Raw genomic sequence first — 57,473 nt, 5'->3', positions numbered from 1 at the left:
CCCGGTAAGCGCAGCGCCACCGGGCGAAAAAACATTACCCTTCGTGCAGCCCGCACTCGCGCTTCAGCCCAAAGAATCGCGTCTCTTCTTCGGCCATTCCCGGTTCCCATTTGCGCGTGGTGTGGGTATCCCCTACTGACAGGTAGCCCTGATCCCACAGCGGATGGTACTTCAGCCCGTGTTTTTGCAGGTACTGATACACCGTGCGGTTATCCCAGTCGATGATCGGCAGCACTTTGAACACGCCACGCTGCACCGCCAGCACCGGCAGCGTTGCCCGGCTCCCGGACTGCTCCCGGCGCAGGCCGGCGAACCAGGTCTGGGCGTTCAGCTCTTTCAGCGCCCGGTTCATCGGCTCGACTTTGTTGATTTCATTGTATTTCTCAATGCCCTCAACGCCCTGCTCCCACAGCTTGCCGTAACGCGCCTCCTGCCATGCCGCGCTTTCCGTTGCGCGATAAACCTTCAGGTTCAGCCTGAGCTTGTCCGTCAGCTCGTCGATAAACTGGTAGGTCTCCGGGAAAAGGTAGCCGGTATCGGTGAGGATCACCGGAATGTCCGGGCGGATCTGATTCACCAGATGCAGGCTGACCGCCGCCTGAATGCCAAAGCTCGACGAGAGCACGTAGTCTCCCGGCAGATTTTCCAGCGCCCAGGCCACGCGCCCTTCGGCGTCGAGCTTTTCCAGCTGGGCGTTGGTTTCTGCCAGGGCCAGAATGCGTTCGACTTTTGGCAGCGCATTCAGGGCGTTTAGATCGAGTACGGACATAAGAACCTCGTTTGCCTGTTTCGCCGGGCGGCACTGCGTTTGCCCGGCCTACAAAACCCGTAGGCCCGGTAAGCGAAGCGCCACCGGGCAAAGGATGGGTTATTCCCAGAAATCCCGTGCGGGATCGAGCACCGGGCGAATGATGCCCGCGCGTACCGTAAAGTCTCCGAAGCCTTCACCCGCTTCGCGCTCTTTTGCCCAGCGCCCGACAAGCACGTCGAGGGAATCGAGAATTTCCGGCTCGGTGATGTTCTCGCGGAACATACGCGGGATGCGCGTTCCGATACGGTTACCGCCCAGGTGCAGGTTATAGCGACCCGGCGCTTTACCCACCAGCCCCAGCTCGGCCAGCATCGCGCGACCACAGCCGTTCGGGCAGCCCGTCACGCGCATAACAATATGCTCGTCCGGAATGCCGTGTTTTTCCAGAATCGCTTCCACTTTGTCGGTGAATGACGGCAGGAAACGCTCGGCTTCGGCCATCGCCAGCGGACAGGTCGGGAACGATACGCAGGCCATGGAATTTTCACGCTGCGGCTTCACCGCGTTCATCAACCCGTGCTCGCGCGCCAGCTCTTCAATTCTCGCCTTTTCGCTTTCCGGCACGCTGGCGACGATCAGGTTCTGGTTAGCGGTGATACGGAACTCGCCTTTGTGGATCTTCGCGATTTCCAGCAGGCCGGTTTTCAGCGGACGGCCCGGATAATCCAGAATACGTCCGTTTTCGATGAACAGCGTCAGGTGCCAGTTATTGTCGATGCCTTTCACCCAGCCGATGCGATCGCCGCGACCGGTAAATTCATAAGGGCGGATCGGCTCAAACGTGATGCCCGCGCGACGCTCCACTTCTTCTTTGAACGTCTCCACGCCGACGCGTTCGAGCGTGTATTTGGTTTTCGCGTTTTTACGGTCGGTACGGTTACCCCAGTCGCGCTGGGTAGTGACCACCGCTTCCGCCACGGCCAGCGTGTGTTCCAGCGGCAGGAAGCCGAACTCGGTCGCGGTGCGGGCGTAGGTTTTCTTGTTACCGTGCTCGATGGACAAACCGCCGCCCACCAGCAGGTTAAAGCCGATCAGCTTGCCGTTTTCCGCAATCGCCACGAAGTTCATGTCGTTGGCGTGCAGATCGATGTCGTTCTGCGGCGGGATCACCACCGTGGTTTTGAACTTACGCGGCAGATAGGTCTGGCCGAGGATCGGCTCCTCATCGGTGGTGGCGACTTTTTCCTGATCGAGCCAGATCTCCGCATAGGCGCGGGTGCGCGGCAGCAGGTGCTCGGAAATTTTCTTCGCCCACTCATACGCTTCGGCGTGCAGCTCGGACTCGTACGGGTTCGAGGTGCAGAGCACGTTACGGTTCATGTCGTTGGCGGTCGCCAGCGCGTCCAGGCCCACGGAGTGCAGCATCTGGTGAACCGGCTTCACGTTCTTCTTCAGAATGCCGTGGAACTGGAAGGTCTGACGGTTGGTCAGACGAATGCTGCCGTAAATCGTGTTGTCATGGGCAAACTTGTCGATCGCCTGCCACTGTTTCGTGGTGATGATCCCACCCGGCAGACGGCAGCGCAGCAGCATTGCGTGACGCGGCTCCAGCTTCTGTTCGGCACGCTCGGCGCGGATATCGCGGTCGTCCTGCTGGTACATCCCATGGAAACGGATCAGCAGGAAGTTGTCACCTTTAAAACCGCCGGTCAGGCCGTCATTCAAATCTTCGGCAATGGTACCGCGCAGGTAGTTGCTCTCTACCTTCATGCGCTCGGCATCAGTCAGTTTGCCTTCGACCACCAGTGGGCCAGGATGTTTTTCGCTCATTAGTAGACATCTCGCTGATAACGGCGCTCTACGCGCAGCTCACTTAAAAATTCATCCGCCGTTTCGGCATCCATACCGCCGAATTCGGCAATCACTTCCAGCAGTGCCTGCTCAACGTCTTTCGCCATGCGATTGGCGTCGCCGCAGACATAAATGTGGGCACCGTCATTGATCCAGCGCCACAGCTCTGCGCCCTGTTCGCGCAGTTTGTCTTGTACGTAGACTTTTTCTTTCTGATCGCGGGACCAGGCCAGATCGATGCGGGTCAGTACGCCCTCTTTGACGTAGCGCTGCCACTCCACCTGGTAGAGGAAATCTTCGGTAAAGTGCGGGTTGCCGAAGAACAGCCAGTTTTTACCCGGCGCGCCGTCTGCCGCACGCTGCTGCATGAAGGCGCGGAACGGCGCAATGCCGGTGCCCGGACCAATCATGATCACCGGCGTTTCCGGGTTCGCCGGCAGGCGGAAGTTGTCGTTGTGCTCGATAAAGACGCGCACCTCGCCCTCTTCTTCCACGCGGTCGGCAAGGAAGCTCGACGCCCCGCCCGCCCGCGCGCGGCCTTCGATATCGTAACGCACCACGCCGACGGTGATGTGGACTTCGCTTTCCACTTCAGCCTGAGAGGAGGCGATGGAGTAAAGGCGCGGCGTCAGCGGACGCAGCAGGCCAATCAGCGCGTCGGCATCCAGCTGTGCCGGGGAGAAACGTACCATATCGACAATCGGGGTTGTCGCGGCGTAATGCTGTAACTTCGCCTTATCCCCCACCAGCGGCAGGAGGGACTCGCTGCGCGTTAAGGTGGCGTAGTTCTCCACGATGTTGGCGGTATTAACCGTCAGTTCGAAATGCCACTGGAGCGCCTCGGAAAGCGGCAGCGTTTTGCCTTCAACGGAGACCGGCTCGGTGCCTTTCAGCCACAGCAGCTCGACGAGCTCTTGCACCAGCGCCGGATCGTTCTGATACCAGACGCCCAGCGCGTCGCCAGGCTGATAACGCACGCCGGCATCGCCAAGATCGATCTCAATATGGCGCACGTCTTTTTCCGAATCGCGGCCGGTGATTTTCTGGTTAACCGACAGGCTCGCCGTCAGCGGACTCTCTTTGGTGTAAGGGCTGGTGTGGATCTCGTTGACGGTGCCCGCTGCGGTAACGGCAGCCTGCGCCGGCGTCTCTTTCGGGACGCGGGCTTTCAGCACCTCAACGATGCGCGCGCGCCATTCGGCGGCGGCGGCCTGGTATTCCACATCAGCGTCTACGCGATCCAGCAGGCGCTCGGCGCCCAGCTCCGCCAGCTTGCTGTCGAAGTCTTTACCGGACTGGCAGAAGAATTCATAGGACGTATCGCCGAGGCCGAACACGGCAAAGGCCGTGCCCTCCAGCTTTGGCGCTTTTTTCGAGAACAGGAACTTGTGCAGCGCGACGGCTTCTTCCGCAGGCTCACCTTCCCCCTGCGTTGAGGCGACAACCACCAGCAGCTTTTCTGACGTGATTTGTTTGAATTTATAATCCCCGGCGTTCACCAGGTTTACGTTCAGCTTCGCGGCGAGCAGGTCATCACGCAGCGCTTCGGCCACGCGACGGGCATTGCCCGTTTGCGAGGCAGAGATCAGCGTGATGGCAGGAATTTCAACGGCAGTTGGCGGTACGCCAGCCACGGCACCCGGCTGCTGGTTCAGCATTCCCCAGAAATAGCCGGAAACCCAGGCGAGCTGGGTGGGTGAAAAATCGGAAGTCGCGGCCTGTAGGCGCGCCAGCTGCTCCGGGTTTAGGGGAAGCAAATTTGAAGGTGGGGCCTGTGTTGTCATGCGTCGTTATGTTCCAGTAGCAAAGCGGACTTTAAGCGAATAAATCCAAACTGAAGATAAGGTTAACGGCGGGGATAATAACAATTAAAGAAGGGATGGAAATAATAAATAACCAAATGGACTAACCTGTTTTAGTTATCGTTCTTAACGGTAAAAGCGATTAAATAAATAATTGAAATAAAAGAACTAAAGCCGATAAACACCGGGAATACAAGGCGGTGACCGTTCAGAGCCGTTTTAGTTAATGATAAAAATTGTGCTTTCCGGTACTATGCGGCGGTTTTTTCCGCATTCCTGAGAGCTATGATGTCCACCACACTGTTTAAAGATTTCACCTTCGAAGCCGCACACCACCTTCCACACGTTCCTGCCGGGCACAAATGTGGCCGCCTGCACGGACATTCGTTTATGGTGCGTCTTGAAATCATCGGTGAAGTCGATCCCCATACGGGCTGGATCATGGACTTCGCCGAACTGAAAGCCGCGTTTAAGCCGACCTACGATCGTCTTGATCACTACTATCTGAATGATATTCCGGGCCTTGAAAACCCAACCAGCGAAGTGCTGGCGAAATGGATTTGGGATCAGATGAAGCCGCTGGTGCCGCTGCTGAGCGCGGTCATGATCAAAGAGACCTGTACCGCAGGCTGCGTCTATCGCGGGGAGTGAATCTCCTCCGTGTCGCCCTCAAGCGGCACGAGCGGCGTAAACTCGTAGAGCACCAGCGCATTACTCTCCAGTGATTCCGTCATTTGCCAGCCGTCAAAAAGGCGTTCATCGCGTACAGAAAGCGTTGGACGCGCTTTATGGGCTATCCAGCGCCACATCTCTTCGTCAGGGCCGCTTTCGCTGCCGATACCTTCAAGCAATGGATAGAGCGCGCCGTTGTGCCGATCAAAAAGATGGCACTTGATTCGCCATTTCCCGCGCATTCCCTTCAGGTGTAAATGATACTGCTGGCGAAAGCGCTGGATGAAGGCTTCTTCACTGGAAAGGAGCGGATTAAAAACCACCACATTGCGCAGCAGCAGCTGGTAACCATTGTGATGGCGCGTGAGCAGAACACGCCCGTCGTTTACCAGCACCTCGCCCCGCAGGCGTTGCCAGAGCCAGAGTACCCAATAAACAGGACGCGGCAGACCATGGTTATACTGTAGCGCAAGGCTTGATGTATCAATGGTGTCGTTCGCGCGGGCTTCGCCCTGAAGACCCGAATCTAGCCAGAATCCCGCCAGCCAGACCTGCTCCGAAAGCCCGATCAGGTTCTGCATCAGCAACGCCCCCCGAAAAAACCAGCCATTTGTTGCCCGCGTACTGCCGGTGAGGGTATTCCAGGAGAGAAGCCAGACCGGAAGCGAACATTTGCGCAGGCGAAGGGCGGCGAGGATCTGGCGGATCTTCAGTATCGGGTAATTTTCCGTGGAGGAGAGATCGGTTGGCTCCCCCTGCGCCGGATCGAGAAGTTCATTGGCATCGGCCGAACAGGCAAGAAAATCGGCCTGCATCAGAATGGCTGAGCTGAACAGGGTATCGTCGCCCACGCCCGCGTTGACGGGTGAAAATCGGTGCCATAAACCAAACTTTGCCTGCGGAAGCCAGGTTCGTATTACCTTTTGCTGCGCCAGCCAGACCTGTTCCCGGGCCTCCTCACTCGCCTGGGCTGACCAGTGCATCACAAAGTGCCAGCCCGCGGTGACCTCTGGCGAAAAATGATTAACTGACCGGTGTAAAAAGCGGGTAAGAAGATCGCGACGGGTCGTTACGCCGGTGTGGAGCAGTACCGTCCACTGTTTTTTCGCCAGCCAGGTGAAGATCTGATGCAGATTGTACCAGCAGGCGTAGCCCGCCCGCTGCGCGTCATCCCACCCGGCGGCAAAAAGACGGCTGCTCAGAAAAGGCTCGGCGATATCAATGCCCTCAATGGTCAGGGTCTCACCGATGGCCTCCAGATTATGACGAACGTCCTCACGCAGCAAATCGTCGAGCTCGCGCAGGGTAATAACCACCCGCATACGGCGCAGCGAGGCGGAGAGAGGGTTAAGCAACTCCAGATCCAGACTCTGCTCCTGCTGCGGGTGAACGATGAGCGGCGAGGATCCCCAGCCGCGCGCCTCCGGTTCATTGAGCAGGCTGAACAGCTTGTCCACGGGGACCGGATGATGCAGCTCACGCCTGTCCGTACGAACGCGTGCGGCCTCCGGGTGCTGGCGTCGGGCCTTACGAAACTCACCCGGGGACATATTGTAAGCATGCCGAAACCGATCGCTCATCATGCGCGTGCTGGCGAACCCCTGCTCAAGCGCAATCTGGTGCAGCGGCCGATTGGTCAGGCGCAGAGCATCAGCCGCCTTTTCCAGCCGCAGGGCGGTAATGTACTGCATGAAACTGCTCCCCACCTCCTTTCGAAAGAGACGAGAAAGCCAGGCTTCAGAGACATATTCACTCGCGGCGATTTCCGCAAGCGTAATGCGGCGGGTATAACTGGCATTGATTCGCTCTATCACCCGAGCGATGCGTTTACTGTGCACAGAGGAAAGTTCACGGGGCAGCATACGGGCGGGCTGCTGAAAGCGGCTGGTCAGCAACAGCAATATCTCGCTCAGCCAGCGGTACGCCTCCAGCCGGTAGCGGTGCGGATCGTTGATGAGCGTGACCACCAAGAGCTGGCGCAACAGATCGCGAAGCGCATCGCACTGCGGCCAGACGCCTCCGGCTTCTGCCGGTACGGCATAATCATGGGCAAAAAAATCCTTGCAGAGCTGGACGATCCAGCGCCCGGAAAGGGTCACGCGCAGGGTGACGTTGGCCGTTTCACTCGCGAACTGCCAGCGCCGATGACGGTTGATGATGGCAAGTGTATTGGCCTCCAGGATCTCACGCCCCACATCGGTGCTCAGCTCTGCCCGCCCTTCCAGCACCCAAAGCAACGTCAGCGTATCGCCTTCATCCTCCACGCACTGGCGAATGTCCTGAATCTCTACCCGGAATTCATCTCCCCGCAGCTCCATACTCTTCCTCACCAAAGACAAATAATGACCTGCTCTTTTTTGTCATAACTGAATTGTATGAAAAACAATCAAAACAAAACCGTCGATTTACAACAAAAAAGGGCATTTTCAGGCGGTACGATCGTCATAGACTCGAAATTATCACCGTTTGGCATAAAAGGGATAACAAAAATGACACATCCAATCATCGAAGCCCTGCGCGGCAACGAAGCTCAGTTCACTGAACTACGCCGCTATTTTCATCAGCATCCTGAAATTGGTTTTGAAGAGCACAACACCAGCGATCGCGTGGCGGCGCTGCTCCAGGAATGGGGTTTTGAGGTCCATCGAGGTCTGGCCAAAACCGGCGTGGTCGGCACGCTGAAGGTGGGTAACGGGCATAAACGCCTGGGCCTGCGCGCCGATATGGACGCACTGCCAATGCAGGAAAACAGCGGCAAGGCGTGGAGCAGCACCGTTGAAGGTAAATTCCACGGCTGCGGTCATGACGGCCACACCACTACGCTCCTGTATGCAGCGGAGTACCTGGCGCGCACCCGCAATTTTAACGGCACGCTGCACCTTATTTTTCAGCCGGCGGAAGAGCTTCTGTATGGCGGACGCGTCATGCTGGAGGATGGCTTGTTTGACCTGTTCCCCTGCGACCATATTTTTGGCCTGCACAATATGCCTTCACAGCCCGTCGGAAAAATTGGTCTGCGCGATGGCGCCATGATGGCCTCTTCCGACACCCTACATATTGAGGTTAACGGCGTGGGTGGTCACGGCGCGGTGCCAGAACATACCGTTGATGCCACCCTGGTTGCCTGCCATATCACTGTCGCTTTGCAGTCGATTGTTTCGCGCAACATCACCCCCTTCCAGCCCGCCGTCGTTACCGTAGGCAGCATTCAGGCCGGGCACGCGCCCAACATTATCAACGACAAAGTATTGATGAAACTGACCGTGCGCACGCTGGATGAACGCGTGCGGCAAACCGTGCTACAGCGCATCCACGATATTGCCGTTGCGCAGGCAGAAAGCTTCAATGCTACGGCCACCATCCGTCACATTAACGGCAGCCCGGTGCTGAAAAACAATCCGCAAGCCAACGAGATGGTGCGCAGCGTCGCCACCGATCTGTTCGGTCAGGAATCCGTCGCGGAGGTGAATGCGTTTATGGGCAGCGAGGACTTTGCATTCATGCTCGAGAAAAATCCCAATGGGTGCTATTTCATGCTTGGCGCCGGGGATGAGCCTGACCGCTGCATGGTGCATAACCCGGGCTACGACTTTAACGACAACATTCTCCTCACCGGCGCGGCGCTGTGGGCCGCACTGACCGAACACTATCTGCGCTGATTCGCACCTTCCCGGGAGGGCACATTATGAGTACCGTTTCCCTGACAGGCACCTCCGCCTACGCCGGTAACGATCGGCTGCTGGCGGGTATCGTCATGAGCGTTCTGACATTCTGGCTCTTTGCCCAGTCGGTTATCAACGTTGTTCCGGCCATGCAGAATAGCCTCGATATTGCCCTCGAAACCCTCACGCTCGCCGTCAGCCTGAGCGCGTTGTTCAGCGGCTGCTTCGTCGTTGCCTGCGGCGGGTTTGCCGATAAGTTTGGGCGCGTGCGCCTGACCATGATGGGCCTGTTCCTGAACATTATCGGGAGCGGTCTGCTGTTCATTTCATGGGAGCCCGTCCTGTTTCTGTTGGGAAGAGCGATACAGGGGCTGTCAGCGGCCTGCATCATGCCCGCCACGCTGGCGCTGATTAAGACCTGGTATGACGGTAAAGCACGCCAGCGCGCCATCAGCTTTTGGGTTATCGGCTCCTGGGGCGGCAGTGGCCTGAGCTCGTTTGTAGGGGGTGCCATCGCCACCACGCTGGGCTGGCGCTGGATTTTTATTTTCTCCATGGTGGTGGCTCTGGCCGCGCTATTGCTTATCCGCGCCACCCCGGAAAGCCGCAGCCCTGATGCGTGTCGACACAAGCTGGATATCAGCGGCCTGGTGAGTTTTGTTCTTATGCTGGTGCTCTTTAATCTGTTTATCAGCAAAGGACACGGCTGGGGCTGGAGCAGCGGTGTATCGCTTCTGGTGCTGTCTGGCGCAGTGATTGCACTGATGTGCTTTGTTATTATCGGGCGACGGAAAGGCGATGCGGCGCTGATTGACTTTGCCCTGTTTAAAAACCGGGCCTACAGCGCCTCGGTATGCTCAAACTTCCTGCTCAACGGCTGCATTGGCACCATGATGATCGCCAGCATCTGGTTACAGCAAGGGCATCATCTGTCACCGCTACAGACCGGCATGATGACGCTGGGGTATCTGGTCACCGTACTGGCGATGATCCGGGTGGGTGAAAAACTGCTTCAGCGCTACGGCGCGAGGCTGCCGATGATGACCGGCCCGCTGCTGACCGCAACGGGTATCACGTTAATTTCATGCACCTTTTTAAGCAAAGAGGTCTATATCGTCACCGTTTTTCTGAGCAACATTTTATTCGGGCTGGGGCTAGGATGTTACGCCACACCCTCAACGGACACGGCGGTGATGAATGCGCCTGAAAATAAGGTGGGCGTGGCTTCAGGGATCTATAAGATGGGCAGCTCTCTGGGCGGAGCTATGGGTATCGCGGTCACCGCATCGCTGTACGCCCTGTGGCTGCCGATGGGAGCGGCCAGCGCCGCGCAGTATGCCTTACTTTTCAACAGTGCGATTTGCCTTGGGTCGGCCGTCGTGACCTGGGCATTACTGCCAACGTCAAAAGCCCCGCGTTAAGCGGGGCCACGGAAACATCAGGCAATGTTCAGATATTTGTGCGTCTGCATCGACAGCCGCCAGTTGCGGGCGATACAGGTTTCAATGCACAGACGGGTCGCATCGTCTTTCTGGCTGATGGGCTGAAGCGCAATCACGCGCTGCTTTTCGTCCGTCAGCGTTGCCAGCAGTTCATCCAGCGCCTCGATGTCGCGCACGCGCCCTACCGGGTGCTTAATTTCATCCGCGCGCTCAAGCGCCTGCGACAGCACGTCGTAACCGCCGCGCATATTCACCTTCGGTGAAACCGTTACCCACGTTGAGTGGGAGCAGCGCACTTCATGGGTGCCGCTGGTTTCGATCTGGCAGCTATAGCCGTTCTTTTCGAGCAGCTCGGTGAGCGGCATCAGATCGTGAATGCAGGGTTCCCCGCCGGTGATGACGACGTGGCGCGCCGTCCAGCCCTGACGACCAATAATGGCCAGCAGATCTTCCGCACTGCCCGCCCCCCACTTATCGCTCTCTTTGGTTTTCGCCAGAATGCTGAACAGCGACACTTCCCGATCTGCGAGCTTATCCCACGTATGTTTGGTATCACACCAGGCGCAGCCAACCGGGCATCCCTGTAAACGAATAAAAATAGCGGGAACGCCGGTAAAGTAACCCTCGCCTTGCAGGGTCTGGAACATCTCGTTAATCGGGTACTGCATAATCTTCTCAGTTAAGGGGATAAACGATAAGTATCGCAGATCCCCGCCGGATGATCATGCTCCATCGGTGCTTTGCGCGCCTATCGCTGCCATAAAACGCCCGGTGATTTGCTGTGGCCGGGTGATTGCGCCCCCGACAACCACCGTATGCGCCCCCAGCGCCAGGCATTTTGCCGCACGCTCGGGGGTGTCCACGTTGCCTTCCGCAATCACCGGAACCGTAACGGCCGCCAGCACCGCTTTCAGAAACGCGCAGTCATTCTCCGGGAGCGAATGGCCCGCCGTTTCCGCCGTGTAGCCGTAGAGCGTGGTTCCGATGCAGTCAAAACCAAGCGCCTGCGCGGTCACGGCCTCCTGCACGGTGGAAATATCAGCCATCAGCAGCAGCGAGGGATAACGGGCGCGGATCTGCCCGATCAGCGCCTCCAGAGTTTCCCCGCCGGGACGGTTACGGGCGGTCGCGTCCAGCGCGATGATGTCCGGCGCGACCGCCATCAGCTCATCCACCTCTTTCATCGTCGCGGTGATAAACACCTCGCTATCGGGATAGTCCCGCTTGATGATGCCGATAACCGGCAGCGAAACCAGCCCCTTGATCGCCTCAATGTCCACCACGCTGTTGGCGCGGATCGCAGCGGCCCCGCCCTGCGCCGCCGCCAGCGCCATTCGCGACATAATAAACGGGCTGTGTAAGGGTTCGTTTTCCAGCGCCTGACAGGAGACAACCAGCTTCCCCTTCAGGGTATTCAGTACAGTTTTCATTACGATAACATCTCTTCCACTTCGTTCCTGATGATGGTGACGTGCGGGCCATAGATGACCTGAACGCCGTTACCTCGTACGATGACGCCGCGCGCGCCGGTCGCTTTCAGGGCCGCTTCATTCACCCTGCTGCCCTCTTTTACCGTGACGCGAAGCCGCGTGGCGCAGCAGTCAACGTCCTCGAGATTGTCTTTGCCGCCCAGCCCGGCGATCACCGCTGCGGCGCGCTCGCTTTGCGGTAAGGCTTCGGCGTCGGCCACCGCTTCCCTTTCACGGCCCGGCGTGGCGAAATCAAAGCGGTTAATCAGGTAGCGGAAGGTAACGTAGTAGAGGAAGAACCACGGCACGCCCACCAGCGGGACGAACATCCAGTTGGTTTTCGCCTCCCCCTGCAAAATGCCGAACAGCACAAAGTCAATAAAGCCGCCGGAGAAGGTTTGCCCGATGGTGATATGCAGCATGTGCGCGAGCATAAACGCCAGCCCGTCAAACAGCGCATGAATGACGTACAGCACCGGCGCAATAAACAGGAATGAGAACTCGATGGGCTCGGTAATGCCCGTCAGGAAAGAGGTTAACGCCGCTGACAGCAGCAGCCCGGCTACGCGCTTTTTGTTCTCAGGTATAGCCGTGTGGTACATCGCCAGGCAGGCGCCGAGCAGGCCAAACATCATCGTGATAAAGCGCCCGGACATGAAGCGCGACGTGCCCTCATAGAAGTGCTGGGTGTTCGGGTCGGCGAGCTGAGCGAAGAAAATCCGCTGCGTACCCTCAACCAGGTGTCCGTTAACGATTTCACTTCCGCCGAGCGCGGTGGTCCAGAACGGCAGATAAAAGATGTGGTGCAGACCAAACGGGCCAAGCATGCGCAGGATAAAACCGTACAGCAGGGTGCCCAGATAGCCGGTGGCGTCCACCAGACCGCCGAGGCCAAAGATCAGCTTCTGGAAGTGCGGCCAGACAACGGTCATGAGCGCCCCGACGAGTATCGCCGCCAGCGAGCTGATAATCGGAACAAAGCGCGAGCCGCCAAAGAAGCCCAGGAACTGCGGAAGCGCGATTTTGTTAAACCGATGGTGCAGCGCGCAGGTCACCAGACCAATAACCACGCCGCCAAACACGCCGGTTTCCAGCGTCTGAATGCCCAGCGTCATACCCTGCCCTGCGGCACCCGGATTTTCAAGGGCCAGCTTTCCGGTCAGGATCAGCAGGGCGTTGATGGTGGCGTTCATCACCAGAAACGCGAGCAGGGCCGCCAGCCCCGCCGTGCCTTTATCGTTTTTCGCTAACCCAACGGCAACCCCAACGGCGAACAGCACGGACAAGTTCGCAAACACAATCGAACCCGCACTGCTCATGATGGTGAAGATGGCCTGTAGCCAGCCCACGTTTAAAAATGGGTAGGCCGTGAGGGTATTGGGGTTCGACAGCGCACCGCCGATCCCCAGTAATAGCCCCGCCGCCGGCAAAACGGCGATGGGCAGCATAAACGATTTGCCGAAGCGCTGCGCTTTTTCAAACCATCCGCCGGAAGAAGCGCCGCTGAACATGTGCATCATTTTTTTCATCCCCTGGTGTAATGATGAAAATTTTTATCACAATAAAAATTAAAAATGAAAATTATCATCATAAATCCAGGAGGCGGATCATACTTTTTCGAAATCGCTGGCATCTCTCCCCCGCTTTCCGCCACACTAGTCGACAGAGAAACGCATTAAGGATCTAGCATGTCAGACCATGAAAACCTGCTGCTTAAGTTACGCCAGGAGGCTTCCGGGTACAGCCCCACGCAACAAAAGCTGGGGGAGTTTGTTCTCAACGATCCTGCGCGGGTGTTGTATTTGACGATCACCGAGCTGGCGCGCGAAAGTCACACCAGCGAAGCCAGCGTGACGCGCCTGTGCCGGACGCTGGGCTGTAAGGGATATAACGAATTCAAAATGGCGCTGGCGCTGGATATTCAGCAGGGCCAGCCCGCACGTCAGGCCGGGGATGAAATCGATAACGTCGTGGATGAATCCGTGCAGGCCCTACAGGATACCGCCAGGCTCCTCGACAGAGCGCTGCTGGAAAAGGCCGCGCAGGCGCTGCATCAGGCGCGGTCGGTGCAGATTTACGGGGTGGCCGCCAGTGCGATCCTCGGGGAATATCTGCATTACAAGCTCCTGCGGCTGGGCAAACCCGCGCAGCTGTTTAGCGATATGCATCGCGCGGCCATGAATGCGGCAACGCTGTCTGACGAGACGCTGGTGGTCGCTATCTCAAGTTCGGGATCGACCCGCGATTTACTCCACGTCGTGAAGCTAGCCCGCAAGCGCGGCGTGCAGGTGCTGGCGCTCAGCAATACGCCACGCAGCCCGCTGGCGTCCCTCAGCGATATGCAGCTGGTTGCGGCAAAGCCCGAGGGGCCGCTGAGCGCGGGTGCGCTGAATGCCAAAGTTGGCGTCATGCTGCTTATCGAGCTGCTTACCACTTCCATTATCGCCATTGATGGCCGTTACGGCGAGGTGAGTCAGCAAACGGCCAGCGCAACGCTGCCGCTTCTGTTATAGAAAACAAAAAACCCGCCGAAGCGGGTTTTTTTATTGAAATGAAAGCTCGGGCTTATGCCTGACCTTTGATCTCTTTACGGCCGTTGTATGGTGCTTTTTCGCCCAGCGCTTCTTCGATACGAATCAGCTGGTTGTATTTAGCAACACGGTCAGAACGGCTCATAGAACCGGTTTTGATCTGGCCAGCAGCGGTACCCACAGCCAGGTCGGCAATGGTCGCGTCTTCAGTTTCGCCAGAACGGTGAGAGATAACAGCGGTGTAGCCAGCGTCTTTCGCCATTTTGATCGCAGCCAGCGTTTCGGTCAGAGAACCGATCTGGTTGAATTTGATCAGGATGGAGTTAACGATGCCTTTCTCGATGCCTTCTTTCAGGATCTTGGTGTTGGTTACGAACAGATCGTCACCAACCAGCTGGATTTTGTCGCCCAGTACTTTGGTCTGGTATGCGAAACCATCCCAGTCAGACTCGTCCAGGCCGTCTTCGATAGACACGATTGGGTACTGTTTGGTCAGGTCTTCCAGGAAGTGAGTGAACTCTTCGGAGGTGAACGCTTTGTTGCCTTCGCCAGCCAGAACGTATTTACCGTCTTTGTAGAATTCAGATGCTGCACAGTCCATCGCCAGGGTGATGTCTTTGCCCAGCTCGTAGCCTGCTGCTTTAACCGCTTCAGCGATAACAGCCAGCGCTTCTGCGTTAGAACCCAGGTTTGGCGCGTAGCCACCTTCGTCACCAACAGCAGTGTTCATACCTTTAGCTTTCAGAACTTTAGCCAGGTTGTGGAACACTTCAGAACCCATACGAACCGCTTCTTTCAGGGTTTTCGCGCCAACTGGCTGAATCATGAATTCCTGAATATCAACGTTGTTGTCTGCGTGCTCACCACCGTTGATGATGTTCATCATTGGTACAGGCATGGAGTATTTGCCTGGGGTGCCGTTCAGTTCAGCGATGTGCTCGAACAGTGGCATACCTTTAGCAGCCGCGGCTGCTTTGGCGTTCGCCAGGGAAACCGCCAGGATTGCGTTCGCACCGAAGTTAGATTTGTTTTCAGTACCGTCCAGATCGATCATGATCTTGTCGATGCCAGCCTGATCTTTGGCATCTTTGCCAATGATAGCCTGAGCAATAGGACCGTTAACAGCGCCAACCGCTTTCAGTACGCCTTTGCCCATGAAACGGGATTTGTCGCCATCACGCAGTTCCAGCGCTTCGCGGGAACCTGTAGAAGCACCTGATGGAGCTGCTGCCATACCGACGAAACCACCTTCCAGATGAACTTCGGCTTCAACGGTCGGGTTACCACGGGAGTCGATGATTTCACGACCGATGACTTTAACGATTTTGGACATTAGATTTTCCTCAGTACAAGTTAAACTAAAACTCCAGACAAACAACGCGTACCAGAGGTACGCGTTGCCGTTCTAACTTTTTTTACTTCGCCTGACGCTTCTGGTACTCGCTGGCAGCTTTCACGAAGCCGGCAAACAGCGGATGTCCGTCACGCGGCGTTGAAGTAAATTCCGGGTGGAACTGGCAAGCAACGAACCACGGATGGTTAGGCACTTCGATGATCTCGACTAACTGATCGTCCCCGGAGCGGCCCGCAACACGCAGGCCCGCAGCTTCAATTTGTTTCAACAACATGTTGTTGACTTCATAGCGGTGACGATGGCGCTCGGTGATGACCGGCTCGCCGTAAAGCTGGCGAACTACGCTATCGTCGGACAGCTGGCAGGCCTGTGCGCCAAGACGCATGGTGCCACCCAGATCGCTCTTCTCGGTACGGACTTCGACGTTACCGTCTTCGTCGCGCCATTCCGTAATCAGCGCCACGACAGGGTACTTACAGTCTGGCACAAATTCCGTAGAGTTCGCGTTTTCCATTCCCGCTACGTTGCGCGCAAATTCGATCAGCGCAACCTGCATACCCAGGCAGATGCCAAGGTATGGAATATTGTTTTCACGCGCATAGCGTGCAGTGGCGATCTTGCCTTCAACACCGCGGTAGCCGAAGCCGCCAGGGATGAGGATAGCGTCCAGATCTTTCAGAATTTCGACGCCGCGCGTTTCAACATCCTGCGAATCAATCAGCTTAATGTTCACGGAGACGCGATTCTTCAGACCACCGTGCTTCAGCGCTTCGATAACTGACTTATAGGCGTCCGGCAGTTCAATGTACTTACCGACCATACCGATAGTCACTTCGCCGCCCGGATTGGCTTCTTCGTAAATCACCTGTTCCCATTCAGACAGGTTAGCTTCCGGACAGTTCAAGCTGAATCGTTTACAAATATAATCGTCCAGACCCTGAGATTTCAACAGGCCCGGGATTTTATAAATGGAATCGACGTCTTTCATTGAAATAACGGCTTTTTCAGGCACGTTACAGAACAATGCAATTTTCGCACGTTCGTTCGCCGGAATCGCGCGATCGGAGCGGCAAACCAGGATGTCTGGCTGAATACCGATAGAGAGCAGCTCTTTAACGGAGTGCTGAGTCGGTTTGGTTTTCACTTCACCCGCGGCTGCCATGTATGGCACCAGCGTCAGGTGCATGAACAGCGCGTGTTCGCGCCCAATATCTACCGCCAGCTGACGAATCGCTTCGAGGAACGGCAGGGATTCGATATCCCCTACGGTACCGCCGATTTCAACCAGCACAACGTCGTGCCCTTCGCCACCGGCAAGGACGCGTTCTTTGATAGCGTTAGTGATGTGTGGGATAACCTGCACAGTTGCGCCCAGGTAGTCACCACGGCGCTCTTTACGCAGCACGTCGGAGTAGATGCGGCCAGTCGTAAAGTTGTTACGACGGGTCATTTTGGTACGGATGAAACGCTCGTAGTGGCCAAGATCCAGATCGGTTTCAGCGCCGTCTTCAGTAACGAACACTTCCCCGTGTTGGGTTGGGCTCATGGTGCCAGGATCGACGTTGATGTACGGATCCAGTTTCATCATGGTCACATTGAGGCCACGGGCTTCAAGAATGGCTGCGAGGGAGGCTGCGGCAATGCCTTTACCCAGAGAGGATACGACCCCGCCGGTCACAAAAATATAGTTCGTTGTCATGCTGAACCTGAGAAGTTAGGGTGAAACGATGGAATAACCAGGACGGGAAAGTAGTATACCCGAACACGACGAGCGCCACAAACTTTCATTCTCCGTCTCCTTCCCAGGCCATGACAAACATAAGGAGTGAGAAAATAGCCCCTTTTGGGTAAATGTTTTTGACGCAAATCAAGCGCTTGTCATTTAAAAAATCACACAAATTGCGCTTGATCGCAAAATTTCGTTAGAGATCATGTTCCTGGCGTTTTACTTCCTGCCAGACTTCTTCCATCGCCTCGAGGTCTATGCCGCTCATTTCCAGGCCGCGCGAGGCCACAATCCTCTCCACTTCGCGAAAGCGTCGTTCGAATTTAATGTTCGCTTTTTGCAGCGCCGTTTCCGCTTTTACGCCGAGGTGGCGCGAAAGATTGACGGTCGCAAACAGCAGATCGCCCATCTCCTCTTCCAGCTTTGCTTCATCCACAACGGCCTGCTGCGCTTCGTGCATCACTTCGTCGATCTCTTCGTGCACTTTTTCCAGCACCGGGCCAAGAGAGTGCCAGTCAAATCCTACCGCCGAGCAGCGCTTTTGAATTTTGTGGGCGCGCATCAGCGCGGGCAGGCTCAGGGGAATATCGTCCAGCGCCGAGTGCTGAGATTTTTCAGCGCGTTCGGCGCTTTTAATCTGCTCCCAGCGCGCCAGCACTTCCGCACTGTTGCCTGCGGTGGCGTCGCCAAAGATATGCGGATGACGACGCTCCAGCTTGTCGCTGATAGCGGCGCAGATATCGTCAAAGTTAAAGCGCCCCTCTTCCTGCGCCATCTGGGCGTAGAACACCACCTGGAACAGCAGGTCGCCCAGCTCGCCGCGCAGGTCGTCGAAATCTTCGCGCGAAATCGCGTCCAGTACCTCGTAAGTCTCTTCCAGCGTGTAAGGCGCGATGGTGGCGAAAGTCTGCTCTTTGTCCCACGGGCAGCCGTTTTCCGGGTCGCGAAGACGCTTCATGATGCCGAGCAGGCGGTCGATTTGAGTCATAGTTCTGTCCTGATGTCAAAATGCCGGGTGGCGGCGTTGCCTTACCCGGCCTACAGAAAAGGATGGTTAGCCACCGTGCAGACGACGCGCGTCAATCACATCCGGCACCTGGTTCAGTTTGCCGAGCACGCGGCCCAGCACCTGAAGGTTGTAGATTTCGATGGTCATATCGATAGTGGCAAGCTGCTCGCGGGTATCGCTGCGGCTGGCAACACCCAGCACGTTGACCTTCTCGTTAGCGAGAATAGTGGTGATGTCGCGCAGCAGGCCGCTGCGGTCGTTGGCGGTAACGCGCACGACCAGCGAGTAGCCGGCCGAGTAGCTTTCTCCCCAGACGGCTTCCACGATACGTTCCGGCGCATGCGATTGCAGCTCTGCAAGCTGGTCACAATCGGAGCGGTGAATCGAGATCCCGCGCCCCTGCGTGATGAAGCCGACAATATCGTCCCCCGGGATAGGCTGGCAGCAGCGGGCAATATGGTGCATCAGGTTACCCACCCCTTCGACCACCACGCGGCCATTGTCCTTGCTGCGCTGCTGCGGAGCGTAGGTTTTCTGCTGGAGCTGCTTCAGCGCTGCGGCATCCTGCTCTGCCGCGCTTGGTTTGTTGAACTGCGCTTGCAGGAAGTTCACCATCTGGTTCAGGCGAATATCACCGCCGCCAATGGCCGCCAGCAGCTCGTCCAGCTCGTTGAAGTTGTAGCGCGGCAGCAGGAATTTCTCCGCCTCTTTCAGGCTTATCCCGATATGCTCCAGCTCGTCGTCAAGGATCTGGCGACCGGCAAGGATATTCTTGTCCCGATCCTGCTTGCGGAACCAGGCGTGAATTTTAGAGCGCCCGCGGCTGGTGGTAACGTAACCGAGGTTCGGATTAAGCCAGTCGCGGCTTGGGTTTGGCTGCTTCTGGGTGATGATTTCAATCTGGTCACCCATCTGTAGCTGGTAGGTAAACGGTACGATGCGCCCGCCGATCTTCGCCCCGATGCAACGGTGCCCCACGTCGCTGTGAATGTGGTAGGCGAAATCGAGCGGCGTGGAGCCTGCTGGTAAATCAACAACATCCCCTTTCGGGGTAAAGACGTAGACGCGATCGTCAAAGACCTGGCTGCGCACTTCATCGAGCATTTCGCCAGAGTCGGCCATCTCTTCCTGCCACGCAATCAGCTTACGCAGCCAGGCGATACGATCCTCGTGACCGGAGCGACCGCCGCCGGAGGTGCCCTCTTTGTATTTCCAGTGCGCCGCCACGCCCAGCTCGGCGTCTTCGTGCATCTGTTTGGTACGGATCTGAATTTCCACCGTTTTGCCGCCAGGGCCGAGCACCACGGTGTGGATGGACTGATAGCCATTCGGTTTCGGGTTCGCGACATAGTCGTCGAACTCGTCCGGCAGATGACGGAAATGGGTGTGCACGATCCCCAGCGCGGCGTAGCAGTCCTGCAAACGTTCCGCCACGATACGTACGGCGCGCACGTCGAACAGCTCGTCAAAGGCGAGGTGTTTCTTCTGCATTTTGCGCCAGATGCTGTAGATGTGCTTCGGACGCCCGTAGACCTCGGCGCGCACATTCTCCTCTTTCATCGACTGGCGCAGCCCGCTGACAAATTCATCGATATAGTGCTCGCGGTCAATGCGGCGTTCGTGCAGCAGTTTTGCAATGCGTTTGTATTCCGCCGGATGCAGGTAGCGGAAGCAGTAATCTTCCAGCTCCCACTTCAGTTGCCCGATACCCAGACGGTTCGCGAGCGGCGCATAGATATTCGTACACTCTTTGGCGGCGAGGACGCGCTCGTCTTCCGGCGCATCCTTCACTTCGCGCAGATGGGCTACCCGTTCCGCCAGCTTGATCACCACGCAGCGGAAATCATCCACCATCGCCAGCAGCATCCGGCGGACGTTATCCACCTGCTCGGAAGAGACAGAATCCGTTTGCGCGGCCTTCAGTTGACGGATGGCGGCCATATCGCGCACGCCGTGGATGAGCGCCACGACGGACTGGCCGACGCTTTCACGCAGCACGTCTTCCGTCACCACGTTCGCATCCGCCAAGGGGAACAGCAGTGCGGCCTGTAGCGTTTCGATATCCATGTTCAGCATGGACAGAATTTCGACCATCTCCACGCCGCGCCACAACAGGAGTTCAGCGTCCGGATGCCCCTGCGTTGTGCGTAAACAATAGGCCCAGGTTTCGGTTAAGCGTTCACACGACTGCTGGCTGGAAATCCCCAGACTTGCGATCCATTTTTGAGGGTCAAACTCACCAGCTTTATTTAAATGTGCACTTCTTACCGCAACCATCGTCCTCTCCTTTAGGGACAAGAGCCTGTCGAAGTCGACAAGCCAAACTCATTAGATGTGCTCGAACAACACCATCGATTCCAGATGTCCAGTGTGCGGGAACATGTCCAGCATTGCCAGACGCCGAATCTGGTAACCCCCGCTCAATAATGCTTCACTGTCACGGGCGAGCGTCGCCGGATTACAGGAAACATAGACCACGCGTTCAGGCGCGAGTTTAATTATATATTGCATCACGCCCGGCGCACCCGCGCGCGCCGGATCGAGCAGGATCTTATCAAAGCCCTGCTTAGCCCACGGTTGCCGCGTGACATCATCCTCAAGATTTTGATGAAAGAATGTCACATTTTGCAAGCCGTTCTGCCTGGCGTTCTCCTGGCCTTTCGCCACCAGCGCCTCAACGCCCTCCACGCCGACCACGCTTGCTGCTTTGCGGGCCAGCGGCAGGGTAAAGTTCCCCATACCGCAGAACAGATCGAGCACCCGATCGGTGGGCTGGACGTCAAGCCATGCCAGCGCATTCGCCACCATCTGCTGGTTTACGCCGTCGTTGACCTGGATAAAATCCCGTGGGCTGAACGTTAAGCGTAGTCCGTCTGACGCATACCAGGGCGCTTCTCCGCTGACCTGCTCAAGTATCTCGCTTTGCGGCGCAAGGAAAAGCGCAAGCTCATGAGAATGCGAAAAGCGTTCCAGTTTTTCGCGATCTTCCGGTGAGAGCGGCGCGGTGTGGCGCAACACCATCAGCGGGCCGCTGTTGGCCAGCACCAGTTCGACATGCCCCAGCGAACGCACCCCGTCCAGCGATGCAAGACAGTGGTGCACAGCCGGGAGCAGCGCCTCAAGTTGGGGCACCAAAACAGGGCACTGCGTGATGGAGACGATATCGCTGGAGCCAGCCTTGCGAAAACCCATCTCCAGCCGTTCGGTTTTTGGCTGATAGCTGAGGCTCAGGCGAGCGCGGCGACGGTAGCCCCACGGCTGGTCAGCCACAATGTCACTGACGTCATGTTTTAGCAGGCGGGCCAGCGCGCTGCTTTTACTTTTTTGCTGTAATTCTGTGCTGGCATGCTGTTGCTGACAGCCACCGCAGACGCCAAAATGGGGGCAGCGAGGCGTGACGCGTTCCGGGCTATCGTTAAGACGGCGCTTAACCTGGCCGCGTGCATACTGGCGTTTGTCTTCCGTCAGCGTAATGTCTGCGCGCTCTCCGGGCAGCAAACCGGTGATAAACAGCGTCTTGCCGTTATGACGCGCCACCCCCTGACCGAAAGGATCGAGGTCCGTGGCTTCAACAGTTATGATCTGACGCGTCGTCACGCGTCGTTTTGCAGAGTAGAATTGCGCCATCGCCGAGATTGTTCTCAAATAAACATAATTAGCCTGATTGTCCCATAACGGAACTCCATGACCAACTACAGCCTGCGCGCACGCATGATGATTTTGATCCTCGCTCCTACCGTTCTCATCGGTTTGCTGCTGAGCATTTTCTTTGTGGTGCATCGCTATAACGATTTGCAGAGGCAGCTTGAAGATGCCGGGGCCAGCATTATCGAACCGCTGGCCGTCTCCAGCGAGTACGGCATGAACCTGCAAAACCGCGAATCCATTGGTCAGTTAATCAGCGTGCTGCACCGCCGACATTCAGAGATCGTGCGCGCCATTTCCGTTTACGACGAACATAACCGCCTGTTCGTTACCTCGAATTTTCATCTGGATCCCACGTCGCTGAAAATCCCGGAAGGTACGCCCTTCCCGCGTCATCTCACGGTCCTGCGGCGCGGCGATATTATGATCCTGCGCACGCCGATTATCTCGGAAAGCTATTCACCCGATGAATCAGCCCAGTCGGATGCGAAGTCCAGCAATAATATGCTGGGATACGTGGCGCTGGAGCTGGATCTCAAGTCGGTGCGGCTCCAGCAGTACAAAGAAATATTCATTTCCGGCGTGATGATGCTGTTCTGTATCGGCATTGCGCTTATCTTCGGCTGGCGACTGATGCGCGACGTCACGGGGCCTATTCGCAACATGGTGAATACCGTTGACCGGATCCGTCGGGGTCAGCTCGACAGCCGCGTGGAAGGCTTTATGCTCGGCGAGCTGGATATGCTAAAAAACGGCATCAACTCGATGGCGATGTCGCTGGCGGCCTATCACGAAGAGATGCAGCACAACGTTGACCAGGCAACCTCCGACCTGCGCGAAACGCTGGAGCAGATGGAGATCCAGAACGTGGAGCTGGATCTGGCGAAAAAACGCGCGCAGGAGGCGGCTCGTATTAAGTCTGAATTCCTGGCGAACATGTCGCACGAGCTGCGAACGCCGCTGAATGGGGTGATCGGCTTCACCCGCCTGACGCTCAAAAGCGAGCTGAATCCAACCCAGCGTGACCACCTGCATACCATTGAACGATCGGCCAACAACCTGCTGACCATCATTAACGACGTGCTGGACTTCTCGAAGCTGGAAGCGGGCAAGCTGATTCTGGAGAGTATTCCGTTCCCGCTGCGCAGCACCCTGGATGACGTGGTCACGCTGCTTGCCCACTCCTCGCATGATAAGGGGCTGGAGCTGACGCTCAATATCAAAAACGACGTGCCGGATAACGTCATTGGCGACCCGCTCCGCCTGCAACAGGTCATCACCAATCTGGTGGGCAACGCGATCAAATTCACCGAGAGCGGCAACATTGACATTCTGGTCGAAAAACGGGCGCTCAGTAATAACAAGGTCCAGATTGAGGTGCAGATCCGGGATACCGGCATCGGCATTCCGGAGCGCGATCAGTCGCGTCTGTTCCAGGCGTTCCGCCAGGCCGATGCGAGCATTTCCCGTCGTCATGGCGGAACGGGCCTGGGGCTGGTGATCACCCAAAAGCTGGTGAAAGAGATGGGAGGCGATATCTCCTTCCACAGCCAGCCTAACCGGGGCTCGACCTTCTGGTTCCATATCAATCTCGATCTTAATCCGAACGTCCAGACCGACGGCCCGGTCACCGACTGCCTGAAAGGGATGCGTCTGGCCTACGTGGAACCGAATGCCGCCGCGGCGCAGTGTACGCTGGATGTGTTAAGCACTACGCCGCTGGAGGTGGTTTACAGCCCGACCTTCTCCGCGCTGGCGAACGATCATTACGATATCCTTTTGATGGGTATTCCGGTGACGTTTACCGGAGAGCTCACCATGCAGCAGGAACGCCTGGCGAAGGCGGCCTCAATGACGGACTACCTGCTGCTGGCTCTGCCGTGTCACGCCCAGCTTAATGCCGAAGAGCTGAAAAACGACGGGGCGGCGGCGTGTCTGCTGAAACCCCTTACCGCCACACGGCTGTTACCCGCGTTGACCGAATATTGCCGTCTGACGAATCAGCCCCTGCTGCTGGCGAACGACGAACGTAAGCTCCCGATGACGGTGATGGCTGTGGACGATAACCCGGCCAACCTGAAGCTGATTGGCGTGCTGCTTGAGGATCAGGTTCAGCACGTTGAGCTGTGTACCAGCGGCGCCGAAGCCGTAGAGCAGGCCAAACAGATGCAGTTTGACCTGATCCTGATGGACATTCAGATGCCGGGCATGGATGGCATCCGCGCCTGCGAGCTGATTCGCCAGCTTCCGCACCAGCAGCAGACGCCGGTGATTGCCGTGACGGCGCACGCGATGGCGGGACAAAAAGAGAAGCTGCTGGGTGCGGGCATGAACGATTATCTGGCGAAACCGATCGACGAAGAGAAGCTGCACAGCCTGCTGCTGCGCTACAAGCCGGGTCACATTGGCGGGACATACACCATTTCAGCTGAATCGCCGGAAATCAGCGTCAACCAGAATGCCACGTTTGACTGGCAACTGGCGCTGCGGCAGGCGGCGGGCAAAGCCGATCTGGCGCGCGATATGCTGCAAATGCTGGTGGACTTCCTGCCTGAGATTCGAAATAAGGTAGAAGAACAGCTGGTGGGTGAAAACCCTGAAGGGTTGCTGGAGGCTATCCATAAGCTGCACGGCAGCTGCGGCTACAGCGGCGTGCCGCGGCTGAAAAATCTCTGCCAGCTGCTTGAACAGCAGCTCCGCGCGGGTACGCCGGAATCAGATCTTGAACCGGAATTTCTGGAGCTGCTGGACGAGATGGACAACGTGACGCGGGAAGCGATGAAGGTGTTGGGGAACTAAGACAATAGCCCGGTGGCGCTTCGCTTACCGGGCCTACAGGAGCACGATCGTTAACGCGAAATCCCCTGCCCCACCTTTATGACCGCCGCAATATTCCTTGCGGCCATCTGCACGTTCTGTTGCGCATTTTCCAGCGCGTCCTCCAGGGAACAGATGGTGTAAATCACGCTGAACACGGCATCCAGCCCATGCTCGTGCACCACGCCAACGTCCGCCGTCAGGCTGCCGGCAATGCCGATAACCGGTTTGTTGTAGCGTTTCGCGACTCTCGCTACGCCAACGGGCACTTTGCCGTGGATCGTCTGGCTGTCGATACGCCCTTCGCCCGTGATCACCAGATCGGCGTTCGCGACCTGTTCATCAAGATGCAGCGCATCGGTGACAATCTCAATGCCCTGACGAAGCTGCGCGCCGCAAAAAGCGTACAGCGCCGCCCCCATCCCACCAGCCGCACCGCCGCCCGCCAGGTTTAAAACGTCAATATCCAGATCCCGGGCGATAATTTTTGCGAAATGCGCAAGCGCGTCGTCCAGCGTCCTGACCATTTCCGGCGTCGCCCCTTTTTGAGGACCGAATACCGCAGACGCGCCAGCCTCGCCGATCAGAGGGTTGGTCACATCGCAGGCCACTTCGATTCGGCAGGATGCCAGCCGCTTGTCCAGCCCGCTGAGATCGATATGGGCAAGGCTAGCCAGTTCACCGCCGCCCGGCCCAACGTGCTGCGCTTTAGCATCCAGCAGTTTTACCCCCAGCGCCTGCACCATGCCTGCGCCACCGTCATTGGTCGCGCTGCCCCCAATGCCGATAATGATATGCTTAACGCCCGCGTCCAGGGCATGACGGATGAGTTCCCCGGTTCCCCACGAGGTGGTGATTAACGGGTTACGCTTTGCCGGAGCAACAAGCTCCAGGCCGCTCGCGGCCGCCATTTCGATAAACGCGCTTTGCCCGTCTCCGGATAAGCCGAAAAACCCTTCTACGCGTTCACCCAAAGGCCCGGTAACGGGAACATGGACAAGGCGCCCCTGCGTGGCGGCCACCATAGCCTCCACCGTCCCTTCGCCACCATCGGCAACCGGTAATTTGACGTATTCCGCTGAGGGGAAGATTTCGCGAAAACCGATCTCTATCGCTGTCGCCACCTCAAGCGCGCTCAAGCTTTCCTTATACGAGTCCGGAGCGATAACAATTTTCATAAGCCATCCTTACGCATGTTAGTTACGTTAAGCATACACCACGTAAGGGACCGTTCATGGGAGCGGTCCCAATGCGCTTATCGTACCATGCACGGACGTTTATTGTCGAATGACCACTCGGGGATCAGGTACTGCATCGCCAGCGCATCATCACGTGCGCCCAGGCCGTGTTTCTGGTACAGCTCGTGCGCTTTCATGACCTGCTCCATATCCAGCTCAACGCCCAGACCCGGCGTGGCGGGAACCTGCACCATGCCTCCCTTGATCTCAAACGGTCGTTTGGTCAGGCGCTGGTTGCCCTCCTGCCAGATCCAGTGGGTGTCGATGGCGGTAATGTTGCCCGGCGCAGCGGCCGCCACGTGGGTGAACATCGCCAGCGAAATGTCGAAATGGTTGTTGGAGTGCGAGCCCCAGGTCAGGCCAAACTCGTGGCACATCTGCGCCACGCGAACCGAGCCCTGCATCGTCCAGAAGTGCGGATCTGCCAGCGGAATATCCACCGATTGCAGCGAGAGCGTGTGCCCCATCTGACGCCAGTCGGTTGCGATCATGTTCGTGGCGGTTGGTAGTCCGGTGGCGCGACGGAACTCCGCCATCACTTCACGTCCGGAGAAACCCTGCTCTGCACCGCACGGATCTTCCGCGTAGGCCAGCACGCCCTTGAGCTGCTTGCCAATGCCGATCGCTTCATCAAGCGACCAGGCGCCGTTCGGATCCAGCGTGACGCGCGCCTGCGGGAAACGCTTCGCCAGCGCGGTAATCGCCTCTGCCTCTTGTTCACCGGCCAGCACGCCGCCCTTCAGCTTGAAGTCGTTGAAGCCATATTTTTCATACGCCGCTTCCGCCAGGCGCACCACCGCGTCCGGCGTCATCGCTTCATCGTGGCGCACGCGATACCAGTCGCATTTTTCGTCCGGCTGGCTCTGGTACGGCAGCGGGGTGAGGTTGCGGTTGCCGATGAAGAACAGGTAACCGAGCATTTCCACTTCGCTGCGCTGCTGGCCGTCCCCCAGCAGGGAGGCAACGTTGACGCCCAGATGCTGGCCTAAGAGATCCAGCATCGCGGCTTCAATGCCTGTGACCACGTGGATAGTGGTGCGAAGATCAAACGTTTGCAGGCCACGGCCACCCGCATCGCGATCGGCAAAAGTGTTACGCACGCTGGTCAGCACATTTTTGTACTCGCCCAGCGCTTTACCCGCCACCAGCGGAATGGCGTCCTCCAGCGTTTTACGGATCTTCTCCCCGCCCGGGATTTCACCCACACCGGTGTGTCCTGAGTTGTCCTTGATCACCACGATATTACGGGTGAAGAACGGCGCGTGAGCGCCGCTCAGGTTCATCAACATGCTGTCATGTCCCGCGACGGGGATAATCTGCATGGAGGTGACTACAGGGGTAGAAAATGTGCTCATCGTTCGATCCTTTTTTCAGTGACGTCCAAAAACAGGGCGCTTACGGTCAAATGTCCAGCCGGGGATAAGGTACTGCATCGGGCCCGCGTCGTTGCGCGCGCCGCCCGGCAATTTTTTATACGCTTCATGCGCCTTGTGGATCTGATCCCAGTCAAGCTCCACGCCCAGCCCCGGCGCATCCGGTACGGCAATGGTGCCGTTTTTGATTTCAAGTGGATTTTTGGTCAGGCGCGCCTCGCCCTCCTGCCAGATCCAGTGGGTGTCGATGGCGGTCGGGTTGCCCGGCGCCGCCGCGCCAACGTGGGTAAACATCGCCAGCGAAATGTCGAAATGGTTATTGGAGTGGCAGCCCCAGGTGAGCCCCCAGTCATCGCACAGCTGCGCCACGCGCACCGCGCCGGAAAGAGTCCAGAAGTGCGGGTCTGCCAGCGGAATGTCCACCGCATTCAGCATCACCGCGTGACCCATTTCGCGCCAGTTGGTGGCGATCATGTTGGTTGCGACCGGCAGTCCGGTGGCGCGGCGGAACTCCGCCATCACCTCGCGGCCAGAGAAGCCCTGCTCCGCGCCGCACGGATCTTCCGCGTAGGTCAGCACGTCGCCCAGCCCTTTGCACAGCGCGATAGCTTCATCGAGCAGCCATGCGCCGTTCGGATCGACGGTGATGCGCGCCTCCGGGAAGCGTTTTTTCAACGCCCGTACGCTGTCAATCTCCTGCTCGCCCGGCAGGACGCCGCCTTTCAGCTTGAAGTCTTTGAAGCCGTAGCGATCCTGCGCCGCCTCTGCCAGGCGTACCACCGCCTCAGCGTTGAGCGCTTCCTGATGACGCAGGTGATACCACTCGTGGCTACCTGGGGAGCGATCCAGATACGGCAGATCGGTTTTAGTCCGGTCGCCAATGTAGAACAGATAGCCCAGCACCGTTACCGCATCACGCTGTTTGCCAGGCCCCAGCAGCTCGCAGACGGGCACGTTCAGCGCCTTGCCCAGTAAATCAAGGAGAGCCGCCTCCAGCGCCGCCACCGCGTTAACCCGCAGTTCAAAGGTCCAGGCGCCTTTACCGAAGGTATCAAAATCCGCCGACTGGTTGCCCTTATGCACGCGCTGGACCACCTTGTTCAGGCGGGCGACCTCCTGCCCAACCACCTGCGGGATGGCGTCGACCAGCGTCTGGTAAATCACCTCTCCGCCGGGCGCTTCCCCGACGCCGGTATTTCCTGCACTGTCGGTCAGCACCACGATGTTGCGGGTAAACCAGGCGTTATGCGCGCCGCCAATGTTGAGCAGCATGCTGTCCTGCCCCGCCACCGGGATGACCTTCATCTCCGTTACGACAGGGCTTGATTGCGTTGTCATCATCCGCGCTCCCCAACAGGTTTCAGTTCGATACGTTTGATATCGCCCACCAGCACCAGGTAACTGAGTACCGCCACCAGCGCATGGACGCCAACATAAATCAGCGCGCCGTTGAACGAGCCGGTGGTGCCGACGATGTACCCGATAGCGATTGGGGTGACAATGCCGGAAATGTTGCCAAACATGTTGAACAGACCGCCGCTCAGGCCGCTGATCTCTTTCGGCGCGGTGTCTGCCATTACAGCCCAGCCCAGCGCGCCAATGCCCTTACCGAAGAAGGCCATCGCCATAAAGCCGATGATCATCCACTCCGCGCTAACGTAGTTACAGAACACCATGGTCATGGAGAGCAGCATCCCGAGCACGATGGGCGTTTTACGCGCAATGTTCAGCGAACCGGTACGACGCATCAGCCAGTCGGAAATAACCCCGCCGAGGACCCCGCCCACAAAGCCACAGATGGCCGGTACGGAGGCGACAAACCCCGCCTTCAGAATCGACATGCCGCGCGCCTGCACCAGGTAAACCGGGAACCAGGTGATGAAGAAGTAGGTTAACGCGTTAATGCAGTACTGGCCGAGATAGATGCCGATCATCATACGTGAGCCGACGAGCTGCTTGATCTGCGCCCATTTTTGGCTGAACGGGACCTTAGCCTTTTGGGTTTTCTGATCCATGTTGATCAGCGCCCCGCCTTCCGCAATATAGTCCAGCTCTTTCTTGTTCACGCCCGGGTGCTGGTTTGGTTCGTGGATCACCTTCAGCCAGATGAAGCTGATGACGATCCCCAGCCCGCCCATGAAGAAGAAGACGTGTGACCAGCCCACTTCATGCGTCAGCCAGCCCATGATGGGCGCGAAAATGACCGTTGCAAAGTATTGCGCCGAGTTAAAAATGGCTACCGCCGTTCCCCTCTCCTGCGCCGGGAACCAGGCGGCCACGATGCGGCTGTTACCGGGGAAAGACGGCGCTTCCGCTAAGCCCACCAGGAAGCGGAGGGTAAAGAGCGCGATGATGATGCCGAAGCCGCTGAAGATATCCACGAAGCCCTGCAACAGGGTGAACATCGACCAGATAAAGATGGACCAGAAGTAGACCCGTTTTGAGCCGAAGCGGTCAAGCAGCCAGCCGCCAGGGATTTGACCGATAACGTAGGCCCATGAAAATGCGGAGAAAACATAACCCATACCAACCGGATCGAGCCCGATGTCTTTTGCCATCTCAGAGCCGGCAATGGACAACGTGGCGCGGTCGCCGTAGTTGAAAGACGTGACGATAAACAGCATCACCACTATCCAGTAGCGAGCGTTGGTGCGCTTCTCAGCGCTGCTCGCCGCGTGGCTTAATGTACTCATTGTTGCACTCCTGAAACATAGCTTTCGCCTGGTTCATTCTGTACAGCACCTGTAGGGTAATCAGAATGAGAGATTGGTGTTTGGTTTTGGTACGGCATCAAGCCGTTTTATAGTGACGAGAAAAGTATATGAAGGAGTGATGCGTTCTCTCACCGTGCAGGAACACAACATTGAAGCATGCAGGGAACGTGGTTTGGGGCATAAGCCCAAAGTGATGGAAGATACTTCACGGAATTGAGGATTTGGTGCGGCTTCGTTGCCGGGTGGCGGCTACGCCTTACCCGGCCTACGAAACTATTTAAGAAGCGTTGCCCAGTGTTCAACCCACGGGTTCGACACGCTTTCCGGTTCAGGGTGCTCACCTGCGTCGATCAGCAGCATCTCGCCGACGCGCTGAGCGCTCTGTTCCTGCAACAGTGCATCGAACTGCTTGCCGCCGCCGCAGAAGTTTGCATACGAGCTGTCACCCAGCGCGATGATGCCGTAATGCACGTCAGGCTGGTAGCCAAGCCGATCTTTAATCCCCTGGAAAAGCGGCATGATGCTGTCCGGCAAATCGCCCTGCCCCGTGGTCGAGGTCACGATAAGAATGTATTTATCGGCGTACTTTTCCCAGTCTGCCAGCTCCGGATCTTCATAGACCGTGGCTTTATGGCCCTGATTGACGAGGATTGCTTCCGCTTCCTCCGCCACCAGCAGTGAGTTGCCGTACATCGTGCCGACAAAAATACCTACTTCAGCCATGCTTTGCTCCCGTCATTATTGCGCTTGCTGTTCATCCTGAACGTTGCCTGCGTCAAACTCAACCCTTTCATTTTCGGGGAGTTGTCCCAGCCAGCCAAACTGTGACAGCGCCTGCATCCAGACCTCATCCAGCCCCGCACGAATAGTCAGCGGTTCGCCGGTAAACGGATGCGTCAGGCGCAGCTCGCTGGCGTGCAGCATCAGCCGGTTACAGCCAAAATGCTCTGCCGCACTGCGGTTCTGGCGCAGATCGCCGTGCTTGCTGTCGCCGATAATCGGATGGCGCAGGTGCGCAAGGTGGCGGCGAAGCTGGTGCTTGCGCCCGGTTTTGGGCAAAAGCTCAACCAGACCGTAGCGCGTGGTAGGAAATTTGCTGGTCGCCACCGGCAGTTCTGTGGTCGCCATACCGCGATACTCCGTCACCGCAGGCTGCGGGCCTTTATCCTCGCGGGCAAATTTATCGGCGATTTTATCCAGTTCCTCCACCAGCGGATAATCCAGCGTGGCGGAATCCGTCAGCCAGCCGCGCACAATGGCGTGGTAGCGCTTCTGGATCTGGTGCTGTTCAAACTGCTGCGACAGCAGGCGCCCGGCCTCGCTGGAAAGTCCCATCAGCAGAATGCCAGAGGTTGGCCGATCCAGACGATGGGCAGTGAAGACGTGCTGACCAATTTGATCGCGCACGGTTTGCATCACCACCACTTTCTCATCGCGATCGAGCCAGCTTCTGTGTACCAGCCAGCCGGACGGTTTATTCACCGCCACCAGCCACTCATCCTGATACAGGATCTCAAGCGTCATGCATCGTCACCGGCGAAAAGCGTATCCAGCTTTTCCAGCTCAACCAGCATAACGTCGCGCGCGGGGTGGGTCGCCTCCAGCGCCATTTCGTAATAGGGAGAGACGGCAAACGCCTGGGGCAACGCGTGTCCCCCTTCCAGCAGCGCATGCATGCGCGGAATCAATACCCACTGGAGCCATTCGAACGGGGACAGCGTATCCAGACAAAACGGTTGGGTGCTGGCGAACGCTTCTGGCTGCGGCGCATTGTCCTGCCACAGCTGATGCTGGCGCATAAGGGCTTCGATGGCGTGCAATTGCGCACGAACGCTATCGTGATGCGTCATAGTAACCTCAACTGAAAAACGGAATGGCGCGAAGCATAGCATTGCGGAAGGCAGAAATAAAAAAAGGGAGCACTGTAAAAACAGTGCTCCCGGTTCGTTTCGCAGCATTCCAGCTACAATACGTGCTCCCTGCTCATCCGTGACAACTTTTCCTGATGCCCGAAGGCCTGGTCATCCCTTTACCTTTTGCTTCCTGCTCACATCGTCCTGATGTGTAGGTTTCATCCTGAAACGTCCTGGCCATCCTGACCCACCGACCATCCTGACCGGCTCTCGTTCTCCTTCCTGGAGGTGTCCCTTACGCATCCTGCGTGATCCACTTTGCTTCATCCTGAAGCCTTCCTGCGGCGTCGTCCTGACGTGTCCCTGATAAGAAACGCCATCATCCTGATGTTCGTTTCTTGCGTCGGCATCCTGTCGACAGAGATAGAATCCGCTATTCTGCGTCGTCTTACAACCCACCTTGTGCGCAGTGTAAGCCAGGCGAAACGGGCGTCATCGATTAAGAAAATCGCTAACCTGTTGAAAGAAAAGTTAATATTAATCTTAAATCCATAAGACAATGCTAATTGTTTCGGCGATGTCTCACAGAGCGTGTAAGAGATCTCTCACACGCCCAGTAGCATCATGGATTACAGAAGCGGCTCAAGGCGGGTGAGGAAATCCGCAAGTGAAGGCGCGAGAACGTCGCGATTGTGGGTGCCGAGCGTCTCTTTAATCACCTCGCCAGAGAGGTTGCAGACAGAAATGACGTCCAGTTCACTGTCGAGCGTCGCAATAAAGAGAGTCGGAGAGAGCTTAAGGCGTTTTTGCGTGACCAGGTGACCAATGAGGTTTTCCTGAACGCGCTGAAGATCGTCTTCGCTCCAGGTTTGCAGCAGCGTCAGCGGCTGTCGTGCAAAGCATGCCGTCATATCCCCGGCAAACTGCGTGGTATAAAACGCATGAAGCGCAGGTTGTACCACAATGTCCATGGCGCGTTCAACCGCATTTACGTTCTGCTCGCCCGCGAACGGTTTCGGTTGCCAGAGTACGTAATCATCCTGCGAAGCGATAATGCACGGTGACGGCACGCCATATAATTCAGTGCTTTGCGGCCACGTCCCCCGCTTTTCATGCCAGGCATCGCAATAGCGGGTCGTGAAGGCAGTCAGGGCATTTGCAGTTTCGATATCCACCGATTTCTCTCTTCTTGTAAGACAGGATAAACTCAGCCCCTAAGTGTACCTGTAAAGTGGCTATGAAACATGTCTTACGAAAATCATCAGGCGTTAACGGGCTTAACGCTGGGTAAATCGACCGATTACCGCGACACCTACGACGCAAGCCTGCTTCAGGGCGTGCCGCGCAGCCTGAACCGCGATCCGCTTGGCCTTCATGCCGATGCGCTGCCGTTTGTTGGCGGCGATATCTGGACGCTGTATGAACTCTCCTGGCTGAACGCGCGCGGGCTGCCGCAGGTGGCCGTGGGCCACGTTGAGCTGGACTACGCCAGCGTGAACCTGGTCGAGTCCAAAAGCTTTAAGCTCTATCTCAACAGCTTCAACCAGACCCGATTCAACAGCTGGGACGAGGTTCAGCAAACGCTGGAGCGGGATTTAGCCGCCTGCGCGCAGGGGAACGTATCCGTCTCGTTATACCGTCTGCACGAGCTGGAAGGACAGCCCATTGCCCATTTCCACGGCACCTGCATCGACGACCAGGATATTGAGATAGAGAGCTACGAATTTAGCACCGACTACCTCGAAAACGCGGCGAGCGGAAAGCGTGTGGACGAGACGCTGGTCAGCCACCTTCTCAAATCCAACTGCCTCATTACCCACCAGCCGGACTGGGGCTCCGTTCAGATTCAGTATCGCGGCCCGAAAATTGACCGGGAAAAACTGCTGCGTTACCTGGTGTCGTTCCGCCACCACAACGAATTCCACGAGCAGTGCGTGGAACGTATCTTCAATGACATCCAGCGTTTCTGCCAGCCTGAAAAGCTGAGCGTTTATGCCCGCTATACCCGTCGTGGGGGTCTGGATATCAACCCGTGGCGCACCAATACCGATTTTGTGCCTGCCACCGGACGGCTGGTACGCCAGTAAGATAAATATTTTCACAATATGCGGGCGGTATTCCGCCCGAAGTGTTGTGAAACGTCATAAGCCAGGGCTATTGTAATCAACAGGGAAAGACGATAATCGTCCCATAAGGAGCTCACTTGATTACACATATTAGCCCGCTTGGCTCTATGGATATGTTGTCGCAGCTGGAAGTGGACATGCTTAAACGCACCGCCAGTAGCGACCTTTATCAACTGTTTCGTAACTGTTCACTTGCCGTACTGAACTCCGGAAGCCTGACCGACAACAGTAAAGAGCTGCTGTCCCGCTTCGAAAGTTTTGATATCAACGTGCTGCGCCGCGAACGCGGCGTGAAGCTGGAAGTGATCAACCCGCCGGAGGACGCTTTTGTCGACGGGCGTATTATTCGCTCACTTCAGGCCAACCTGTTTGCCGTGCTGCGCGATATTCTGTTTGTTAACGGACAGATCAGCAACGCCGGTCGTTTCCAGTATCTTGACCTGGAAAGCTCCGTTCATATCACCAACCTGGTCTTTTCCATTCTGCGTAACGCCCGTGCCCTGCACGTGGGCGAGGCGCCGAACATGGTCGTCTGCTGGGGCGGTCACTCCATTAACGAAACCGAATACCTGTACGCCCGCCGCGTGGGGACTCAGCTTGGCCTGCGCGAGCTGAACATCTGTACCGGCTGCGGCCCTGGCGCGATGGAAGCGCCGATGAAAGGTGCGGCAGTAGGACACGCGCAGCAACGCTATAAAGATGGTCGCTTTATCGGCATGACCGAGCCGTCGATCATCGCCGCTGAGCCGCCTAACCCGCTGGTTAACGAACTGATTATTATGCCGGATATCGAAAAGCGTCTTGAGGCGTTTGTCCGTATCGCGCACGGCATCATCATCTTCCCGGGCGGCGTAGGCACGGCGGAAGAGCTGCTTTATCTGCTGGGGATCCTGATGAACCCGGCCAACAAAGACCAGGTTCTGCCGCTGATCCTGACCGGCCCGAAAGAGAGCGCCGACTACTTCCGCGTGCTGGACGAGTTTATCGTGCATACGCTGGGTGAAGACGCGCGCCGTCACTACCGCATTATCATTGACGATGCCGCTGAAGTGGCCCGTCAGATGAAAAAAGCGATGCCGCTGGTGAAAGAGAACCGTCGTGATACCGGGGATGCCTACAGCTTTAACTGGTCCATTCGTATCGCACCGGATCTCCAGATCCCCTTCGAGCCGTCGCATGAGAACATGGCGAACCTGAAACTCTATCCGGATCAGCCGGTGGAAGTGCTGGCTGCCGACCTGCGTCGCGCCTTCTCCGGCATTGTGGCGGGGAACGTGAAAGAGGTGGGGATCCGCGCGATTGAAGAGTTCGGGCCGTATAAGATCCACGGTGACCCGGAGATGATGCGCCGTATGGATGACATGTTGCAGGGCTTTGTCGCCCAGCACCGCATGAAGCTTCCAGGCTCCGCCTATATTCCGTGTTACGAAATCATCAAGTAAAGCGTCATTTCCTCCCACTCAAGCCGGATCGTCATCCGGCTTTTTTATTAGTGATGCAATTCATAGCGCTCTTAAATGTTATTAGCAAATCTGACGCCAACGCAAACGATTACCTAGTTTCTGAAACCGTAAATAATCAGCCTTAATCAAAATTACCCGCCAGAAAATACTAAAATCCCATTTCTTTATAGCGAAAGACACCTATCTCGCGGGCCAGCCTTTTCTAAATCATGTTGTTAATGGTAGCCTTCGCGCCCGTAAATTCTCTTTGATGTTTTTTTAACAGATAATTGGTCTAAAGATGCCCACATCATAAGTGGATTATTGCATTTGGGATCGCGATCACTGATAGATTCATAACTAGAATGTATCTTTCCGCCCGCCAATAGTTACGGGCAAAAATTATTAAAAAACCGTCACTGAACGAATTTCATATTACCGTCAGGCACTTTTTCATCGGATTTGACTAAAAACCTGACAATTTGCTTCCTCCAGGAGATACAGATGGAAACCACTCAAACCAGCACCGTTGCTTCGATTGATTCCCGAAGCGGTTGGCGCAAAACGGATACCATGTGGATGCTTGGCCTTTACGGCACGGCAATCGGCGCTGGTGTACTGTTCCTTCCTATCAACGCGGGCGTCGGCGGTCTGATCCCGCTGATCATCATGGCAATCATCGCTTTCCCGATGACCTTCTTTGCACACCGCGGCCTGACCCGCTTCGTGCTGTCCGGTAAAAACCCGGGCGAAGACATCACTGAAGTCGTTGAAGAACACTTCGGCGTTGGCGCAGGTAAGCTGATTACCCTGCTCTACTTCTTCGCGATTTACCCGATTCTGCTGGTTTATAGCGTCGCTATCACCAACACCGTTGAAAGCTTCATGATGCATCAGCTTCAGATGACCCCGCCGCCGCGCGCGATCCTCTCCCTGATCCTGATCGTGGGTATGATGACCATCGTGCGCTTCGGCGAGCAGATGATTGTGAAAGCGATGAGCGTGCTGGTATTCCCGTTTGTTGCGGCCCTGATGGTGCTGGCGCTGTACCTGATCCCACAGTGGAACGGTGCTGCCCTGGAAACCCTGTCTCTGAGCAGCGCATCCGCGACCGGTAACGGCCTGCTGCTGACCCTGTGGCTGGCAATCCCGGTAATGGTATTCTCCTTCAACCACTCACCCATCATCTCCTCCTTCGCGGTAGCGAAGCGTGAAGAGTACGGCGACGGCGCAGAGAAGAAGTGCTCCAGCATCCTGGCTCGCGCGCACATCATGATGGTACTGACCGTAATGTTCTTCGTGTTCAGCTGCGTGCTGAGCCTCTCCCCGGCGGATCTGGCGGCGGCGAAAGAGCAGAACATCTCTATTCTGTCTTACCTGGCAAACCACTTTAACGCACCGCTGATTGCGTGGATGGCACCGATTATCGCGATTATCGCCATCACCAAATCCTTCCTGGGCCACTACCTGGGCGCACGTGAAGGCTTCAACGGTATGGTGATTAAATCTCTGCGCGGTAAGGGCAAGAGCATTGAAATCAACCGTCTGAACAAAATCACCGCGCTGTTCATGCTGGTGACCACCTGGGCGGTAGCCACCCTGAACCCAAGCATTCTTGGCATGATTGAAACCCTGGGCGGCCCGATTATCGCGATGATCCTGTTCCTGATGCCGATGTACGCGATTCAGAAAGTGCCTGCGATGCGCAAATACAGCGGCCATATCAGCAACGTCTTCGTTGTTGTGATGGGTCTGATTGCCATCTCCGCTATTTTCTACTCGCTGTTCAGCTAATACCTCCTGCGCCGTCTGCGGACGGCGCACTCCTCCCCTCTGACTGAAGCAATGGACGCATCATGATTAGCGTATTCGATATCTTCAAAATCGGTATTGGTCCTTCCAGCTCTCACACCGTCGGACCAATGAAAGCCGGTAAACAATTCACGGATGACTTGATTGCACGCGGCATTTTGCACGACATCACCCGCGTGGTTGTCGATGTATACGGTTCCCTTTCCCTGACCGGTAAAGGCCACCATACCGATATTGCCATTATCATGGGCCTGGCGGGTAACCTGCCGGATACCGTTGATATTGACTCCATTCCTGGCTTTATCCAGGACGTGAACACCCACGGTCGTTTGCTGCTGGCCAACGGCGAGCATGAGGTTGAATTCCCGGTTGACCACTGCATGAATTTCCATGCGGATAACCTGTCGCTGCACGAGAACGGCATGCGCATTACCGCGCTGGTCGGCGATAAAGCGGTTTACAGCCAGACGTATTACTCCATCGGCGGCGGGTTTATCGTCGACGAAGACCATTTTGGTCAAACCAACGGTTCCGCCGTTGAGGTGCCGTACCCGTACAAAAACGCGGCCGATTTACAGCGTCACTGCCAGGAGACGGGGCTCTCTCTCTCCGGCCTGATGATGAAAAACGAGCTGGCCCTGCACAGCAAAGAGGAGCTGGAACAGCACTTCGCTAACGTCTGGGAGGTGATGCGCAGCGGTATTGAGCGCGGGATCACCACCGAAGGCGTGCTGCCGGGTAAACTGCGCGTTCCGCGTCGTGCGGCTGCGCTGCGCCGCATGCTGGTCAGCACCGACAAAACCACCACCGACCCGATGGCCGTCGTCGACTGGATCAACATGTTCGCGCTGGCGGTGAACGAAGAGAACGCTGCGGGTGGCCGCGTGGTGACCGCGCCAACCAACGGCGCGTGCGGGATTGTTCCGGCGGTACTGGCGTATTACGACAAGTTTATCCGCGAAGTGAACGCAAACTCACTGGCGCGCTATATGCTGGTTGCCAGTGCGATTGGCTCTCTGTACAAGATGAACGCCTCCATTTCCGGTGCGGAAGTGGGCTGTCAGGGTGAAGTGGGCGTAGCCTGTTCTATGGCGGCGGCGGGTCTGGCTGAACTGCTGGGTGCAAGCCCTGCACAGGTCTGTATTGCTGCGGAAATCGGAATGGAGCATAACCTGGGGCTGACCTGCGACCCGGTCGGCGGACAGGTACAGGTACCGTGCATCGAGCGTAACGCCATTGCCTCCGTGAAGGCGGTGAACGCGGCACGTATGGCGCTGCGCCGCACCAGCGAACCGCGCGTCTGTCTCGATAAGGTTATCGAAACCATGTACGAAACCGGTAAAGATATGAACGCCAAATACCGCGAAACCTCTCGCGGTGGCCTGGCGATGAAGATCGTCACCTGCGATTAAGCCGGTCAGGAAGCCTCGTTTTGCGAGGCTTCTTCCTGTTTTCCCTCAAGCTATTCGTTTCCCCCTGCCGACAGTGATACCCTTTATCCATTAGCTTTAAGGGAGAATATCTGTGGCTGTTCATTTACTTATCGTCGACGCGCTCAACCTGATTCGCCGGATCCATGCGGTACAGGGCACACCCTGCAAGGACACCTGCCTGCACGCGCTGGAGCAGCTTATTCGCCACAGCGAGCCGACGCACGTCGTGGCCGTGTTTGACGACGAAGCGCGCAACAGCGGCTGGCGACATCAGCGTCTCCCTGACTACAAGGCCGGACGCGCGCCGATGCCGGACGATCTGCACGCCGAAATGCCCGTTATTCGCGCCGCCTTCGAACAACGCGGGGTTCCCTGCTGGGGCGCGCACGGCAACGAGGCTGACGATCTGGCCGCAACGCTGGCGGTGAAAGTCGCGAGCGCCGGGCATCAGGCGACCATCGTTTCAACCGACAAAGGCTACTGCCAGCTTCTCTCTCCCACGATCCGCATCCGCGACTATTTCCAGAAACGCTGGCTGGACGCGCCCTTTATTGCCGGGGAGTTTGGCGTCTCGCCGGAACAGCTGCCTGACTACTGGGGGCTAACGGGAATTAGCAGCTCCAAAGTACCGGGCGTCGCCGGCATTGGACCAAAAAGTGCCGCACAGCTGCTGACGGAGTTTCAAAACCTGGAAGGCATTTACGCCCGGCTGGATGAGGTACCGGAAAAGTGGCGCAAAAAGCTGGAGGCACACAAAGAGATGGCGTTTATCTGCCGCGAGGTGGCGACACTACAGACGGATTTACAGCTGGACGGGAATTTACAGCAGTTACGGTTAGAGCGTTAAAACGATTCACGGTTTTGTAGGCCCGGTAAGCGTAGCGTCACCGGGCATTACAGACGTTATCGCTCGTCGCGACGCCCGCCCACGGCCGCCCACCAGCGACGAATGTGTACCGTCACTTCTTCACGATCGTGATACAGCTGTCGTGCCTGGATTTCCGCGTTAATGCCATGTTCGTCCAGCTGCTGCTGAATATAAGCCAGGTTCTGCGACACCTCTTCGTAGCGCTTTTTCATCGGCAGCTTGAGGTTGAAAATCGTCTCACGACACCAGCCGTTTACCAGCCAGGAGGCCATCAGCGCCGCGACTTTCGCCGGTTTCTCTACCATGTCGCACACCATCCAGGAGATGTTGTTGCGGTTCGGGCGATAGCGGAAACCGTCCTCGCGCAGCCAGGTGACCTGCCCGGTATCCATCAGGCTTTGCGCCATTGGGCCGTTATCCACCGAGGACACCCACATGTTGCGTTTCACCAGCTGATAGGTCCAGCCGCCAGGGCACGCCCCGAGATCGACCGCATACATGCCGTTTGCCAGGCGTTCGTCCCACTCGTCGGCCGGGATAAAGACGTGGAACGCCTCTTCCAGCTTCAGGGTTGAACGGCTCGGCGCGTCCGCCGGGAAGCGCAGACGCGGGATCCCCATAAAGAACGGCGAGTTGTTGGTGGTATACGAGTAGCCTGCGTAGCAACACCCTGGCGCAATAAAGAAGATATGCACGACCGGACGCTTTGGCGTTTCGTAGTTTGTCAGCACGCCCGCATCGCGCAGCGCCGCGCGCAGCGGCACGGTGAACTTGCGGCAGAACTTCATCAGCTCTTTGCTTTCGTTGGTGTCGGCCACTTCCACGCGTAAATCGCCACCCTTCTCCACCACGCCTTGTAACATGCCCACAATCGGCGTGATGCGATCGTCCGATGGGAGATCTTTCAGCAGTTCACCCGCGACAAACATCTGGCGGGCAAAAATCAGCGAGCTGAACGGCAGCTCGCGCGCCAGCTTGTCGGCATCATCAGGCTGATAGCATTCAAATACCACATAGCCCGCGTTCTCTTTGACGCGAGCAAATCCGAAGACTTCACGCTTCCCCGCTTTATCGGTGATTTCCGCGGCACACTCTTTCTCAAACCCCGGGCGACAATATAAAACAACCTTATTCATGAACAACGCCCTTGCGTTTCAGACGGATAGCTCCGATAAACATTAATACCCACCCCGCCAGGAAGCTGACGCCGCCGACAGGTGTAACAAACGCCCACAGGCGTAAATGCGACAGCGCCAGGCAGTAGAGGCTGCCGCTGAACAGTACGGTACCCAGCGCCAGAAAGACGCTGCTCCAGTAGAACCAGATGCTGATGCGGCGTTGCATCGCCACCGCCAGCCCAAATATTGCCAGCGTGTGGAACGCCTGATATTCAAGGCCGGTCTGGATCCAGCCCATCTCCACAACGCCCAGAGATTTGCTTAACACATGCGCGCCAAACGCGCCCAGAGCTACAAAAATAAAGCCACTTACTGCGGCGAAAATCAGCATGAATCGGCTGGTCATGTTTAAGTCCTGAATTAATGCGTGCCCGGCACACAAACGTTATTGTTCATACCTGAAGCGGAATTTTTCTTGCTCGCTTGCCGCTTTCGCCAGTATCCACTGCCGGAAAGCGGCTATTTTACCCAGTTCTGCCTGACTGTCATGACAAACCAGATAAAATGCATTTTTGCTGACCAGAACATCGTTAAATGGGCAAACCAGACGGCCTGCCTCAATTTCGGACTGCGCCATCACGTTGTTTGCCAACGCCACGCCCTGCCCGTGAATGGCAGCCTGTAGCACCATCGCGCTGTGGCTAAAAATGGGCCCCTGCTGCACATTTATATGATTAAGACCTAACTGACGGGTATAAGTTTGCCAGTCGCGACGCGACGCATCGTGCAAAAGCGTATGTTTCGCCAGATCGGCGGGCGTTTTGAGCGCCTTGTCCCCCGTCAGCAGCAGCGGCGAGCAGACCGGCAGCAGATATTCTGCGTATAATTTCTCTACACGCAAGCCCGGCCAGTTGCCGCGACCGTAAAAAATCGCCACGTCCACATCATCTGCCAGCTTGTCTTCCTGACGGTCAACGGCCTGGATTCGGACATCGATTCCCGGATAAGTTGAGTTAAAGCTTGAGAGTCGAGGCACCAGCCATTGAATGGCAAAACTGGGCAATAAACTGACCGTCAGGGCACCTTTTGCGCTCCGGGCCTGAAGCTTGCGGGTGGCTTCCGTCAGCTGGGAAAAAATCTCTTTAATATCCTGAAAATAGCTCTGCCCCTCTTCAGTCAACAGCAAGGATCGGTTGCGGCGACGGAACAGCTTAAGCCCCAGAAAATCCTCCAGAGACTTGATTTGATGACTTACTGCGGCCTGTGTCACAAAAAGCTCATCGGCTGCGCGGGTGAAGCTGAGATGGCGTGCTGCTGCATCAAAAACACGTAATGCATTAAGGGGTGGCAATCGCTTGGACATGGTTATCTGGCTTAGATGTTAACGAGATTTAACATATAGGAAACAACGTTTAACCTATTAGTTTTTTTTATCTGAGCCATTATAATTTGTCCGTTGAGGAACTACCAGCAAATACCTATAGTGGCGGCACTTCCTGAGCCGGAACGAAAAGTTTTTTTGGAATGCGTGTTCTGAAGGGCTTTTGGCTTACGGTTGTGATGTTGTGTTGTTGTGTTTGCAATTGGTCTGCGATTCAGACCACGGTAGCAACGCTACCAATTTTTCACTTCCTGTACATTTACCCTGTCTGTCCATAGTGATTAATGTAGCACCGCCAACTTGCGGTGCTTTTTTTTCGCTTATCTCGCTATTAATGCTCGATTTCTTTCATCTCTTTCACGTCACTGCGGTTGATCTGCTGTTTGTTCCCGTTAGCATCTTTGTATGAAATCATCCCGGTATCATTATCGGTTGTCGGTTTCCCTTCAGAGACGATAGATCGACCATCGTTGGTATGCATTACATAGTTATTACCAGAACAGGCGCTCAGGGCAAAGGTCAACGCACAGGCAGAAATGATTGCAGCTGTCTTTTTCATGATTATCTCCTTTAGCAATTAATGCTATTCAAACCTCGATTTATAACAGGCTAAAACATCCGCCTAACACTATTTAGCATAACCTGCTTTTTCAGACTCGCCAGGATAAGCAGACAAATCTGATAGATATCAACTTCCTTGCCCTGTTGATAAATTTGCGCGACGATCGAAGAATCGATATGAGGAATTCCATGAACGCTTTCAGTCCTGCGCAGTTTCGCGCACAGTTTCCCGCGCTGGCCGATGCCGGTATTTATCTTGATAGCGCCGCCACGGCCCTCAAGCCGCAGGCGGTGATTGAGGCAACCCGCCAGTTTTACAGCCTGAGCGCCGGGAACGTGCACCGCAGCCAGTATGCCGAAGCGCAGCGCCTGACGGCGCAATACGAAGCCGCACGGGATCAGGTCGCGCGCCTGATCAATGCCGACAGCGGTAAGAACATCGTCTGGACGCGCGGCACCACCGAGGCCATTAACATGGTGGCGCAATGCTACGCGCGTCCGTTGTTGCAGGCCGGAGATGAAATCATCGTCAGCGAGGCAGAACACCACGCTAACCTGGTGCCGTGGCTGATGGTGGCTGAACAAACCGGGGCGCGCGTTGTAAAGCTCCCGCTGGGTGCAGACCTTCTGCCGGACGTGGCGCGTCTGCCCGAGCTGATGACGCCGCGCAGCCGTATTCTGGCGCTGGGGCAGATGTCCAACGTCACCGGCGGCTGCCCGGATCTGGCGCGCGCCATTAAAATTGCCCATGCCAGCGGCGTGGTGGTGATGGTCGACGGCGCGCAGGGAGTGGTGCATTTCCCGGCTGACGTTCAGGCGCTGGATATCGATTTCTATGCGTTCTCCGGGCACAAGCTGTACGGGCCAACCGGTATCGGCGCGCTGTACGGTAAATCTGAACTGCTGGCCCGGATGACGCCGTGGCTCGGCGGCGGCAAGATGATTACCGAAGTGACCTTTGACGGCTTTAAAACTCAGGATGTACCTTACCGCCTGGAAGCCGGTACGCCGAACGTGGCCGGGGTTATCGGCCTGAGCGCGGCGCTCGAATGGCTTACAGAAACGGACGTGGTTCAGGCTGAAAGCTGGAGCCGGGGCCTGGCGACGCTGGCGGAAGAAGAGCTTAAAAAACGCCCGGGGTTTCGCTCGTTCCGCGTACAGGACTCCAGCCTGCTCGCCTTTGACTTCGCGGGCGTACACCATAGCGACATGGTGACGCTGCTTGCCGGGTACGGCATTGCGCTGCGTGCCGGACAGCACTGCGCCCAGCCGCTGCTGGCAGCCATGGGCGTGAGCGGCACCCTGCGCGCCTCGTTTGCACCGTACAACACAAAAAGCGACGTCGACGCGCTGGTTTCCGCCGTCGATCGCGCCCTGGAATTACTGGTGGATTAATGACACATTCAGCCTTAGCCGGGCACCCGTTCGGCACCGTTATCACTGAAGAGACGTTGAAACAGACCTTCGCCCCGCTCACGCAGTGGGAGGATAAATACCGTCAGCTGATCCTGCTGGGTAAACAGCTGCCCACCCTGTCAGACGATCTGAAGTCACAGGCGAAGGAGATCGCTGGCTGCGAGAACCGCGTCTGGCTTGGGTTTAGCGTATCCGGTGAGAAGCTGCATTTCTTCGGCGACAGCGAGGGACGCATTGTTCGCGGCCTGCTGGCGGTGCTGCTGACCGCCGTCGAAGGGAAACGCGCCGCAGATCTGCTGGCGCATTCTCCGCTGGCGCTGTTTGATGAGCTGGGACTTCGCGCGCAGCTTAGCGCCTCGCGCGGTCAGGGGTTGATCGCGCTCAACGACGCGGTGCTGGCTGCCGCACGTCAGGCTCAGGCCTGACGTTCCGCCTTCGCCATCATCTTCTTCAGGGCGTGAGAGACCGCCACAAAGCCGAAGGAGGCGGTCACCATGGTGGCCGCACCGAACCCAGAGGCGCAGTCCATCCGCTTCGGCCCTTCCGCCGTGCTTTTCATCGCACAGACCGAACCATCCGCCTGCGGATAAACCAGCGCTTCGGTGGAGAACACGCAGTCCACGCCCAGCTTGCCTTTGCTGTTCTTCACCACGTTGAAGTCGCTTTTTAGGCGCTCGCGCAGCTTAGCGGCCAGCGGATCCTGAATGGTTTTCGCCAGGTCAGCCACCTGGATCTGAGTCGGATCGATTTGTCCGCCTGCCCCGCCGGTGGTCACCAGCGGCACCTTATAGCGACGGCAGTAAGCGATCAGCGCCGCTTTCGGGCGCACGCTGTCGATGGCGTCAATGACGTAGCTGTAGCCTTTGCTCATGTACTCCGCGACGTTATCTGCCGTCACAAAGTCGTCAATCACCGTTACGCGGCACTCCGGGTTGATCAGACGAATACGATCCGCCATCACCTCAGACTTCGCCAGACCGACGTTATCACGCAGGGCGTGGATCTGACGGTTAGTGTTAGTGACGCAGACGTCATCCATATCAATCAACGTAATTGCGCCAATGCCGGTTCTCGCCAGCGCTTCTGCCGCCCACGAACCCACACCCCCAATGCCCACCACGCAGACATGCGCATCCGCGAACAGTTGCAGGGCTTTTTCACCATATAACCGTGCCGTGCCGCCGAAACGCTGGCGCCAGGCATCGCTGATTACCACAGACATAAAACCTCAGATGTAAAAAGGGTGAGGTATTCCTCACCCTGAACCGTAATCCGTCTTGCGCTCAGAATACCACAATCAGCCGCTGAATACGTTTCCGGTACCCGGCGCAGTCTTCAGCACCCACACGCGTCCGTAGTGGTTATACCAGCCTGCACGGTGCCCGGCATCCGGGCCGATGCCCTGGTAAATATCGAAGTGCTGGCCTTTGATCGCCCCGCCCACGTCCAGCGCCACCATCAGGCGCAGCTCATACTTGCCGTTGAACTTGCCGTTGTTGTCGAGGAGAGGCACTTCCGCCAGCAGCGTGGTGCCCGCCGGGATAATCGAACGATCCGAGGCCACCGAGGCGCGGCCAATCAGCGGTACGGCGCTCGCCCCTTTCACCGGCGCAAAGTTTTGCGGCTTGAAGAAAACAAACGATGGGTTCTGCTCAAGCAATTCACGCACTTCCGCTTCGCTGTGCTTTTCGCCCCACTCGCGGATCGCCTGCATCGACATGTCTTCTCGTTTTACTTCACCACGGTCGATAAGCACCTTACCGATGCTGCGGTAGGCATGGCCGTTTTTCCCGGCGTAGCTAAAGAAGTTCAGCGGCGAACCGTCGCCAAAATCAATATAACCGCTGCCCTGCACGTCCATGATGAAGTTATCCATCAGCGAGTTGCTGTAGGCCAGCACGTAATTTTCACTAAGCGCGCCGGCGTAGATCTCGGCGCGAGACGGCAGACGACCGCGTTTTGGCGGCATACGGTAAATCGGATACTGGAATTCACCCTGACGCGTGTGTCGCGCCTGGACAACCGGCGTGTAGTAGCCGGTAAACTGGACGTTACCGTAGTTATCGGCCCCTTCCATCTGCCAGGCATCAATACCAAACTGGCGCATATTGCGTGTATCACCGCCCGCCTTCAGCCAGTCCTGCACGGCACTATAAACGTTGTTCTGTGCGCCATACAGACGCGGCGACGCTTTACGGATCTGGTACACCTGCTCGGAGAAATCCCCGGCATTGATTGGAGCACCCACGGCATCGGGCTGGTTAACTAAAGAGAAAGGCTGGGATAACTTCCCGTCTTTATACTGTTGACCGCGATCGGTCGGTTTGGAAGAGCAGGCCGCAAGAATCGCTACCATTGCGCCTGTCATCAGATACTTCGCCCAACGTCCTTTCATTATATCTCGTCTTTTAGTTGCCCATTTCCGCGTGATGAAGATAACAAACCCACCGTATGAATGAAATGCAATCGCCTTCCCTTTGGCAAATTCTGGACAAAAAATAGTCCAAAGTGGCTATTCCCGTTCATTTTGCATACAAAATAATGAATTATGCGAAAAAGGGGTTGCATCACAAACCTATCCGAGTATAGTGCGCTTCCACGGACGCGGGGTGGAGCAGCCTGGTAGCTCGTCGGGCTCATAACCCGAAGGTCGTCGGTTCAAATCCGGCCCCCGCAACCAATTAAAATTTGATGAAGTATCTTCTACGACTGTAGAAGTTTTTGCGAAATAGTTCGAATCACAGCAAGGCGACGACGCAGTGAATCCTTAGGAACTTACTCCAGTAAGTGACTGAGGTGAACGAGGAAAGTCAACGCAGATGTGGTTTGAAATACGAAGCAAAAAGACGGACGCGGGGTGGAGCAGCCTGGTAGCTCGTCGGGCTCATAACCCGAAGGTCGTCGGTTCAAATCCGGCCCCCGCAACCAACACTTCTAAAACAATAAACACCCTTAAGGGTGTTTTTTTGTATCTGCCGTTTGTGAAAATGCCGGGCAAGATACCCGGCCTGATGCCCTACCCTCGCCGCGCCAGCGTTTCTCCGTCTGAGAAATAGGCCCGGATACCCGCCAGAATCGACTCCGCCACTTCCTGCTGGAATTTAGCCGTCTTGAGCTTGCGTTCCTCTTCCACGTTACTGATAAACGCGGTTTCGACCAGAATGGACGGAATATCCGGCGCTTTCAGTACCGCAAATCCGGCCTGCTCGACGCTGTTTTTGTGCAGCTTATTGACCCGGCCCAGCTTGCCCAGCACCGCTTTACCAAACTTCAGGCTGTCGGTAATGGTCAGCGACTGCACCATATCGAACATCGTATGGTCGACGTAACGATCGCCGCTTTTGCTCACCCCACCGATTAAATCCGAGGCGTTCTGCGTATCCGCCAGGTATCTCGCGGCGGTACTGGTCGCCCCTTTTGTTGACAGGGCAAATACCGATGAGCCGCTCGGCTGGCGGCTGGTGAAGGCATCCGCGTGAATAGAGACAAACAGATCCGCGCGCTGCTTCTGCGCTTTCGCCACGCGGACCTTCAGCGGGATAAAGACATCTTCGTTGCGCGTCATGTAGGCGCGCATATTGCCCTCTTTGTCGATTAACGCCTTCAGACGACGGGCAATTTGTAGCACCACATCTTTTTCGCGGGTGCGATATTTCCCGACGGCGCCGGAATCTTCCCCGCCGTGGCCAGGATCGAGCATGATCACAATCGGTCGGTCGCGCCCCGCCCTGCCCGGCTTCGGCCCGCTTTGCGCTGGTGGAACCTGCCGGTCGAGATCGCCTTTGTTGTAATCCTCAAGGAGTGCCAGGAGCGGATCCTGAATATCCGTGGCATTCGCCGGATAGAGATCCATCACCAGACGCTCTTTAAAGGCGGCAACAGGTGCAAGGGCAAAGAGCTGCGGCTTCACGTTCTGCTTCAGCTCAAACACCATGCGCACGGTTTGCGGATCGAACTGCCCGACGCGCGCCGATTTGATAAACGGATCGTCGCCGCGGATCTGAGCCGCCATGCCTTTCAGCACGGAGTTGAGGTTCACACCTTCGAGATCAACCACCACACGTTCAGGATTGCTGAGGGCGAATTGCTTATATTTCAGCACGCGGTTGGACTCAACCGTCACGCGCGTATAGGTCGACGACGGCCAGACGCGCACCGCGACTACCTGGCTTGTGGCGGCAAGACCCACCTGGCTGACGCTAAGCAACCACATCGCCCCGGCCCCTTTTAACAGGCGGCGGCGGCTTATTGCTGAATTGGATCCCGACATGCTTCTCCCGAGCAATAAAACTGATTAATGAATAAAACGTCTGAATTGACCGAAAACTTTAACGAATGACGCATAAACTGTCATCTATAAAAGGGTAAACAATCATACGCTAACGCACGGATTACTTATCATTTTCTGTGGGTCGCAGAAAATTTAGGCTTGCACGGACGGCCACAATCGAATAAAAATACAGAAATCACGAATAAACATTCATTAAGGGTTGTGTCATGGTTAAGGAACGCAGAACCGAACTGGTCCAGGGATTCCGCCATTCTGTTCCCTATATCAACACCCATCGGGGAAAAACGTTTGTCATCATGCTTGGCGGCGAAGCCATTGAGCATGAAAACTTTTCCAGCATCGTCAATGATATTGGCCTGCTGCACAGCCTCGGCATCCGTCTGGTGGTGGTGTATGGCGCACGTCCGCAAATCGAAGCCAACCTCGCCGCGCATCACCATGAGCCGATTTACCACAAACATACCCGCGTGACGGATGCGAAAACCCTCGAACTGGTCAAACAGGCGGCGGGCCTGTTGCAGCTCGATATTACCGCCCGCCTGTCGATGAGCCTGAATAATACGCCGTTGCAGGGCGCGCATATCAACGTGGTGAGCGGCAATTTTATCATTGCTCAGCCGCTCGGCGTGGACGATGGGGTGGACTACTGCCACAGCGGTCGCATCCGCCGTATTGATGAAGAAGCCATTCACCGTCAGTTAGACAATGGCGCGATCGTTCTGATGGGCCCTGTTGCCGTCTCCGTAACGGGTGAAAGTTTTAATCTGACCTCGGAAGAGATTGCTACCCAGCTGGCCATCAAGCTGAAAGCCGAGAAAATGATTGGGTTTTGCTCTTCACAGGGCGTCGTGAATGATGAGGGCGTAATTGTGCCAGAACTTTTTCCGAATGAAGCTCAGGCACGCGTCGAAGCGCTGGAAGCACAAGGCGATTACTATTCCGGTACGGTGCGTTTTCTGCGCGGTGCCGTCAAAGCGTGCCGCAGCGGCGTGCGCCGCAGCCACCTGATCAGCTATCAGGAAGACGGCGCGCTGTTGCAGGAGCTGTTCTCCCGGGACGGTATTGGTACGCAGATTGTGATGGAGAGCGCCGAGCAGATCCGCCGCGCCACCATCAACGACATCGGCGGCATTCTGGAGCTGATCCGGCCGCTGGAGCAGCAGGGCATTCTGGTTCGCCGCTCCCGCGAGCAGCTGGAGATGGAGATCGACAAGTTCACCATCATCCAGCGCGATAACCTGACCATTGCCTGTGCGGCGCTTTATCCGTTCCCGGAAGAGCAGATCGGAGAAATGGCGTGCGTCGCCGTGCACCCGGATTACCGTAGCTCCTCCCGGGGCGAACTGCTGCTTGAACGCGTGGCGGCACAGGCGCGCCAGATGGGTCTGAGCAAGCTGTTCGTGCTCACCACCCGCAGCATTCACTGGTTCCAGGAACGCGGCTTCACGCCGGTGGATATTGATTCACTGCCGGAAAGCAAGAAAGAGATGTACAACTATCAGCGCCGCTCGAAGGTATTAATGGCGGACCTGGGTTAACTGGTAGCCCTCTCCTGTTGGAAAGGGCGTCCATTCAGGCAGATTCAAATATCGCGCTTAATCCGCTTCTGCGCTCGGTGCGGGTGGCAATCGCCTGTCCCAGCACGCGTTCATCCGCATACAGCGACAGACGCTGGCGCGCACGGGTAATGGCGGTGTAGACCAGCTCACGGGTTACGACCGGTGAAAGCTGTGTCGGCAGGATCAGCGCCGCATGGTTGAACTCGGAGCCCTGAGATTTGTGTACCGTCATCGCCCATGCCGTTTCATGCTCCGGCAGGCGGCTGGGCTGAACGGACTTCACGCTGCCGTCCGGCAGCTGGAACCACACGCGCAGACCGTTGCCGCGATCGAGCGCAATGCCGATATCCCCGTTGAACAGCCCCAGCGCACTGTCGTTGCGGGAGATCATCACTGGCCTGCCCTCATACCATCGCGAATGCAGCTGGCGGTTAATTCTGCGTTTCTGCACAAGCAGCTGCTCCAGCCTGTCGTTCAGACCCGCGACGCCAAACGGCCCTTCACGTAGTGCGCACAGAAGCTGGTATTCGCCAAATGCGGCGATGGCCTGCTCGGGCTGACTGCGCTGCTGCACGCAGCTCAGAAAACGCTGGTATCCCTGGAGAGCCTCCTCAAGCATTGCCTGATACTCTTCCCCGCTTTGCAGCGATTTCTTTTCTATGTCAGTGAAGGAACCGTCAAACACCGTACGCGTGGCATGCCGATCCCCACGGTTTACCGCCGCCGCCAGCTGGCCGATGCCGGAGTCGCTGCCAAAGCGGTAGCTTTTTTGCAGCAGGCACAGGCTGTCGCGCAGCGCGCCCGCGACGGGTGAGCGATCGGGCTCAAGCGAGCAGCCGGTCAGGCGGGCAAGCTCCTGCGCCCGCGCGGCGGTATAACCATAGCTGGCGTAGGTACAAATATCTCCCAGTACCGCCCCGGCTTCAACGGAGGCGAGCTGGTCGCGATCGCCCAGGAAAACCACGCGCGCATGCGGCGGCAGAGCATCGATCAGGCGCGACATCATGGTCAGGTCGATCATAGAGGCTTCATCCACCACCAGCACGTCCAGATGCAGCGGATTGCCCGCATGGTAGCGCAGACGCTGGCTACCCGGCTGAGCGCCGAGCAGACGGTGCAGCGTACTTGCTTCACCCGGGAAAAGCGCAAGCTGCTCCTGCGTCAGCGGCAGCCGTTGCATCGCGCCGCCCAGAGATTCGGTCAGACGCGCCGCGGCTTTCCCGGTGGGCGCCGCCAGACGAATACGGCATCGCTGCTCGCCTGAAAGCTGGATCAGGGCGGCCAGCAGTTTTGCTACGGTTGTGGTTTTCCCGGTCCCCGGGCCGCCGGAAATCACCGAAATCCGTCGCGTCAGGGCGACAGCCGCCGCCACTTTCTGCCAGTCCGTGGCTTCACCAGAGTCAAACAGACTGTCCAGCGTCTGGCGAAGCTGCGCTTCATCGCAGGGAAGCGGCGCGTTGGTCTCACTAAAGAAACGCGCTACCGTCAGCTCGTTTCGCCACAGGCGGTTCAGGTACAAGCGCTCACCCGAGAGGATCAGCGGTGCCTGGTTTTCTCCCGGCCCGACGGCCGATGATTCGCACAAAATTTTCGGCCAGTCCACCGTCTCCCCCAGCAGCGCAAAGCAAGACTGGAGGACAGGGGGCATTTTTTCGTCAATCACCAGACGCGAGAGCGGCAGACACACATGCCCCTCTCCGGCGTCTTTACTCAAAAGGGCAGCGGCAAGCATCACGGCGGGCTGGTCAGCGGCAATCATCATGGCAAACTGCACGTCCAGCTGACGCAGCACGCGTTGCTCTACCGCATCCAGCAATAAGTCCTGCATCGTCATGCCATCTCCTCCGCGTTTGCTGCAAACAGGTTATCCATTTTATCAATCAGTTCGGCGTCCGGACGAGTACTGAAGATCCCGGAATGCGGATCGGCAGCGTCGACCCCGCGTAAGAACAGGTAGATGACGCCACCAAAATGGTCGTCGTAGCGATAATCCGCAATACGGTGGCGCAAATAGCGGTGCAGCGCCAGGCTATAGAGCTGATATTGCAGATCGTAGCGATGCATTTGCATGGCTGCCGCCATCGCCTGTTGGGTATAGGCTTCGCTGCTCTCGCCCAGCCAGTTGGATTTGTAGTCCAGCAGGTAGTAACGCCCGTCGTGACGGAAGACCAGGTCGATAAACCCTTTCAGCATGCCCTGTACCTGACGGAAGTTCAGCGGCGGGCAGCCGGCTGATAGCGGATCGTACTGACGGATGAGCGCATCGAGCGCGTCGGCCTTAAGCGGACCTTCGACAGGCAGATAAAACTCCATCTCAACCTGCTTATTTTTGGCCGTTAGCTGGCGAAGCGAGAAGCCCTGCTCCGTCAGCGGCGCCTGCAAAATGGCGTTGATCCAGTCTGTGAGAACGGGCTGCCAGTGCGCGTCATAGCCTCCGCTCTGTAGCATCCTCAGCACCCACTCCTCACTGACAGGCTGAGTGAAATCTAGCTCCTCAAAGAGGCTGTGTAAAAAGGTGCCCGGCGACGCGCCGCGCGGGAACTGATGCGGGGTTAACGTCGGCTCAACCGGCACCTCTCCCACTCCTGCGGCATCCACGTCCAGCTTCGGCATGAGATCCTGCGCAATACTTTGCCCGTGCTGTTGCAGGCCAGAATAGCTGGTGACTCGCCAGTCGTCGGCAAGCACCCGCGTGATCTGGCGCGCGTTAAGATCGGTGGCGGTCTCTTGCGCCATTTGCCAGCGGCTATTGTCTGGCAGAGTGGGGATATGTAGCGCGATATCGTCACCGCAAAGCGACTCAATGCAGTGGCGTAGCCCCACCGCATCTTTCGGCTCGCCACGCTGAATAAGCCGCCCTAACGCGCTTAAATGGAAATCGCTCTCCCCCGTTTTTTCTCCGCGACGGCGAAATACGGGCGCGACGCCCAGGCTGCAATGCCAGACAGAACGGGTCAGCGCCACGTATAGCAGGCGCAAATCCTCCGCCAGACGCTCCGCTTCCGCCAGCTCAACGCTGGTTTCCGCTTTGCTGAGATCGAGCACCGCATCGAAAGTCTCGCGGTCATGGTAAAAGGCCTGATCCTGAACGCGGTAGTTCGCGATGAAGGGCAGCCAGACCAGCGGATACTCGAGACCTTTCGATTTGTGAATGGTGACGATTTGCACCAGATGCTTATCGCTCTCAAGACGCATCTGCTGGCTTGAGGCGTTGCTATTGGGATCGGCAATTTGCTGCGCCAGCCAGCGCACGAGGGCATGTTCACTTTCAAGCTGGGTACCCGCTTCCTGCAACAGTTCGCTGATGTGTAAAATATCGGTCAGACGCCTTTCACCGCCGGATGTCGCCAGCATATTTTCGGCAATCTGACGCCGCGTCATCAGCTCGCGAAGCATCGCCATGACGCCGCGTTTTTGCCAGCGCTCACGGTAATGGACAAACTCTTCCACTACCGTATCCCATGCGTTTTCGTCATGGTTAAGCACGTCGATATCCCGCGCGTTCAACCCCAGCATTGAACTGGCCAGCGCGCTTCGAAGCGTATTTTCGCGCTCCGGCGCCAGCACCGCCTGAAGCAGCCAGAGCATTTCCTGGGCTTCCAGCGTGTCGAACACGCTGTCGCGGTTAGAAAGGTACACGGAGGGAATATCAAGCAGCGTAAGCGCATCGCGGATCAGCGCCGCTTCCTGACGGCTGCGCACCAGCACGGTGATATCAGAGGCTTTAACAGGATTTGCCTGTTCCCCTTTCCACAGCAGCGCCTCGCCGCGCGCGCCTGCGCTCAGCCAGTCACGGATTTGCGCGGCGCAGTGCTGGGCCATCGCCGCCTGATAGTCGGCAACACCATAGCCTTCCCCCTCAAGCAGCCAGAAGGTCATGGCGGGTTGCACCGCACCGCTGACTTCAAAGCGTAAAGTCGCGTTATTAGGGGCAGATTTCACCGGCAGGAAAGGAATTTCATTGAACATGAACGCCGACTCCATGCGGCTGAACAGCGCATTGACGCTCTCAACCATCCCCGGCGCGGAGCGCCAGTTCGTGTCTAACGTGTAGTGCGCGACGACCTCGCTGCGGGCTTTCATATAGGTGAAGATATCGGCCCCGCGGAAGGCATAAATTGCTTGTTTAGGATCGCCTATCAACAGCAGGGCAGTGTCGGGCTGCTGTCGCCAGATGCGGCGAAAAATGCGGTACTGCTGGGGGTCGGTGTCCTGAAATTCGTCAATCATCGCCACCGGGAATCGGGTACGGATCGCGCTGGCGAGCGCTTCACCATTCTCGCTGGACAGCGCCTCGTCCAGGCGGCTCAGCATATCATCGAACCCCAGCTCGCCCCGGCGACGTTTTTCCCGCGCGACGGCCTGGCGGATCTCCGTCATGGCGCGGGTGATCATCAGATCGTTGAGCGTTAATGGTTCAGCAAGCAGCGCTTCAATCGCCACAAACAGGGGATGCTCGGGCACAATGCCGTCGGCTTTAGTCCGCTCGGTCAAAAAGCGCTGCGAAAATTTTTCCAGTGCGTCCGGAAGCTGGTAGCCCCGCGTCTCCTCCTGGGCCCAGGCGCTGATCTTTTCGATCCACTTCCCCTGGTTCCCACGGTTGAACTTGCGTCTGTCGATGCCTGAGTTTTCGATGATCGCATCAATTTCACCGACCGACTCATTCCACTTCTGCTTAAGCGCGGTAATTTTGGCGACAATCTTTTCATGGCGCGAGGCCAGCGTTTCATCAGCAGGCGGCGGGGATTTGATGACCGGCGCTTCGCCTTGCAGGTAACGGTCGATGGCGCGAAGAAGATCTTCCGGACCTTTCCACAGGGCGTGAACCGCTTCGGCAATGTCGCGCTGCAACGGATAGCAGTGACGACGCCAGAAATCCGCGCAGGCCTGATAGCGAAGCTCGGATTCATCTTCAATAAGCTGTTGCTCAAAGAGCATGCCGGATTCAAACGCATTCAGGCTCAGCATGCGCTGACAAAAACCGTGAATGGTGAAGACGGACGCCTCGTCCATTTGCCGTTCGGCCAGCAGCAGCCATTGCGCAGCCTGTTGCTTATCGGCGATCTCGTCCAGCAGGCTCGCGTAGAGGGGATTATCCGTCGTCTGACGCAGACAGGCGATGCGCAGTTCATGAATGTTACTGCGAATACGGCCACGCAGCTCGGCAGTGGCCGCTTCGGTAAAGGTGACCACCAGCAGCTCCTCCACGCTTAACGGGCGTGAAAAAGCGGCGCTGCCGCCGAGCCCTAACAGCAGACGCAGATAGAGCGCGGCGATGGTATAGGTTTTTCCCGTTCCCGCTGAGGCTTCAATCAATCGCTCGCCCTGTAGAGGTAAACTTAGGGGATCAAGCGGCTCAGCGGTATGGGTCATTCTTTTTTACTCCAGGGCATAGACTGCTGTAGTGCGCTGACGCTCTTCCAGACGGTCCACTCTTTCGATTTTACGTAGTCCGTTTTCCCGTTCTGGCTGCCAGAGACCTGAGACAGGATGGCCATACCCTGCGGTTTTACCACCGCCTGGTGGAAGAAATCGGCAACCTTTTGTGGCGTCAGCTGTTTTATTTCGGCCACTATTTTATCACGCGAATCAAATTTCATATTACCGCGATCGAAATCTTTGCTCAGCTGCGAGGCTTCTTCGCCCAGCGTCTGCGGCGGCTGCATCACCTGCGCGATAACGGCCTGCTGGATCTGGGCAAACTCCTCCGGCTTCATAGCCCGCAGTTTTGCTTCCGCCTGCGGGAAGAACGCCTGATAGCGCTGCCACAGGTAAGCGGGTTGCTTGTCGCTGCTTTGCAGAAGGAAGCCCAGCCCCCACTGGCGGCCCACGTTCATGGAGAAGGCGAACACCGCGTAGCCCAGTTGCTCCTCGGTACGCAACTGGTTGTAGAACCACGGCTGAATAATTTGTCCAAGCACGGCGCTCTGGGCAGAGCTGGTAAATTCATCATAACCGGTAGGTACAAACACCGCGGCCAGCGCGGAATCGGTGCTGCTCCCCGCTTTTTCGAAGATCGCGTTTTGCTTTTTCTCTACCAGCACATCCTGGTTACGGCACCACTCGTCGCCTTTTGAACCCAGCTGCGTACGGACGTTTTGCGCCAGCGTTTTTGCCTGCTCTTCGCTCATATTGCCCACAACCAGGAACTCCGGACGGGTATTGGTTTTCAGCGCATCACGGTAAGCCAGAACCTCTTTTAAGGTCACAGAGGGCAGTAACGCGCGGCGATCTTCGCGCTGGAAATAAGGAATTTGCGACAGCATCTGCGCCGGCATAATCGCCTGATCGTAGGCTTTCCCCTTCTCCGCAGAATCCATCATCTGCGCATACCAGGACTTAGCCTGCTCAAGCTGTTCTTCCGTAGGCGTGTAGCTGAAATAGCCCTCCAGCAGCGCCTGGAACAGCTGCGGCAAACGCTGGGTATAGCCGTTGGCATTCACCATCAGGCCGTTATTGGCGTTGGTCGAGAAGCTGATGCCGCCAACGGCTGCCTGGTTGCTGAGCTGATCGAGGGCAATACCGGCCAGATAATCGTTCAGCGCAAACAGCACCTGGTTTCGGGCGCTATCCATTGCTTTCGGGTTGCGCAGCACTACGCTGACATCCGCTTTTGGCTCGTCGGCGAAATAGCGGCTTGGGGTGTAGACCACCCGCAGCGTCGGCTCATCAACAATCAGTTCCGGGTGCGGATACGCCTTTGCGGGTTTGATCAGCGTGAAATCATCCGGGATGTAGGGGTTAAGCTCCGGCAACTTCAGCGCAATCTCACCCGCCTTTTTCTGCCAGCCCGCGAAGGTCTGTTCGCTGATTTTTTCAACCTGATACGGAGCATCCACGAAGTAGGCCGTTTTGTTGTGCGGTTCGTTCGGGCTGATATACCAGACGCGGGCATTCTGTGGGGTCATCATCGCCAGACGCGCCTTGAGCGCCCCGGCGTCATACTGGTCGGCAATATTTACCGCATCCAGCGTATGTTCCACGGGCACGCGGATCATGGTATCTGCCAGCCACTCAACGTAGTCCATGTCACGCGTGATAGAGGGATAACGGAAATCGAGATCCAGCACGTGCGCCAGCTCGTCAAAGTAGCGTTTATCGACGCCTTTCTCGCGCAGCAGAGAGAGATAGCTAAAAATGGCCGCAACGACATCGTCACGGTGAGCCAGCCCTTTATCGGTCAGCGTCGCGGAGATTGCCAGCACGCCGCTGTTACCGTTTACGACGGGATCGGAGTCAGCGCGAATACCTTCCACCAGCCCCTGCTTTTGCAGCCAGTCAGAGAGCGTGCCCGGGCTGCGGTTGCCGATAAGATAGGTCACCAGCTCGTCGGTTTTGCTGCGGAACTGCGCCGTGTTGTTATCAATACGGAATTCAACGCGTAAGACCTTGCGGGGCAAGGCCGGGACATAGTGAATAACGATGCCTTTTTGCGCGTCCGTGACAACCGGCACGTTAATCTGCGGCCGCTCGATATTTTTATTTGGCACCCTGCCATAGGTTTGCGCCGCCATATTTGCCAGCGCTGGCAACGGTTTATTACTGTAGATCACCGCT

At 56.9% G+C, this 57,473-nt stretch carries 43 protein-coding genes and 2 tRNA genes (1 of these 45 running past the window's edge); 15 read left to right on the top strand and 30 right to left on the bottom strand.

Annotation, left to right across the window (positions count from 1 at the left end; genetic code table 11):
- Nucleotides 1-34: 34 nt before the first annotated feature.
- From cysH to cysJ, 3 genes are all read right to left on the bottom strand, one after another.
- Nucleotides 35-769, bottom strand: coding sequence for a phosphoadenosine phosphosulfate reductase (gene cysH / locus IM267_RS08840; RefSeq protein WP_003862694.1), 735 nt, complete (start codon nucleotides 767-769; stop codon nucleotides 35-37).
- Nucleotides 770-868: 99 nt separating this feature from the next.
- Nucleotides 869-2,581, bottom strand: a complete 1,713-nt coding sequence (gene cysI / locus IM267_RS08835; RefSeq protein ID WP_193033210.1) for an assimilatory sulfite reductase (NADPH) hemoprotein subunit — start codon at nucleotides 2,579-2,581, stop codon at nucleotides 869-871.
- On the bottom strand, nucleotides 2,581-4,386 hold the full coding sequence (gene cysJ, locus IM267_RS08830) for an NADPH-dependent assimilatory sulfite reductase flavoprotein subunit (RefSeq protein WP_193033209.1): 1,806 nt from the start codon (nucleotides 4,384-4,386) through the stop codon (nucleotides 2,581-2,583). The genes cysI and cysJ overlap by 1 nt, the downstream gene beginning before the upstream one ends.
- A gap of 303 nt (nucleotides 4,387-4,689) precedes the next feature.
- Between cysJ and queD the strand changes: the two genes are divergently transcribed.
- A complete protein-coding gene (gene queD / locus IM267_RS08825; RefSeq protein ID WP_193033208.1) occupies nucleotides 4,690-5,055 on the top strand; it encodes a 6-carboxytetrahydropterin synthase QueD in 366 nt (121 codons plus the stop codon).
- Here queD and IM267_RS08820 read toward each other — a convergent pair.
- Nucleotides 5,040-7,394, bottom strand: a complete 2,355-nt coding sequence (locus tag IM267_RS08820; protein ID WP_193033207.1) for a helix-turn-helix domain-containing protein — start codon at nucleotides 7,392-7,394, stop codon at nucleotides 5,040-5,042. The genes queD and IM267_RS08820 overlap by 16 nt on opposite strands.
- Before the next feature lie 171 nt (nucleotides 7,395-7,565).
- Between IM267_RS08820 and IM267_RS08815 the strand changes: the two genes are divergently transcribed.
- A complete protein-coding gene (locus IM267_RS08815) occupies nucleotides 7,566-8,735 on the top strand; it encodes a M20 aminoacylase family protein (RefSeq protein ID WP_193033206.1) in 1,170 nt (389 codons plus the stop codon).
- A 26-nt stretch (nucleotides 8,736-8,761) separates the two neighbouring features.
- Complete coding sequence (locus IM267_RS08810) at nucleotides 8,762-10,159, top strand: MFS transporter (protein ID WP_193033205.1); 1,398 nt, start codon at nucleotides 8,762-8,764, stop codon at nucleotides 10,157-10,159.
- Between the two features lie 17 nt (nucleotides 10,160-10,176).
- On the opposite strand, the gene queE is transcribed toward IM267_RS08810, so the two are convergent.
- From queE to IM267_RS08795, 3 genes are read right to left on the bottom strand one after another with little or no spacing between them, the layout of a single operon-like run.
- Nucleotides 10,177-10,848, bottom strand: a complete 672-nt coding sequence (gene queE, locus IM267_RS08805; protein WP_006811780.1) for a 7-carboxy-7-deazaguanine synthase QueE — start codon at nucleotides 10,846-10,848, stop codon at nucleotides 10,177-10,179.
- Between the two features lie 54 nt (nucleotides 10,849-10,902).
- A complete protein-coding gene (locus IM267_RS08800) occupies nucleotides 10,903-11,610 on the bottom strand; it encodes an N-acetylmannosamine-6-phosphate 2-epimerase (protein ID WP_107533622.1) in 708 nt (235 codons plus the stop codon).
- Nucleotides 11,610-13,169, bottom strand: a complete 1,560-nt coding sequence (locus tag IM267_RS08795; RefSeq protein ID WP_193033204.1) for a PTS transporter subunit EIIC — start codon at nucleotides 13,167-13,169, stop codon at nucleotides 11,610-11,612. Before IM267_RS08795 ends, IM267_RS08800 begins: the two co-directional genes overlap by 1 nt.
- A 168-nt stretch (nucleotides 13,170-13,337) precedes the next feature.
- Between IM267_RS08795 and IM267_RS08790 the strand changes: the two genes are divergently transcribed.
- Nucleotides 13,338-14,162 (top strand): MurR/RpiR family transcriptional regulator, encoded by an 825-nt coding sequence (locus IM267_RS08790; RefSeq protein WP_193033203.1) that lies wholly within the window; start codon nucleotides 13,338-13,340, stop codon nucleotides 14,160-14,162.
- Nucleotides 14,163-14,214: 52 nt separating this feature from the next.
- On the opposite strand, the gene eno is transcribed toward IM267_RS08790, so the two are convergent.
- From eno to rlmD, 5 genes are all read right to left on the bottom strand, one after another.
- Entirely contained in the window at nucleotides 14,215-15,513 is a 1,299-nt protein-coding gene (gene eno / locus IM267_RS08785) for a phosphopyruvate hydratase (RefSeq protein ID WP_013098515.1), read from the bottom strand.
- Between the two features lie 82 nt (nucleotides 15,514-15,595).
- Nucleotides 15,596-17,233: a glutamine hydrolyzing CTP synthase gene (pyrG, locus tag IM267_RS08780; protein WP_063451903.1), complete on the bottom strand. Its 1,638-nt coding sequence runs from the start codon at nucleotides 17,231-17,233 to the stop codon at nucleotides 15,596-15,598.
- A gap of 223 nt (nucleotides 17,234-17,456) precedes the next feature.
- On the bottom strand, nucleotides 17,457-18,248 hold the full coding sequence (gene mazG, locus IM267_RS08775) for a nucleoside triphosphate pyrophosphohydrolase (RefSeq protein WP_063869337.1): 792 nt from the start codon (nucleotides 18,246-18,248) through the stop codon (nucleotides 17,457-17,459).
- A 66-nt stretch (nucleotides 18,249-18,314) separates the two neighbouring features.
- Nucleotides 18,315-20,546, bottom strand: a complete 2,232-nt coding sequence (gene relA, locus IM267_RS08770; RefSeq protein ID WP_063451905.1) for a GTP diphosphokinase — start codon at nucleotides 20,544-20,546, stop codon at nucleotides 18,315-18,317.
- Between the two features lie 51 nt (nucleotides 20,547-20,597).
- A complete protein-coding gene (rlmD, locus tag IM267_RS08765) occupies nucleotides 20,598-21,896 on the bottom strand; it encodes a 23S rRNA (uracil(1939)-C(5))-methyltransferase RlmD (RefSeq protein WP_193033202.1) in 1,299 nt (432 codons plus the stop codon).
- A gap of 57 nt (nucleotides 21,897-21,953) precedes the next feature.
- Between rlmD and barA the strand changes: the two genes are divergently transcribed.
- Complete coding sequence (gene barA / locus IM267_RS08760) at nucleotides 21,954-24,713, top strand: two-component sensor histidine kinase BarA (protein ID WP_131636316.1); 2,760 nt, start codon at nucleotides 21,954-21,956, stop codon at nucleotides 24,711-24,713.
- 50 nt (nucleotides 24,714-24,763) lie between these two features.
- On the opposite strand, the gene IM267_RS08755 is transcribed toward barA, so the two are convergent.
- The 8 genes from IM267_RS08755 to syd all read right to left on the bottom strand — a co-directional run bounded on the left by IM267_RS08755 (nucleotide 24,764) and on the right by syd (nucleotide 33,084).
- Nucleotides 24,764-25,909: a glycerate kinase gene (locus IM267_RS08755; protein ID WP_193033201.1), complete on the bottom strand. Its 1,146-nt coding sequence runs from the start codon at nucleotides 25,907-25,909 to the stop codon at nucleotides 24,764-24,766.
- A gap of 77 nt (nucleotides 25,910-25,986) precedes the next feature.
- The gene (gudD, locus tag IM267_RS08750) at nucleotides 25,987-27,324 is read right to left on the bottom strand and encodes a glucarate dehydratase (RefSeq protein WP_193033200.1); all 1,338 of its coding nucleotides are present in this window, start codon (nucleotides 27,322-27,324) and stop codon (nucleotides 25,987-25,989) included.
- Between the two features lie 15 nt (nucleotides 27,325-27,339).
- Entirely contained in the window at nucleotides 27,340-28,680 is a 1,341-nt protein-coding gene (locus tag IM267_RS08745) for an enolase C-terminal domain-like protein (RefSeq protein ID WP_193033255.1), read from the bottom strand.
- A complete protein-coding gene (gudP, locus tag IM267_RS08740) occupies nucleotides 28,680-30,035 on the bottom strand; it encodes a galactarate/glucarate/glycerate transporter GudP (RefSeq protein ID WP_063451910.1) in 1,356 nt (451 codons plus the stop codon). Before gudP ends, IM267_RS08745 begins: the two co-directional genes overlap by 1 nt.
- Nucleotides 30,036-30,329: 294 nt before the next feature.
- Nucleotides 30,330-30,779, bottom strand: coding sequence for a flavodoxin (locus IM267_RS08735; RefSeq protein ID WP_063869327.1), 450 nt, complete (start codon nucleotides 30,777-30,779; stop codon nucleotides 30,330-30,332).
- Between the two features lie 15 nt (nucleotides 30,780-30,794).
- Entirely contained in the window at nucleotides 30,795-31,580 is a 786-nt protein-coding gene (gene truC / locus IM267_RS08730; RefSeq protein ID WP_193033199.1) for a tRNA pseudouridine(65) synthase TruC, read from the bottom strand.
- Nucleotides 31,577-31,906: a YqcC family protein gene (locus tag IM267_RS08725; protein ID WP_063869323.1), complete on the bottom strand. Its 330-nt coding sequence runs from the start codon at nucleotides 31,904-31,906 to the stop codon at nucleotides 31,577-31,579. Before IM267_RS08725 ends, truC begins: the two co-directional genes overlap by 4 nt.
- A 632-nt stretch (nucleotides 31,907-32,538) precedes the next feature.
- A complete protein-coding gene (gene syd / locus IM267_RS08720) occupies nucleotides 32,539-33,084 on the bottom strand; it encodes a SecY-interacting protein (RefSeq protein WP_193033198.1) in 546 nt (181 codons plus the stop codon).
- 69 nt (nucleotides 33,085-33,153) lie between these two features.
- On the opposite strand from syd, the gene queF reads away from it, so the two are divergent.
- The 5 genes from queF (at nucleotide 33,154) to xni (ending at nucleotide 39,569) form a co-directional block, all read left to right on the top strand.
- Nucleotides 33,154-33,996, top strand: a complete 843-nt coding sequence (gene queF, locus IM267_RS08715) for an NADPH-dependent 7-cyano-7-deazaguanine reductase QueF (RefSeq protein ID WP_193033197.1) — start codon at nucleotides 33,154-33,156, stop codon at nucleotides 33,994-33,996.
- A 116-nt stretch (nucleotides 33,997-34,112) separates the two neighbouring features.
- Entirely contained in the window at nucleotides 34,113-35,477 is a 1,365-nt protein-coding gene (gene ppnN, locus IM267_RS08710) for a nucleotide 5'-monophosphate nucleosidase PpnN (protein ID WP_193033196.1), read from the top strand.
- Nucleotides 35,478-35,981: 504 nt separating this feature from the next.
- Nucleotides 35,982-37,271: an HAAAP family serine/threonine permease SdaC gene (gene sdaC, locus IM267_RS08705; protein WP_063869315.1), complete on the top strand. Its 1,290-nt coding sequence runs from the start codon at nucleotides 35,982-35,984 to the stop codon at nucleotides 37,269-37,271.
- 62 nt (nucleotides 37,272-37,333) lie between these two features.
- The gene (locus IM267_RS08700) at nucleotides 37,334-38,701 is read left to right on the top strand and encodes an L-serine ammonia-lyase (RefSeq protein ID WP_022649219.1); all 1,368 of its coding nucleotides are present in this window, start codon (nucleotides 37,334-37,336) and stop codon (nucleotides 38,699-38,701) included.
- A gap of 112 nt (nucleotides 38,702-38,813) precedes the next feature.
- Complete coding sequence (gene xni / locus IM267_RS08695) at nucleotides 38,814-39,569, top strand: flap endonuclease Xni (protein WP_193033195.1); 756 nt, start codon at nucleotides 38,814-38,816, stop codon at nucleotides 39,567-39,569.
- A 56-nt stretch (nucleotides 39,570-39,625) separates the two neighbouring features.
- On the opposite strand, the gene rlmM is transcribed toward xni, so the two are convergent.
- The 4 genes from rlmM to IM267_RS08675 all read right to left on the bottom strand — a co-directional run bounded on the left by rlmM (nucleotide 39,626) and on the right by IM267_RS08675 (nucleotide 42,648).
- The gene (rlmM, locus tag IM267_RS08690) at nucleotides 39,626-40,726 is read right to left on the bottom strand and encodes a 23S rRNA (cytidine(2498)-2'-O)-methyltransferase RlmM (protein ID WP_193033194.1); all 1,101 of its coding nucleotides are present in this window, start codon (nucleotides 40,724-40,726) and stop codon (nucleotides 39,626-39,628) included.
- The gene (locus IM267_RS08685) at nucleotides 40,719-41,114 is read right to left on the bottom strand and encodes a DUF423 domain-containing protein (RefSeq protein WP_003862756.1); all 396 of its coding nucleotides are present in this window, start codon (nucleotides 41,112-41,114) and stop codon (nucleotides 40,719-40,721) included. Before IM267_RS08685 ends, rlmM begins: the two co-directional genes overlap by 8 nt.
- A 39-nt stretch (nucleotides 41,115-41,153) precedes the next feature.
- Complete coding sequence (gcvA, locus tag IM267_RS08680) at nucleotides 41,154-42,071, bottom strand: glycine cleavage system transcriptional regulator GcvA (RefSeq protein ID WP_063869307.1); 918 nt, start codon at nucleotides 42,069-42,071, stop codon at nucleotides 41,154-41,156.
- A 349-nt stretch (nucleotides 42,072-42,420) separates the two neighbouring features.
- Entirely contained in the window at nucleotides 42,421-42,648 is a 228-nt protein-coding gene (locus tag IM267_RS08675) for a YgdI/YgdR family lipoprotein (protein WP_015571738.1), read from the bottom strand.
- A 191-nt stretch (nucleotides 42,649-42,839) separates the two neighbouring features.
- Here IM267_RS08675 and csdA point away from each other — a divergent pair, with 191 nt between their 5' ends.
- A complete protein-coding gene (gene csdA, locus IM267_RS08670; protein WP_193033193.1) occupies nucleotides 42,840-44,045 on the top strand; it encodes a cysteine desulfurase CsdA in 1,206 nt (401 codons plus the stop codon).
- Nucleotides 44,045-44,491, top strand: a complete 447-nt coding sequence (gene csdE / locus IM267_RS08665) for a cysteine desulfurase sulfur acceptor subunit CsdE (RefSeq protein WP_131636321.1) — start codon at nucleotides 44,045-44,047, stop codon at nucleotides 44,489-44,491. Before csdA ends, csdE begins: the two co-directional genes overlap by 1 nt.
- On the opposite strand, the gene tcdA is transcribed toward csdE, so the two are convergent.
- Together tcdA and mltA are read right to left on the bottom strand one after the other, a co-directional pair.
- The gene (tcdA, locus tag IM267_RS08660) at nucleotides 44,482-45,288 is read right to left on the bottom strand and encodes a tRNA cyclic N6-threonylcarbamoyladenosine(37) synthase TcdA (protein ID WP_193033192.1); all 807 of its coding nucleotides are present in this window, start codon (nucleotides 45,286-45,288) and stop codon (nucleotides 44,482-44,484) included. The two genes, csdE and tcdA, sit on opposite strands and share 10 nt — an antisense overlap.
- A 75-nt stretch (nucleotides 45,289-45,363) precedes the next feature.
- Nucleotides 45,364-46,461, bottom strand: coding sequence for a murein transglycosylase A (gene mltA / locus IM267_RS08655; protein WP_063451923.1), 1,098 nt, complete (start codon nucleotides 46,459-46,461; stop codon nucleotides 45,364-45,366).
- A gap of 208 nt (nucleotides 46,462-46,669) precedes the next feature.
- Here mltA and IM267_RS08650 point away from each other — a divergent pair.
- Together IM267_RS08650 and IM267_RS08645 are read left to right on the top strand one after the other, a co-directional pair.
- Nucleotides 46,670-46,746, top strand: a tRNA-Met gene (locus IM267_RS08650).
- 171 nt (nucleotides 46,747-46,917) lie between these two features.
- Nucleotides 46,918-46,994: transfer RNA gene (locus IM267_RS08645), tRNA-Met, on the top strand.
- A gap of 88 nt (nucleotides 46,995-47,082) precedes the next feature.
- On the opposite strand, the gene amiC is transcribed toward IM267_RS08645, so the two are convergent.
- Entirely contained in the window at nucleotides 47,083-48,336 is a 1,254-nt protein-coding gene (gene amiC, locus IM267_RS08640; RefSeq protein WP_064909848.1) for an N-acetylmuramoyl-L-alanine amidase AmiC, read from the bottom strand.
- Between the two features lie 227 nt (nucleotides 48,337-48,563).
- Between amiC and argA the strand changes: the two genes are divergently transcribed.
- Nucleotides 48,564-49,895, top strand: coding sequence for an amino-acid N-acetyltransferase (gene argA, locus IM267_RS08635; RefSeq protein WP_006811807.1), 1,332 nt, complete (start codon nucleotides 48,564-48,566; stop codon nucleotides 49,893-49,895).
- A gap of 34 nt (nucleotides 49,896-49,929) precedes the next feature.
- Here the strand turns inward: argA and recD are convergent, their stop codons facing one another.
- The 3 genes in view from recD to ptrA are tightly spaced (each overlapping or abutting the next) and all read right to left on the bottom strand, a layout consistent with a single transcriptional unit that may run on beyond the window.
- A complete protein-coding gene (recD, locus tag IM267_RS08630) occupies nucleotides 49,930-51,750 on the bottom strand; it encodes an exodeoxyribonuclease V subunit alpha (protein WP_131636322.1) in 1,821 nt (606 codons plus the stop codon).
- Nucleotides 51,747-55,289 carry an exodeoxyribonuclease V subunit beta gene (gene recB / locus IM267_RS08625; protein ID WP_193033191.1) on the bottom strand — a complete coding sequence of 1,181 codons (3,543 nt, stop codon included), beginning with the start codon at nucleotides 55,287-55,289 and terminating at the stop codon, nucleotides 51,747-51,749. Before recB ends, recD begins: the two co-directional genes overlap by 4 nt.
- On the bottom strand, nucleotides 55,286-57,473 hold the 3' portion of the coding sequence (gene ptrA, locus IM267_RS08620) for a pitrilysin (RefSeq protein ID WP_193033190.1). It continues 695 nt past the right edge of the window; only the last 2,188 of its 2,883 coding nucleotides appear in the window; the start codon falls outside the window, past its right edge; the stop codon is at nucleotides 55,286-55,288. Before ptrA ends, recB begins: the two co-directional genes overlap by 4 nt.

The organism is Enterobacter cloacae complex sp. P15RS (assembly GCF_014895905.1).
Taxonomy (GTDB): domain Bacteria; phylum Pseudomonadota; class Gammaproteobacteria; order Enterobacterales; family Enterobacteriaceae; genus Enterobacter; species Enterobacter quasihormaechei.
This window is presented reverse-complemented; position numbering and strand designations above follow the sequence as displayed.

What these genes read in the sequence shown, in the direction of transcription:
- cysH (WP_003862694.1), bottom strand. Translation starts at nt 769, where the DNA reads ATGTCCGTACTCGATCTAAACGCCCTGAATGCGCTGCCAAAAGTCGAA.
- cysI (WP_193033210.1), bottom strand. Translation starts at nt 2,581, where the DNA reads ATGAGCGAAAAACATCCTGGCCCACTGGTGGTCGAAGGCAAACTGACT.
- cysJ (WP_193033209.1), bottom strand. Translation starts at nt 4,386, where the DNA reads ATGACAACACAGGCCCCACCTTCAAATTTGCTTCCCCTAAACCCGGAG.
- queD (WP_193033208.1), top strand. Translation starts at nt 4,690, where the DNA reads ATGATGTCCACCACACTGTTTAAAGATTTCACCTTCGAAGCCGCACAC.
- IM267_RS08820 (WP_193033207.1), bottom strand. Translation starts at nt 7,394, where the DNA reads ATGGAGCTGCGGGGAGATGAATTCCGGGTAGAGATTCAGGACATTCGC.
- IM267_RS08815 (WP_193033206.1), top strand. Translation starts at nt 7,566, where the DNA reads ATGACACATCCAATCATCGAAGCCCTGCGCGGCAACGAAGCTCAGTTC.
- IM267_RS08810 (WP_193033205.1), top strand. Translation starts at nt 8,762, where the DNA reads ATGAGTACCGTTTCCCTGACAGGCACCTCCGCCTACGCCGGTAACGAT.
- queE (WP_006811780.1), bottom strand. Translation starts at nt 10,848, where the DNA reads ATGCAGTACCCGATTAACGAGATGTTCCAGACCCTGCAAGGCGAGGGT.
- IM267_RS08800 (WP_107533622.1), bottom strand. Translation starts at nt 11,610, where the DNA reads ATGAAAACTGTACTGAATACCCTGAAGGGGAAGCTGGTTGTCTCCTGT.
- IM267_RS08795 (WP_193033204.1), bottom strand. Translation starts at nt 13,169, where the DNA reads ATGATGCACATGTTCAGCGGCGCTTCTTCCGGCGGATGGTTTGAAAAA.
- IM267_RS08790 (WP_193033203.1), top strand. Translation starts at nt 13,338, where the DNA reads ATGTCAGACCATGAAAACCTGCTGCTTAAGTTACGCCAGGAGGCTTCC.
- eno (WP_013098515.1), bottom strand. Translation starts at nt 15,513, where the DNA reads ATGTCCAAAATCGTTAAAGTCATCGGTCGTGAAATCATCGACTCCCGT.
- pyrG (WP_063451903.1), bottom strand. Translation starts at nt 17,233, where the DNA reads ATGACAACGAACTATATTTTTGTGACCGGCGGGGTCGTATCCTCTCTG.
- mazG (WP_063869337.1), bottom strand. Translation starts at nt 18,248, where the DNA reads ATGACTCAAATCGACCGCCTGCTCGGCATCATGAAGCGTCTTCGCGAC.
- relA (WP_063451905.1), bottom strand. Translation starts at nt 20,546, where the DNA reads ATGGTTGCGGTAAGAAGTGCACATTTAAATAAAGCTGGTGAGTTTGAC.
- rlmD (WP_193033202.1), bottom strand. Translation starts at nt 21,896, where the DNA reads ATGGCGCAATTCTACTCTGCAAAACGACGCGTGACGACGCGTCAGATC.
- barA (WP_131636316.1), top strand. Translation starts at nt 21,954, where the DNA reads ATGACCAACTACAGCCTGCGCGCACGCATGATGATTTTGATCCTCGCT.
- IM267_RS08755 (WP_193033201.1), bottom strand. Translation starts at nt 25,909, where the DNA reads ATGAAAATTGTTATCGCTCCGGACTCGTATAAGGAAAGCTTGAGCGCG.
- gudD (WP_193033200.1), bottom strand. Translation starts at nt 27,324, where the DNA reads ATGAGCACATTTTCTACCCCTGTAGTCACCTCCATGCAGATTATCCCC.
- IM267_RS08745 (WP_193033255.1), bottom strand. Translation starts at nt 28,680, where the DNA reads ATGACAACGCAATCAAGCCCTGTCGTAACGGAGATGAAGGTCATCCCG.
- gudP (WP_063451910.1), bottom strand. Translation starts at nt 30,035, where the DNA reads ATGAGTACATTAAGCCACGCGGCGAGCAGCGCTGAGAAGCGCACCAAC.
- IM267_RS08735 (WP_063869327.1), bottom strand. Translation starts at nt 30,779, where the DNA reads ATGGCTGAAGTAGGTATTTTTGTCGGCACGATGTACGGCAACTCACTG.
- truC (WP_193033199.1), bottom strand. Translation starts at nt 31,580, where the DNA reads ATGACGCTTGAGATCCTGTATCAGGATGAGTGGCTGGTGGCGGTGAAT.
- IM267_RS08725 (WP_063869323.1), bottom strand. Translation starts at nt 31,906, where the DNA reads ATGACGCATCACGATAGCGTTCGTGCGCAATTGCACGCCATCGAAGCC.
- queF (WP_193033197.1), top strand. Translation starts at nt 33,154, where the DNA reads ATGTCTTACGAAAATCATCAGGCGTTAACGGGCTTAACGCTGGGTAAA.
- sdaC (WP_063869315.1), top strand. Translation starts at nt 35,982, where the DNA reads ATGGAAACCACTCAAACCAGCACCGTTGCTTCGATTGATTCCCGAAGC.
- IM267_RS08700 (WP_022649219.1), top strand. Translation starts at nt 37,334, where the DNA reads ATGATTAGCGTATTCGATATCTTCAAAATCGGTATTGGTCCTTCCAGC.
- rlmM (WP_193033194.1), bottom strand. Translation starts at nt 40,726, where the DNA reads ATGAATAAGGTTGTTTTATATTGTCGCCCGGGGTTTGAGAAAGAGTGT.
- IM267_RS08685 (WP_003862756.1), bottom strand. Translation starts at nt 41,114, where the DNA reads ATGACCAGCCGATTCATGCTGATTTTCGCCGCAGTAAGTGGCTTTATT.
- gcvA (WP_063869307.1), bottom strand. Translation starts at nt 42,071, where the DNA reads ATGTCCAAGCGATTGCCACCCCTTAATGCATTACGTGTTTTTGATGCA.
- IM267_RS08675 (WP_015571738.1), bottom strand. Translation starts at nt 42,648, where the DNA reads ATGAAAAAGACAGCTGCAATCATTTCTGCCTGTGCGTTGACCTTTGCC.
- csdA (WP_193033193.1), top strand. Translation starts at nt 42,840, where the DNA reads ATGAACGCTTTCAGTCCTGCGCAGTTTCGCGCACAGTTTCCCGCGCTG.
- csdE (WP_131636321.1), top strand. Translation starts at nt 44,045, where the DNA reads ATGACACATTCAGCCTTAGCCGGGCACCCGTTCGGCACCGTTATCACT.
- tcdA (WP_193033192.1), bottom strand. Translation starts at nt 45,288, where the DNA reads ATGTCTGTGGTAATCAGCGATGCCTGGCGCCAGCGTTTCGGCGGCACG.
- mltA (WP_063451923.1), bottom strand. Translation starts at nt 46,461, where the DNA reads ATGAAAGGACGTTGGGCGAAGTATCTGATGACAGGCGCAATGGTAGCG.
- amiC (WP_064909848.1), bottom strand. Translation starts at nt 48,336, where the DNA reads ATGTCGGGATCCAATTCAGCAATAAGCCGCCGCCGCCTGTTAAAAGGG.
- argA (WP_006811807.1), top strand. Translation starts at nt 48,564, where the DNA reads ATGGTTAAGGAACGCAGAACCGAACTGGTCCAGGGATTCCGCCATTCT.
- recD (WP_131636322.1), bottom strand. Translation starts at nt 51,750, where the DNA reads ATGACGATGCAGGACTTATTGCTGGATGCGGTAGAGCAACGCGTGCTG.
- recB (WP_193033191.1), bottom strand. Translation starts at nt 55,289, where the DNA reads ATGACCCATACCGCTGAGCCGCTTGATCCCCTAAGTTTACCTCTACAG.